47 protein-coding genes and 10 pseudogenes (1 of these 57 cut by a window edge) are annotated in these 57267 nt (G+C 67.9%); 31 read left to right on the forward strand and 26 right to left on the reverse strand.

Annotation, left to right across the window (positions count from 1 at the left end):
- Positions 1–752: 752 nt before the first annotated feature.
- Positions 753–1625, reverse strand: a complete 873-nt coding sequence (locus tag J2Z30_RS43655; RefSeq protein WP_245389128.1) for a TetR/AcrR family transcriptional regulator — start codon at positions 1623–1625, stop codon at positions 753–755.
- Between the two features lie 519 nt (positions 1626–2144).
- On the opposite strand from J2Z30_RS43655, the gene J2Z30_RS43660 reads away from it, so the two are divergent.
- The 3 genes and pseudogenes from J2Z30_RS43660 to J2Z30_RS43670 form a co-directional block, all read left to right on the forward strand.
- Positions 2145–2933 carry a serine hydrolase gene (locus J2Z30_RS43660; protein ID WP_044570543.1) on the forward strand — a complete coding sequence of 263 codons (789 nt, stop codon included), beginning with the start codon at positions 2145–2147 and terminating at the stop codon, positions 2931–2933.
- Positions 2926–3144, forward strand: coding sequence for a hypothetical protein (locus tag J2Z30_RS43665; protein ID WP_044570544.1), 219 nt, complete (start codon positions 2926–2928; stop codon positions 3142–3144). Before J2Z30_RS43660 ends, J2Z30_RS43665 begins: the two co-directional genes overlap by 8 nt.
- Positions 3134–3315: pseudogene (locus J2Z30_RS43670) on the forward strand (transposase); the annotation flags it as partial. The gene J2Z30_RS43665 and the pseudogene J2Z30_RS43670, both read left to right, overlap by 11 nt.
- A gap of 191 nt (positions 3316–3506) precedes the next feature.
- On the opposite strand, the gene J2Z30_RS43675 reads toward J2Z30_RS43670, so the two are convergent.
- The 8 genes from J2Z30_RS43675 to J2Z30_RS43710 all read right to left on the reverse strand — a co-directional run bounded on the left by J2Z30_RS43675 (position 3507) and on the right by J2Z30_RS43710 (position 14202).
- Entirely contained in the window at positions 3507–3944 is a 438-nt protein-coding gene (locus J2Z30_RS43675; RefSeq protein WP_044570546.1) for an HIT family protein, read from the reverse strand.
- A 204-nt stretch (positions 3945–4148) separates the two neighbouring features.
- The gene (locus J2Z30_RS43680; protein WP_245389129.1) at positions 4149–5654 is read right to left on the reverse strand and encodes an amidase; all 1506 of its coding nucleotides are present in this window, start codon (positions 5652–5654) and stop codon (positions 4149–4151) included.
- Positions 5655–6250: 596 nt separating this feature from the next.
- Positions 6251–7981 carry a CocE/NonD family hydrolase gene (locus J2Z30_RS43685; RefSeq protein ID WP_044581459.1) on the reverse strand — a complete coding sequence of 577 codons (1731 nt, stop codon included), beginning with the start codon at positions 7979–7981 and terminating at the stop codon, positions 6251–6253.
- A gap of 11 nt (positions 7982–7992) precedes the next feature.
- On the reverse strand, positions 7993–9510 hold the full coding sequence (locus J2Z30_RS43690; protein WP_044570547.1) for a long-chain-fatty-acid--CoA ligase: 1518 nt from the start codon (positions 9508–9510) through the stop codon (positions 7993–7995).
- Between the two features lie 137 nt (positions 9511–9647).
- Positions 9648–10505, reverse strand: coding sequence for a fumarylacetoacetate hydrolase family protein (locus J2Z30_RS43695; protein WP_245389130.1), 858 nt, complete (start codon positions 10503–10505; stop codon positions 9648–9650).
- 90 nt (positions 10506–10595) lie between these two features.
- Positions 10596–11687, reverse strand: coding sequence for a mandelate racemase/muconate lactonizing enzyme family protein (locus tag J2Z30_RS43700; RefSeq protein ID WP_052701386.1), 1092 nt, complete (start codon positions 11685–11687; stop codon positions 10596–10598).
- Positions 11688–11763: 76 nt separating this feature from the next.
- Positions 11764–13257 carry an MFS transporter gene (locus tag J2Z30_RS43705; RefSeq protein ID WP_044570549.1) on the reverse strand — a complete coding sequence of 498 codons (1494 nt, stop codon included), beginning with the start codon at positions 13255–13257 and terminating at the stop codon, positions 11764–11766.
- 123 nt (positions 13258–13380) lie between these two features.
- Positions 13381–14202, reverse strand: coding sequence for a class II aldolase/adducin family protein (locus tag J2Z30_RS43710; RefSeq protein WP_044570551.1), 822 nt, complete (start codon positions 14200–14202; stop codon positions 13381–13383).
- 349 nt (positions 14203–14551) lie between these two features.
- Between J2Z30_RS43710 and J2Z30_RS43715 the strand changes: the two genes are divergently transcribed.
- Positions 14552–15169, forward strand: coding sequence for a TetR/AcrR family transcriptional regulator (locus tag J2Z30_RS43715; protein WP_209469097.1), 618 nt, complete (start codon positions 14552–14554; stop codon positions 15167–15169).
- Between the two features lie 14 nt (positions 15170–15183).
- Complete coding sequence (locus J2Z30_RS43720; RefSeq protein WP_044570553.1) at positions 15184–16368, forward strand: alpha-hydroxy-acid oxidizing protein; 1185 nt, start codon at positions 15184–15186, stop codon at positions 16366–16368.
- Between the two features lie 12 nt (positions 16369–16380).
- On the opposite strand, the pseudogene J2Z30_RS43725 reads toward J2Z30_RS43720, so the two are convergent.
- Positions 16381–16839 (reverse strand): annotated as a pseudogene (locus J2Z30_RS43725) (transposase); the annotation flags it as partial.
- Between the two features lie 771 nt (positions 16840–17610).
- Here J2Z30_RS43725 and J2Z30_RS43730 point away from each other — a divergent pair.
- The 3 genes from J2Z30_RS43730 (at position 17611) to J2Z30_RS43740 (ending at position 19877) form a co-directional block, all read left to right on the forward strand.
- Positions 17611–17769 carry a response regulator gene (locus J2Z30_RS43730; RefSeq protein ID WP_209469099.1) on the forward strand — a complete coding sequence of 53 codons (159 nt, stop codon included), beginning with the start codon at positions 17611–17613 and terminating at the stop codon, positions 17767–17769.
- 29 nt (positions 17770–17798) lie between these two features.
- On the forward strand, positions 17799–18074 hold the full coding sequence (locus J2Z30_RS43735) for a winged helix-turn-helix domain-containing protein (RefSeq protein WP_308280261.1): 276 nt from the start codon (positions 17799–17801) through the stop codon (positions 18072–18074).
- A 69-nt stretch (positions 18075–18143) separates the two neighbouring features.
- Positions 18144–19877, forward strand: coding sequence for an alpha/beta hydrolase (locus J2Z30_RS43740; protein WP_209469100.1), 1734 nt, complete (start codon positions 18144–18146; stop codon positions 19875–19877).
- 222 nt (positions 19878–20099) lie between these two features.
- Here the strand turns inward: J2Z30_RS43740 and J2Z30_RS43745 are convergent, their stop codons facing one another.
- Together J2Z30_RS43745 and J2Z30_RS43750 are read right to left on the reverse strand one after the other, a co-directional pair.
- Positions 20100–20729 (reverse strand): NAD(P)H-dependent oxidoreductase, encoded by a 630-nt coding sequence (locus J2Z30_RS43745; RefSeq protein ID WP_044570556.1) that lies wholly within the window; start codon positions 20727–20729, stop codon positions 20100–20102.
- Between the two features lie 122 nt (positions 20730–20851).
- Entirely contained in the window at positions 20852–21691 is an 840-nt protein-coding gene (locus J2Z30_RS43750; protein ID WP_044570559.1) for an NmrA family NAD(P)-binding protein, read from the reverse strand.
- Between the two features lie 81 nt (positions 21692–21772).
- Here J2Z30_RS43750 and J2Z30_RS43755 point away from each other — a divergent pair, with 81 nt between their 5' ends.
- Positions 21773–22711 (forward strand): AraC family transcriptional regulator, encoded by a 939-nt coding sequence (locus tag J2Z30_RS43755; protein WP_044570562.1) that lies wholly within the window; start codon positions 21773–21775, stop codon positions 22709–22711.
- Between the two features lie 628 nt (positions 22712–23339).
- Here J2Z30_RS43755 and J2Z30_RS43760 read toward each other — a convergent pair.
- Entirely contained in the window at positions 23340–23642 is a 303-nt protein-coding gene (locus tag J2Z30_RS43760) for a hypothetical protein (RefSeq protein ID WP_245389152.1), read from the reverse strand.
- On the opposite strand from J2Z30_RS43760, the gene J2Z30_RS43765 reads away from it, so the two are divergent.
- Positions 23602–24060 (forward strand): VOC family protein, encoded by a 459-nt coding sequence (locus J2Z30_RS43765; protein WP_107073300.1) that lies wholly within the window; start codon positions 23602–23604, stop codon positions 24058–24060. The two genes, J2Z30_RS43760 and J2Z30_RS43765, sit on opposite strands and share 41 nt — an antisense overlap.
- A 130-nt stretch (positions 24061–24190) precedes the next feature.
- Here J2Z30_RS43765 and J2Z30_RS43770 read toward each other — a convergent pair whose 3' ends face one another.
- Entirely contained in the window at positions 24191–24733 is a 543-nt protein-coding gene (locus J2Z30_RS43770) for a TetR/AcrR family transcriptional regulator (RefSeq protein ID WP_044570564.1), read from the reverse strand.
- Between the two features lie 93 nt (positions 24734–24826).
- Between J2Z30_RS43770 and J2Z30_RS43775 the strand changes: the two genes are divergently transcribed.
- From J2Z30_RS43775 to J2Z30_RS51990, 3 genes and pseudogenes are all read left to right on the forward strand, one after another.
- A complete protein-coding gene (locus J2Z30_RS43775) occupies positions 24827–25573 on the forward strand; it encodes an alpha/beta fold hydrolase (protein WP_044570565.1) in 747 nt (248 codons plus the stop codon).
- Positions 25574–25897: 324 nt separating this feature from the next.
- Positions 25898–26242 (forward strand): transposase family protein, encoded by a 345-nt coding sequence (locus J2Z30_RS43780; RefSeq protein ID WP_245389131.1) that lies wholly within the window; start codon positions 25898–25900, stop codon positions 26240–26242.
- A gap of 221 nt (positions 26243–26463) precedes the next feature.
- Positions 26464–26544 (forward strand): annotated as a pseudogene (locus J2Z30_RS51990) (hypothetical protein); the annotation flags it as partial.
- A gap of 537 nt (positions 26545–27081) precedes the next feature.
- Here the strand turns inward: J2Z30_RS51990 and J2Z30_RS52180 are convergent.
- Together J2Z30_RS52180 and J2Z30_RS43790 are read right to left on the reverse strand one after the other, a co-directional pair.
- A pseudogene (locus J2Z30_RS52180) lies at positions 27082–27256 on the reverse strand (helix-turn-helix domain-containing protein); the annotation flags it as partial.
- A gap of 172 nt (positions 27257–27428) precedes the next feature.
- Entirely contained in the window at positions 27429–27989 is a 561-nt protein-coding gene (locus J2Z30_RS43790) for a GrpB family protein (RefSeq protein ID WP_107073518.1), read from the reverse strand.
- 600 nt (positions 27990–28589) lie between these two features.
- Here J2Z30_RS43790 and J2Z30_RS43795 point away from each other — a divergent pair.
- Positions 28590–28946 (forward strand): WDGH domain-containing protein, encoded by a 357-nt coding sequence (locus J2Z30_RS43795; protein WP_044570566.1) that lies wholly within the window; start codon positions 28590–28592, stop codon positions 28944–28946.
- A gap of 1512 nt (positions 28947–30458) precedes the next feature.
- Here the strand turns inward: J2Z30_RS43795 and J2Z30_RS43800 are convergent.
- Positions 30459–31310, reverse strand: coding sequence for a hypothetical protein (locus J2Z30_RS43800; RefSeq protein WP_044570569.1), 852 nt, complete (start codon positions 31308–31310; stop codon positions 30459–30461).
- 607 nt (positions 31311–31917) lie between these two features.
- Between J2Z30_RS43800 and J2Z30_RS43805 the strand changes: the two genes are divergently transcribed.
- A complete protein-coding gene (locus tag J2Z30_RS43805; protein ID WP_044570570.1) occupies positions 31918–32145 on the forward strand; it encodes a DUF397 domain-containing protein in 228 nt (75 codons plus the stop codon).
- A gap of 28 nt (positions 32146–32173) precedes the next feature.
- Here the strand turns inward: J2Z30_RS43805 and J2Z30_RS43810 are convergent, their stop codons facing one another.
- Positions 32174–32746 carry a hypothetical protein gene (locus tag J2Z30_RS43810; protein WP_209469102.1) on the reverse strand — a complete coding sequence of 191 codons (573 nt, stop codon included), beginning with the start codon at positions 32744–32746 and terminating at the stop codon, positions 32174–32176.
- A 279-nt stretch (positions 32747–33025) separates the two neighbouring features.
- On the opposite strand from J2Z30_RS43810, the gene J2Z30_RS51535 reads away from it, so the two are divergent.
- Positions 33026–34075, forward strand: coding sequence for an SAM-dependent methyltransferase (locus J2Z30_RS51535; RefSeq protein ID WP_044570571.1), 1050 nt, complete (start codon positions 33026–33028; stop codon positions 34073–34075).
- A gap of 122 nt (positions 34076–34197) precedes the next feature.
- Positions 34198–35599, forward strand: a pseudogene (locus J2Z30_RS43820) (IS1380 family transposase).
- 133 nt (positions 35600–35732) lie between these two features.
- Here the strand turns inward: J2Z30_RS43820 and J2Z30_RS51200 are convergent.
- On the reverse strand, positions 35733–35864 hold the full coding sequence (locus J2Z30_RS51200; RefSeq protein ID WP_281062831.1) for a hypothetical protein: 132 nt from the start codon (positions 35862–35864) through the stop codon (positions 35733–35735).
- 163 nt (positions 35865–36027) lie between these two features.
- On the opposite strand from J2Z30_RS51200, the pseudogene J2Z30_RS43825 reads away from it, so the two are divergent.
- The 4 genes and pseudogenes from J2Z30_RS43825 to J2Z30_RS43840 form a co-directional block, all read left to right on the forward strand.
- Positions 36028–36534 (forward strand): annotated as a pseudogene (locus J2Z30_RS43825) (SPFH domain-containing protein); the annotation flags it as partial.
- 99 nt (positions 36535–36633) lie between these two features.
- Positions 36634–37158 (forward strand): PadR family transcriptional regulator, encoded by a 525-nt coding sequence (locus J2Z30_RS43830; protein ID WP_044570572.1) that lies wholly within the window; start codon positions 36634–36636, stop codon positions 37156–37158.
- Positions 37155–37841, forward strand: coding sequence for an ABC transporter ATP-binding protein (locus J2Z30_RS43835; RefSeq protein WP_044570573.1), 687 nt, complete (start codon positions 37155–37157; stop codon positions 37839–37841). The genes J2Z30_RS43830 and J2Z30_RS43835 overlap by 4 nt, the downstream gene beginning before the upstream one ends.
- Positions 37838–40330 carry an ABC transporter permease gene (locus J2Z30_RS43840; protein ID WP_078956677.1) on the forward strand — a complete coding sequence of 831 codons (2493 nt, stop codon included), beginning with the start codon at positions 37838–37840 and terminating at the stop codon, positions 40328–40330. Before J2Z30_RS43835 ends, J2Z30_RS43840 begins: the two co-directional genes overlap by 4 nt.
- 77 nt (positions 40331–40407) lie before the next feature.
- Here the strand turns inward: J2Z30_RS43840 and J2Z30_RS43845 are convergent.
- The 3 genes and pseudogenes from J2Z30_RS43845 to J2Z30_RS43855 form a co-directional block, all read right to left on the reverse strand.
- Positions 40408–40614 (reverse strand): annotated as a pseudogene (locus tag J2Z30_RS43845) (hydrogen peroxide-inducible genes activator); the annotation flags it as partial.
- Between the two features lie 129 nt (positions 40615–40743).
- Positions 40744–41085, reverse strand: a complete 342-nt coding sequence (locus tag J2Z30_RS43850) for a tyrosine-type recombinase/integrase (RefSeq protein ID WP_308280262.1) — start codon at positions 41083–41085, stop codon at positions 40744–40746.
- The gene (locus tag J2Z30_RS43855) at positions 41082–41660 is read right to left on the reverse strand and encodes a site-specific integrase (RefSeq protein ID WP_209469103.1); all 579 of its coding nucleotides are present in this window, start codon (positions 41658–41660) and stop codon (positions 41082–41084) included. The genes J2Z30_RS43850 and J2Z30_RS43855 overlap by 4 nt, the downstream gene beginning before the upstream one ends.
- A gap of 847 nt (positions 41661–42507) precedes the next feature.
- Here J2Z30_RS43855 and J2Z30_RS43860 point away from each other — a divergent pair.
- Positions 42508–44158, forward strand: a pseudogene (locus tag J2Z30_RS43860) (L-lactate permease).
- A gap of 340 nt (positions 44159–44498) precedes the next feature.
- Entirely contained in the window at positions 44499–44795 is a 297-nt protein-coding gene (locus tag J2Z30_RS43865; RefSeq protein WP_044570581.1) for an SDR family oxidoreductase, read from the forward strand.
- Between the two features lie 78 nt (positions 44796–44873).
- Here J2Z30_RS43865 and J2Z30_RS43870 read toward each other — a convergent pair whose 3' ends face one another.
- The gene (locus J2Z30_RS43870; protein WP_245389132.1) at positions 44874–47348 is read right to left on the reverse strand and encodes a SpoIIE family protein phosphatase; all 2475 of its coding nucleotides are present in this window, start codon (positions 47346–47348) and stop codon (positions 44874–44876) included.
- A 214-nt stretch (positions 47349–47562) separates the two neighbouring features.
- Between J2Z30_RS43870 and J2Z30_RS52290 the strand changes: the two genes are divergently transcribed.
- Complete coding sequence (locus J2Z30_RS52290) at positions 47563–47640, forward strand: 50S ribosomal protein bL37 (RefSeq protein ID WP_486389181.1); 78 nt, start codon at positions 47563–47565, stop codon at positions 47638–47640.
- Between the two features lie 259 nt (positions 47641–47899).
- Positions 47900–48169: a hypothetical protein gene (locus J2Z30_RS43875; protein ID WP_052701391.1), complete on the forward strand. Its 270-nt coding sequence runs from the start codon at positions 47900–47902 to the stop codon at positions 48167–48169.
- A gap of 13 nt (positions 48170–48182) precedes the next feature.
- Here J2Z30_RS43875 and J2Z30_RS43880 read toward each other — a convergent pair.
- Positions 48183–48650: pseudogene (locus J2Z30_RS43880) on the reverse strand (isocitrate/isopropylmalate family dehydrogenase); the annotation flags it as partial.
- Here J2Z30_RS43880 and J2Z30_RS43885 point away from each other — a divergent pair.
- Positions 48591–49109, forward strand: a pseudogene (locus J2Z30_RS43885) (amidohydrolase family protein); the annotation flags it as partial. The pseudogenes J2Z30_RS43880 and J2Z30_RS43885 sit on opposite strands and share 60 nt — an antisense overlap.
- A 199-nt stretch (positions 49110–49308) precedes the next feature.
- Here the strand turns inward: J2Z30_RS43885 and J2Z30_RS43890 are convergent.
- Positions 49309–50985 carry a CocE/NonD family hydrolase gene (locus tag J2Z30_RS43890; protein ID WP_044570584.1) on the reverse strand — a complete coding sequence of 559 codons (1677 nt, stop codon included), beginning with the start codon at positions 50983–50985 and terminating at the stop codon, positions 49309–49311.
- A 191-nt stretch (positions 50986–51176) separates the two neighbouring features.
- Here J2Z30_RS43890 and J2Z30_RS43895 point away from each other — a divergent pair, with 191 nt between their 5' ends.
- The 5 genes from J2Z30_RS43895 (at position 51177) to J2Z30_RS43915 (ending at position 56090) form a co-directional block, all read left to right on the forward strand.
- Complete coding sequence (locus J2Z30_RS43895; protein ID WP_078956681.1) at positions 51177–52703, forward strand: class I adenylate-forming enzyme family protein; 1527 nt, start codon at positions 51177–51179, stop codon at positions 52701–52703.
- A gap of 32 nt (positions 52704–52735) precedes the next feature.
- On the forward strand, positions 52736–53845 hold the full coding sequence (locus J2Z30_RS43900) for a GAF domain-containing sensor histidine kinase (RefSeq protein ID WP_044570587.1): 1110 nt from the start codon (positions 52736–52738) through the stop codon (positions 53843–53845).
- A 26-nt stretch (positions 53846–53871) separates the two neighbouring features.
- A complete protein-coding gene (locus J2Z30_RS43905; RefSeq protein WP_209469104.1) occupies positions 53872–54444 on the forward strand; it encodes a LuxR C-terminal-related transcriptional regulator in 573 nt (190 codons plus the stop codon).
- Between the two features lie 966 nt (positions 54445–55410).
- Complete coding sequence (locus J2Z30_RS43910; RefSeq protein WP_014048106.1) at positions 55411–55686, forward strand: hypothetical protein; 276 nt, start codon at positions 55411–55413, stop codon at positions 55684–55686.
- Complete coding sequence (locus tag J2Z30_RS43915; protein ID WP_044570595.1) at positions 55683–56090, forward strand: PIN domain-containing protein; 408 nt, start codon at positions 55683–55685, stop codon at positions 56088–56090. The genes J2Z30_RS43910 and J2Z30_RS43915 overlap by 4 nt, the downstream gene beginning before the upstream one ends.
- A 215-nt stretch (positions 56091–56305) precedes the next feature.
- Here J2Z30_RS43915 and J2Z30_RS43920 read toward each other — a convergent pair whose 3' ends face one another.
- Positions 56306–57267, reverse strand: partial view of a hypothetical protein gene (locus J2Z30_RS43920; RefSeq protein ID WP_308280263.1) — the 3' portion only. 67 nt of this gene lie beyond the right edge of the window; the window shows 962 of its 1029 coding nt (coding positions 68–1029); the start codon falls outside the window, past its right edge — the gene reads right to left on this strand; its stop codon occupies positions 56306–56308.

A 57267-nucleotide genomic window follows, 5' to 3' on the forward strand; every position in this document is an offset into this window, starting at 1 on the left:
TCAACCCGAAGACCTTCGGGTCCGGTGAGGCCGACTGCGCTACAAAGCCGCCGACGACACCCTCGGTCTGGATCTGCTGAACAACCCCGCGCTGGCGGAGACCAACTCCGCGGCGGCCTGAAAAGTCGGCCCCTGGTACTGGAACACCCAGACCGGCCCCGGGAACATGACGCCGCCGCACGACACCACAGCCGGCGGTCCCGGCCTCGGCGAGACGATCCGCTCCATCAACGGCGCCCTGGAACGCGGCGGCGCGAGCCCCGCCCAGGTGCGGAACCGCATCGATACCCACCAGAAATCCACCCTGAGCAAGGGGACTGGATCCGCCAGGCCGAGGCCGAGGCCGACGTCGGCGAACGCGACGACCTGCTCACCACCGCCGAGCGTGGGAAGCTGACCACCCCGCGGAAGAGAATGTGTCGCTGCCCGATGCCTCGCAGCCGGGATCGTCCTGCACCCTGCCGTCCGGCCGCCCCTTGCATACGCCGGGGAGGCCGATGACGAGTACCGCGACGCTTACGGCCACCGTCCTCGCGCACAACGGCCGTTGCAGCATGTCAGGCTCCTCGTGCTCGTCCACGTTCAACTCTTCCTCACGGCGTCGGCACATGATTTCTCGCGGGCTCGATGCAGTCCGCGGCGAACCGGACGGTCACACTCCGGGTGCCACGGCAATGCGGCACACACCACAACGGACTCCGAAGAGGAACAGTTCACCCTCCAGCCCGCTCCCCACCCGGTCGGCCAGCGGCTCAGAGTCGACCGTCAGGCGTCGCAATGAACCATTCGGCTCTCTCTGCCGTGACATAGGCGACGGCGGCGCCAGGGTTCCCCCGTACCTCGTGGCGTCCGCCCGGCCCTGCCGACCGCGTGCCAAGCGCGGTCGGCAGGGTGCCCCATGGCTGCCGTATCGCCTCATGTCGCGTCGCGCCACCATCTGTGGGCGGGCTCGTCAACCGGAGTGCCGTATTACGCGGCGATCGGGTCCCCCAGGGCTCCCCCGGTGGGGTTGCGGATGGCGCCCGCCAGACGTTCCGCGGCGTGGGCGAGTCCCCGGGGGTCGGCACCCCCAGCAGGGCGGCGCCGATGTCCTCGCTGATGACCCGCAGGGCAGCCGAGGCCGCCGCCGCGTACAGACGCACCTGAAGCTTGTCGGCCGGGAGCTCCAGTCGCACCGCGATGATCCCGGCCATCTCCCGCTCCACCTGATCGCAGGCCATCAGCCATGCCGTGCGAATCGCCGGCTCTCTGTCCCCCAGCAAGATCATTTTCATCGCGAGTACCTGGTCGGCCTGCTCGATCTCGCCGGCTTCGCGGCCGAATCCCATCTGCTCCGCTGAGAGATGGTCTTCGAGGGAAAGGTCCCGGGGCCAGCTCCGCAGCATGGCCATCTCCCACTCCACGCCCCGCATCACGATGGGCTCGGCGCAGCTCTCCTTGCTGCGAAAGTGCCGCCAGATGGTGCGCGTCGACAAGCCCACGGCCTCCGCGATCTGATCGCCGCTGGTCGCGTCCACACCCTGAGCCCAGAACAAACGGGCCGCCTCCCGTGAGATCTCCAGCCGCAAGCGATGACGTCGGTGCTCACTCATCCCAGTGCGCTTGGTCGATGCCACGCCGGCCATCTCCGCTCCCTGCTCACGTCGACACACAAGTGTGTCGGGCACCAGCTCGGTGACCTGTGAACGATCATGTCCTCCGGGTTGCGCACGGCGGACGGTCCGTGGCTGAGCCGACCTCACCGCTCACGGTCAGGGTCCACGGTGAGCCGTTACGCGCTGACCAGAGCGAAACCGCCAACCGTGCGGCACGCAGCGCGTCCGCACCGCCGTCCCGCGGAAGAAGATCTGGCTCGCAGCCCGCCCTCGTGGCGGACTTCCGCGGAGTGAACACCCCCTGGGGTGCTGTGCCCATCGTGGAACGATCCCGTGAGACCCGGACGCGTCCTTGAACCCCACCCCCTTTTTGACCGTGGCGTCATACAGAGCCAGAACGCTGGGTGCCGTCGCAACGGAGCGACGTACCCGCGTGACGAACCGCACCACGAAAGAATGGGCAAGCACACCATGGGCCGACACCGACGAATATCCGGGCTTCCCCGTACCGCCCCGGCGTCAAGAGCCGTGCTGGCCGTTGGCGCGCTTATGCCGACGCTGACCTCGGCGGGGGCAGCCCGGGTCGTCCCCTCACAGCCGGTGGTCTGCACCTCGGACAAGCCGGAACTCGCCGACAGGCTCTCCGAGGACATCGCGTCGGCACTGGACGGCTCCAAGACCACGACGGCGATCAGCCTCCACGACCGCACCACGAACACCACCTGCACCCTGGACGCGGACCGGAAGTTCGACTCCGCGAGCACCGTCAAGGTGACCGTGCTCGCCACGCTGCTGTGGGACGCGCGGAAGGACGACCGCGCCCTGACACAGAAGGAGAGGAAGCTGGCTACCGCCATGATCACAGAGTCCGACAACAATGCCACCACCACGTTGTGGGACCAGCTCGGGACTGACAAGGTCAACGGATTCCTGCGGGCCGCTGGAATGACCGATACCACCCTCGACGGCGAGGGCCTCTGGGGGCTCACCCAGATCACCGCCAACGACGAGGCGAAGCTCCTCCAACTCGTGACCCGCGCGAACCGGGTGCTCGACGACGACTCCCGCGCCTACATCCTGAAGCTGACGGGCGAGGTCATCCCCTCACAACGCTGGGGCGCCCCGGCCGGCGCGCCGAGCGACGCCCAGGCGCACGTGAAGAACGGCTGGCTGGAGCGGGTCACGAACGCCTGGCGCGTGCACAGCCTCGGCGCCTTCACCGGCGGCGGCCACGACTACACGCTCACGGTGCTCTCGCAGGACAACGCCACGATGAACGAAGGCATCGACACCATCGAGAGCGTCGCCCGCGCGGTCCACACGGACCTCAATGCCTGACCGGAACGGGACTGCGGAACCCTGGGGCAAGGCGGCCACGTTCTTCCAGGCGCCAGGCTTGGAAGGGGAGTTCGCGACCGGTTCGACGCTCGCCATGACGTTCCTGCCGCCGGTCGGCCTCGCCGACGAGGCCGACGCCGCCTGCGGTGCCGAGTACGGCCAGGTCAACGACGAACACGTCAACCACCGCAACGGCGATAGCCTTCCGTAACCGCCCCCTGGACCAAGCCCCTACACCTTCGTCCAGGTCGACGCGCTGACCCAGAAGGCCCGCGAGGGCGGCCGCATCATCAACGTCCACGCGCTGGTCGCGGCCGGTGTCAACGCCGACGGACAGCGCGAGATCCTCGGCCTGGACGTGGCCACCGCCGAGGACGGCGCGATCCCGTGGATCCACTGGCAGCCCGGCGCGGCGCAGTTGCTGCCCCGGCTGATCGCCGGCCGCTCCGAGGGCCCGCTGCTCCTCGATGAGATCTTCGAGGAGTCCTCCCGGCTGCAACTGCTGCCATGTGCACCCCTTAAGTGGCCACAAAGGGGATCGCCGCCAAGCTCACGGTCTCCGGGAGTTCCGGTTCACACTCCGGGGCCGAAGTCCCCTGCCTGTTCATAACCGAGTTCCAGCAGGGCGGCACGGAGCTTTGCTGCGGCTTCGTCCATAGCTGACTGATCCTCCTCCTGCTTGGCCTTGCTGAAATCAAAGTCGGACATGTCCCAGACGGGAGCGACATGTATATGCAAATGCGGCACCTCAAAGCCTGCGATGACCAGGCCGGCGCGCGGAGCGTTCCAAGCCCGCTGCACCCCTTGCCCAATGGCCTGGGCCACCTCGAAGCAACGCGCCAAAAGGGCCCCGTCAGCGTCCGTCCACCGGTCGACCTCACGCCGCGGCACAACAAGAGTGTGACCAGGCCGCAACGGAGCGATGGACAGAAACGCGACGATCTCCGGATCCTGCCAGACGAAGCGCCCGGGCAGCTCGCCAGCGATAATACGTGAGAACAAAGTAGTCATACGTGACATCCTTTCACATAAAGCAGCGTCCATATTGCTAGGGGAGCGGAAACTGCGGGTCGTCCAAAATGGCCTCGAAGGCTGTCTGCCTGCCTGGCCCGATAAACCGCCCAGGGCGTCCATCGCAATGCCCTGAGCACAGATGACCAAGTCCGACGCAGCCCGGACCACCCCGGAGATCGGCGCACGTCGTGCCAAGAGACGTCAGGCCGCGGACGACATCTCGGACAACGACGGCCAGAGATGCGCCCACGGCCGCGCCCGCTCCAGCTGCGCGGCCAGTGCCAGCAGCTCGGGCTCCGAACCCGGGCGTCCGACGAACTGGACGCCGAGCGGCAGCCCACTCGACGTCCGGTACAGCGGCACCGACGACGCCGGACGCCCGGTCACGTTCGCCAGCTGGGTGAAGGGCGCGGGCTCGAGGTTCGCGGCGGCCAGTTTCTCGACGAGGTTCATCCGGCCCAGCACACCGCCGATCCGGGCAGCCAGCAGCCCCCGTGCGGCGAGCCGGACCGGCAAGGCGAGATCGAACTCGCCGATCGGCCACGCCGGCCGGGCGGTGGTCGGGGTGAGCAGCATGTCGTAGCGCTCGTGGAACGCGGCCAGCGCCCGGGTGTGCTGGTGCCAGCGGGACTGCGTCGCCAGATATCTCGGCGCCGAAAGGCTCCGACCGATCGCAGCCATGATCCGGGTCTCGATCTCGAAGTCGTCCTCGGCACAGCCGGTGAACTCCCGTGCGGCGGTGACCTCGGCGGCGACCATCGCGTACCAGGTCGTGAGGAAGTCGGTGGCCAGGCGCTGCCCGTCGATGGCCGGGGCGGATTCCTCCACGACGTGTCCGAGTCCGCTGAGCAGATCCCCCGCGTCCCGAACCGCATCGGCGGCCTGCGGATCAACCGGTCCGCCGAGCGAGGACACCGTGGTCAGCCCGATCCGCAGCGGACGCGGGGCGTCGACGACTGCGTCGGCGTACGGACGCTCCGCCGGAGCCACCCGGTACGGGCCCTCCGGTGCGGAGCCGGCCAGCACGTCGAGCATCGCGGCGGAGTCACGGACCGTGCGCGACAGCACGCCCTGCACCGCGGCGCCATGGAAGACCTCGTCGATGTCCGGCCCGGACGGGACGACGCCACGCCCCGGCTTGAGCCCGAACAGCCCACAGGCCGCAGCCGGAATCCGGATGGAGCCCCCGCCGTCGTTCCCGCCCGCGACCGGGACGACTCCGGCCGCGACGGCCGCCGCGGACCCGCCGGAGCTGCCACCGGGCGTCCGCGACGGGTCCCAGGGGTTGCGGGTCGGGCCCCCCGCGACCGGCTCGGTTATCGCGCGAGCGCCGAACTCGGGGGTCGCGGTCCGGCCGAACACGACCAGACCGGCGTCGAGCCAACGCTGTACCACCGTGGACGTCTCCGGGCGCGGGAAGCGTGCCAGTGACCGATTCCCACTGCCGGTCGGAACCCCGGCGAGATGCTGGCCCAGGTCTTTGATCAGGAACGGGACGCCGGCGAACGGCCCGGACAGCGGGCCGCGAGCGCGGGCACGGGCGTCGTCGTCGAGTCGGTGACGGATCGCGTTGATCGTCGGTTCGACGGCATCGGCACGGTCAATCGCCGCCTGGAGCAGTTCAACCGGGCTCACCGCCCCGGACTTCACCAGCTCGGCCAGCCCGACGGCGTCGTGCTCCCGGTACTCTTCCCAAGTAATACCCATACGAGTGTTCCCATCAGAGCGATAAGGGGGCCGGTCCGCGGCATGTCCAACGTCACGCCTCGGTCATCGGCGTCCCGGCCACGGCCTCGCGCAGGTCTCGGCCGGCCGGTCACGACCACGTCAGACACTGCGTAGCGATGTTGATCAGCCCTGACCTGAGTCAACACTGTGCCGCAACGGCACACTCAAGCTCATGGATACCGGGATCACACCACGCCGAGTTCTGGGCGCAGCACCGGACGCGGGCACGCGATGAAGCTCAGGCTGACCGGAGGCAGAAGGGGTGTCCGGCTGCCGGGCCGGCGTAGGCCCGTCCGCCTTCTTGCGGTGCCGAGTTGACGTCGTCAGTGGGCTGCGGCTGACGCGCGCTATTTCGCGGGGTCTGGCCTTCCCGACCCCGACCTGGCGCCTGACCCTCACGGGCGGTTCACAACGACGGGTACCTCCGCGACGGTGTCGCCGAGGTGCCCGTTTACCGTTGGCTGGTGCTCCGGGCCCACAGGGCCCACAGATCTGCGTCGCCGGCGGAGGCTGTCCACCTCCTCACTTCCTTACAGCCGCCACTCGCTGTGCACGCGGATCCGCCCGACGACTGCTCACGGAGCCGGGATCGCCGGGAGCAGCAGGTACGACGTCACATCGGGACCGAAGTGCAGGGTGACCGTGCCGCCGAAGATCTCTGCCGGACGATCCTCCGGGTCGGTGTGGATGAAGGGGCCGACGCCCGTCGTCGGGTACATCGCGTTCTCGATTTCCGTGCCTTGGTTGCTGTAGTCGCGACCACCGATGCCCAGCTCGAGGACGTAGCCGGCCGGGACCACGATGCTCGTCGGCCATATCTCGATGTCGACGTCGACGGGCTCGCCGGGGACGAGGAACTCGATGGTGTCGTGGCTGTGCACCGGTCGATAGGGTTCGGACCTGTCGGTGTCGAGTCGCCGATGGGAAGCGCGGAGCCATCCCAACGCGATCGGTACCTTCGGGTCGTTGGACCCGATGAACGTGACCTCGGTGCCCTGCGGGTCGTAGAGCCTCAGGCTCAAGAAGAGATCAGCGTCGGCCGTGGCGGACGAGATCCGCAGTTTCGCTGCGGCTGGACCGGTGAACTCTCGATCGTGACCGGCAGGCGGGAGCCTGAAGCGCAGGTCTTCGTGCTCCGGCTGATAGCTCAACGTGCCCGAGGCGCCCGGCGAGGTGCGCAACTCCATGGTCTCCGGACACAGATGGAATTCGGTCCACTCGGTCCGTGCGATCGGCCACTCCTGCTCGAATCGCGGTTCGAACCTCTCTCCTGGGTGGCGCACGAGAAGCTCGACGGGCGGTCGATCCAGCCAGCTGTTCTGTTCCCCCTTCAAGAAGGTGCCGAAGAACTGCTTCTGCAGCCCGAGCCCGCGATCGTTGTAGAACGGATTGAAGTGGGTGTCCCCGTGCATCTCGAGCCACTTGAGCTCGGATCCGGCTGCCAGGAACCCCTCTACGTTTCCGCGCAGGTGCAGTCCCATCCCGCCCCAGTTGCCGGCCGACAGCAAGGGCACCTCGATCCGGGACAGATCGGCGGAGCGCTCCTGATAGAACTCTCCGTTCACCGGGCGCGCAAGGAGCTCCGCGTAGAGGTCGCGCCGGTTCTGCCGCAGGACATCGTCATCGAGATCGACGTCACCGGCGACGGGACGGCCGGTGTTGCGGTCGGTCGGTCCGCGACTGCCCATGCCGTACTGGACGGTGAACATCTGGCGTGCCTGCGCTCCCTTGACGAACTCGCACGTGATTCCGCCATGGCGCGCACCCTCGCGGTAGTGGTCGGCGAAGCCCTCCCATACGCAGATCGCCGCGAGATGAGGTGGCCGCAGGGCGGCCACCTGCCACTGGTTGGCCGCGAAGTAGGAGATACCGAGGAGGCCGACCTTCCCGTTGCTCCACTCCTGCTGCCCGGCCCACTCGATGCACTCGTAGAGGTCACGAGCCTGGAGCGCGGTCAAGACGTCCATGAAACCAGGGGACCGTCCGCTGCCCCGGGAGTCGACACGGACACACACATATCCATCGGGGACCCACTTCTCGGGGTCCGCCATCTCCCAGTTCTGGTAGCGACCCGTCGACCCGTGCGCCACCTCCGGGTACGCCTCATGCATGCGCCGCCAGTTGGCCGGGTAGCCGTCGGCCAGGTGCAGCCCCTTTCCGTAGGGGCCCATCGCCAGGATCACGGGGTAGTCGCCCGGCTCCGTCGGACGGAACACGTCTGCGCGCAGGACCGTGCCGTCGCTGACGCGGATCGGGGCGTCCCAGTCGATCGTGATCCCGTCGACCTCGGCGGGTTGGTCTCGCATGTGTGCCATGGTCAGCTCAGCTCTCTCTTGAGTATTTTTCCGGTGGACGTCATGGGCAGCGCATCGCGGAACTCCACGAGGCGCGGGTACTTGTACGCGGCGAAATGTTCCCTGCCCCAGGCGACGAGCTCGTCCGCGGTGATCTGAGCGCCTGGCTCGGCCACGACGATGGCCTTGATCTCCTCGCCATGGGACTCGTGCGGGACACCGACCACCGCGACGAGCGAGATCGCAGGATGCGTCATCAGCACCTCTTCGAGCTCGCGGGGATAGACGTTGTAGCCGCCACGAATGATCATGTCCTTGGACCGGTCGACGATGACGAAGTAGTCGTCGCCGTCCTTCCTGGCCAGATCGCCGGAGCGGAACCAGCCGTCCTTGATCGCCTCGGCTGTGGCCTCGGGCCGGCCGTGGTAGCACTTCATGATCTGGGGGCCCTTGATCGCGATCTCGCCGATCATCTCGGGGTCGCCCGTGGGTACGTCGCTCCAGTCGTCGTTGATGAGTTTCATCTCGACGCCTGCTATCGGCTTGCCGATGGAGCCGACGCGCGGGTCTTCCCCATAGACGCTGAATGACGAGATGGCAGAGGTCTCCGACAGCCCGTATCCCTCGAGGATGGTGACGCCGAAGCGATTCTGGAAGTCCGTGTGGACCTGGGCAGGTAGTGCTGAGCCACCCGCGGCGGCGACGCGGAGGTTGGCGGCGATCTCGGCGACCGGGACGTCGGGGGTCAGCGCGCCGAGCAGACCCCAGTACATGGTGGGCACACCTGCGAAGAACGTGACCTTCTCGCGAACCATCGTGGCGATCGCGGATGCGGCCTCGAACCGCGGCAGCATCACCACAGTGCCGCCGAAGGCGAACGCAGCGTTCTGGATCACCGTCTGGCCGAAGGCATGGAACAGCGGCAGTGCGCACAGGTATGTGTCGGGTCTTTCCGCGTCCGCGCCGTACATGCCCTTACCCGACAGCGCGGTGAAGTGCATGTTGCGGTGGCGCAGCTCGGCGCCCTTGGGCTGACCCGTCGTTCCCGAGGTGTAGAGAATCACCGCGGTGTCGTCGTCGTCGCGCTCGACTCTCTCGAAGGCGGGCGACTGCCGCGACCACGGCGCCGGCCCGCTCCCGAACACCACGAGAGCGACATCAGTCCCGTCCACCGCCTGGCGTGCCGTGTCGCCTGTAGGGAGTTCCGCCGTGCCCTCGAAGGCGAAGTAGGCGACAGCGCCGGAATCACTGAGGTGGTAGGCCACCTCGCGCGCCTTCAACAGCACGTTGAGCGGCACGACAGTCGCGCCGGCTTTCAGAATGCCGAAGTAGACGATCGGGAAGAAGGGCAGGTTCGGACACGAGAGCGCAACCTTGTCGCCGGGCTTCACGCCGTACTCGACCAGCAGGTTCGCCACCTGGTTCGCCGCCCTGTCCATCTGGGCGTAGGTCAATCTGGTGTCGCTGAACACGATTGCGGTGCGCTCCGGATACATACCGGCCGAGTTCTCCAGCAGGCCTGCGAGGTGACATCCAGTCATGGCCGTTTCCCTTTCGATGAGGCGACTCACTCGATGCGGAGCGGACTGTCCGACACCAAGGCGGCTCGAGTACGCGTTGCCGACTCACGAAACGCGCTCCGTATGCGCTCCGGTGATGGGGCCGTCCAGCGGCCCGGTCACTGCGCGGCCCGGCCGGGACGGGCCACGACGGTGTTGCGCAAGGTGCCGAGACGCTCGACCTCGACGTCGACGACGTCGCCGGGCTGCATCAGCCAGGGCGGCGTGCGCGCGTAGCCGACTCCTGAGGGGGTTCCGGTGGCGAGCAGGTCGCCCGCACGGAGGGCGAACGTGCGGCTGATCAGCGCAAGAGTGTCACCGACGGTGTAGACCATCTGGTCGGTACTGCCCTCCTGCACCACCTCACCGTTGACCCGCGTCCGGATGGTGAGCCCGTGGCGGAGGTCGCCCACCTCGGTGGCGGGTACCAGCGGCCCGAGCGGTCCGGAACGGTCGGCGTTCTTCCCCAGGGTCCACTGCGAGGTCAGCTTCTGCGCTCTGCGTGCGGTGACGTCGTTGAACGTCGAGTAGCCCACCACCGCGCCGAGTGCCTCTTCCGGCGTCGCGTCGGTGAGGGTCGCACCGACGTAGGCGACGACCTCCCCCTCCCAGTCCAGACCGTCCTCATCGGGGGGAACCGGGATCTCCGCCCCATCCACCGTAAGTGAGGCCGGCCAGCGAGCGAACAGCGTGGGATGGGGAGGGATCCCGTCTGCTGCGTACGTTCCCTCGGCCAGATGCGCCAGGTAGTTCAAGCCGACGCAGATCACGCGTGCGTCGGGAAGCACGGGCGGCACCAGGTCGACATCGGTCGCGGCCAGCGAAGGTCCGGTCGGTGGCAGCGTCACCGCATGGTGGGGATCGGCCCAGAACTCTTCCAGCCCGCAGATCGGCGTGACGTCGGCGCCATCCTCGGCAAGCCTCGCGACGACGGTGTTCCCGCCGGTCTCGCGCAAACCGACCAGCCGTATGCCCATGTGAGGTGCCTTCCTGGAATGTCGCAACGTTCTCGAGCCGGTGCCGGAGCCGGAGTTGACGTCGGGGGTCGCGTGCGGCGTCCGCAGCGGTTATTGCGCGACCTGGTATTTTTCGAACGAGGCGGGATCGATCGAGACACCTGTTCCTGGCGCCTGAGTCACCGCCACGAAACCGTTCGTGACCTCCGGACGGACCGCGAAGAAGTCTTCTGGCAGCCAGTCGTAGTATTCGACTACCAGGGCTGTGGTTCCACAGCACACCAACTGACTGTGCAGTTCCCATGAGGTGTGGGGAGCCACGGGGATGTTCCAGGTGTCGGCGAGTGCGAGGACGCGCATGAACTCCGTGACCCCGCCCATCCGGTGGGCATCGGGTTGCAGGATGTCGACGGCTCCGTGCTCCAGCAGCTCTCGGAATCCGTAACGCGAGTACTCGTTCTCACCGGCGGCGATCGGCACCCCGATCGTGCCGTGCAGCCGACCGTAGTCGTGGATGGAGTCTGCGAGGATCGGCTCCTCGAGCCAGGTGATGTCCAGGTCGTTGATCGCGGCGGCGAAACGACGCGTGGTGAGCAGGTCATAGCGCTGGTTTGCGTCGACCATGACGCGACCGGACGGGCCGACGACGTCGCGGACGATCTCGACCCGTCGGACCGCGTCGTCGAGGTCTGCTCCGACCTTCAGCTTGACGCCCCAGAAGTCGCGGTCGGCGTAGGCCTCGGCGGCCGCCCGTAGCTCGTCGTGTGACATCGAGACCCAGCAGCCGTCTCCGTAAACGGGGACCTCGGGGGCCACACTTCCGAGATGGGCATGGAGCGGCTGGTTCGCCGTCCTCGCGCGCAGGTCCCACACCGCGATGTCGACCGCCGAGATGGCGTACATGGCCACACCCTTGCGGCCCCGGCTCAGCGAGTGCATGAACATGCGCTGCCACAGGTCGCGGACGCGTGCCGGGTCAGCCCCGATCACGAGTGGAACCAGTTCGGTGCTGAGGAAGGACGCCACGGAGGCGCCGCCGCCGCCGATGACGGTGGTCCACCCCTCCCCCACCCTGCCGTCGGTGTCCGTGACCCGCACCACCACCACACCGAGGACATCGAGGGCGGACCCGTAGCTGCTCCGGATCGGGTGCGGCTGCGGGACGGCGAGGTGGTGCACCTCGGCCCGGACGATGACGGTCATGCGGGGTCCTTTCGTCGGAAGGGGGGCGCCTTGCTGGGTGCTGCTGTCACGGACTGCCGTCGACGGACCGGAGGATTCAGCGAGCTCCCGACCGCGACACAGCTGAGTCCGTCGTCGCGGGCTCGTCACCGGCCGACCGTGGAAGCAGTAACAATGTGAGGCCGGCAAGGAGTGCGGCTACTCCACAGGTCGTCCACACGGTGAGGTATCCCGAAAGGGGGGCGTATCCCTCCTTCAGCCCTTCCAGCGAACCGGTCGCGGACAGCACGATGGCGAAGACAGATGTCGCGATGGTGCCGCCGATGGTCTTGGCCGCGTTGGTCATGCCCGTTGCGAATCCCGTTCGATCCGGTGGCGCCGCCGCCGCCGCCAAAGCGGGAAAGGCAGCCATGACGGCTCCCGATCCCAGACCGGTGAAAACCAGGTTGACCAGCGCTTGGCCGGGCGAATCGTGGAAGGGAAGCCAGAGGCCGAATCCGGTCGCGCCGACGAATGCCGCGGACACCACCGCCCGGCGCGCTCCGATCAGACCCGCGACAAACGGGAAGACGACCGCACCGATCGCGATGAAGATGACGTGAGTTCCGATCGCGACGGACACGAACTGTGCACCGGCGCCCAATCCATAGCCTGCGACGTCGGGGTCCGTGCGGGCGAAGGTGACGAGCGGGATCTCGGCGCCGAGAACCGCGATGCCGAACAAGAGCGCCGCCAGCTGCACGGGCCACTGCGCGCGGATCTTCAAAAGCCGCACGTCGATCACGGGTTCGCGCTGGCGTGCTTCGTAGCGTACGAACGGGATCTGGATGAGCAGGCAAGCGATGACCAGCAGCCAGGCGAGTGGACTCGTCGCACCCTGGAGATGCAGGAACACCATGCCGGCCAGGAACGAGGCAAGCGAGGCCGCCAGCAGCCCGAGCCCCACCCAGTCCGGACGTGCCGCAGGGGCAGTCGGCTCGTCACTCTCGATGCCGAACCGGACGACGATGATGCAGGCAGTGGTCAGGACGGCTGGGATCGACAGCAACACCGGGAGCGGCATCGCGCCCGCCAGGGCGCCGCTGGAGACGGACCCGGCGATGATCGAGATGTAGAACGCACCGACAAGGAATCCTGCCGCGTGTCGGCTCAGGCGGTGTTGGTGCTCGGATCCCGCTGTCCGTCGGTAGATGATCGCGATCTCGATCGGGAGCCAGACAGCGCATGCCCCCTGCAGCGCGTAGCCGACGAGGAAAGTGGTGAACGACGGGGCGAACACCAAAATCCACGACCCCACCGCCGTGAGAGACGTCGTCCAGATCAGCACCCGCTTGTGCCCCCGGATGTCGCCGAGTCGGGAGAAGGCGAGCACCATGAGTGCTGCCGTGCCGTGCTGGGTGGTCTCGAACCAGTTGAACTCGCCATCGGAGATACCGAGGTGGTCGGCGACATCGGTGATGATCGGGCTGTAGAAGCCGCGCATGATGCCGTAGACGAGTTCGGTGAAGACGAGGAGTCCGATCACCTTCGCCAGTCGTGAGACAACCAGGCCCGGCGGTGGAGCGGCGGCTGAGTGTGTGTCGGCTGCCATCGGGAGGGGAACCTTTCGATCTGTGGACCACGCCGGGCATGGCGCCAGCACTCAGCTGCATGGCGGGAATCATGCGAGTTCTGCGGAAGCTGCGCCGGCGACGCCGACCACGGTGTGCGGAGGTCAGTCGAACAGATCGGGAGAGTCCGCGACGATCTGGTCCCACAGAGGCCGGAACTGGAACCAGCCGGCGACCGGATTCCCGGTCTGATTCCGCACGTCCACCGCCGTGTCGTGGTCGATGAGGGTCGGCGTGCCGGCAGCCATCGCCAGTAGTTGGGTCTGGCAGGAGCGCTCCATGGTGATGAACCACCACGCGGCGGCCGCGACGGACTGCCCCACGGTGAGGAGACCGTGGTTCTGAAGGATGACCGCCTTCGCACCGCCGAGCGCGACACCGATCCGGCGGCCCTCCTCGGTGTCGTTCACGACGCCACGGAAGTCGGAGTAGAGCCCCTGATCTTCGTAGAACGCGCACGCGTCTTGCGTGATCGGCGCGAGCGGGATGCCGAGCGTGGCGAAGGCCTTGCCGTGCGGCGAGTGGGCGTGGGCGGCGGCGACCGCGTCCGGCCGAGCCTTGTGAACCTCGGAGTGGATGCAGAACGCCGCCCGGTTCACCGGTCGCTTGCCGTGGAGCAGGTTGCCGACGTGGTCGACGTGGATCAGGTCCGACACCTTGATCTGGTTGAAGCTCATGCCGAACGGGTTGACCCAGAAGGTGTCGGGGTGTTCCGGATCGCGGGCGGTGATGTGGCCGGCCACTCCCTCGGAGAAACCAAGTTTGCCGAAGACCCGGAACGCGGCCGCGAGCTCACGCTTGCGGTGCTCCCGCTCCTCCTCGACGGTGAGGTTGACCGGAGGCAGCGGCAGTTCGAAGTCGTCGGGAGCCGGCCCGATGCTGGCGCGGACCATCTCCAGGACGTCGGGCGTGACTGTGCTCGTCATCGCTACTCCTTCTATAAAATACAGTCCTGTATGCGATAGGGCCGATACTCCGGTCTATCCGGCCGACGTGTCAAGCGGTGCGGTCCACCCGGGAGCGACGAGGGTGGCGTGATCGGTTGCCGCATGGGCCCCTTACCTGCAAGGGAACGCCAGGGAGGAGGAACGCCCCGTAGCGGTCCGGGGGTTCCACCGCTCGGCCGGCGCGCGCACCACTCACGCCACACCAGCAGTTCTGGTGAGAAGCGTCGCTATCGACGCACACTGGCTGGAGGTTTTCGGATACACTCATGTATCTTGCAGGAACGAGCATGGAGGAGCAGTGCCACGAGGATCGACCGGCCAGCGTGCCGTGACGACCGCCCGGCTGCTGGCGAGCGCCGCCGAGGTCTTCGCCGAGCGTGGCTTCAACGGGGCCAGTATCGGAATGATCTGCGAGCGGGGCGGCTTCACACGCGGCGCGTTCTACTCCAACTTCGCAAGTAAGGACGAGCTCTTCTTCGCTATGTTCGAGGCGCATGCCGATGTGACGCTCACACGGTTGCGTACCGCGCTGGAGCATGCCTCTGGAGCGAGCGATCCGCTCCAGCACTTCGCCAGCCTCGCGAGCCGCCAGTCCGACAACGATCGGCAGTGGTTCCTCATCTCGACAGAGTTCACGCTGTATGCGATCCGGAACCCCGCGGCGGCGGCCGCCCTGGCACGCAAGGACGAGGAGGTCCGTCAGGAGATCGGGCGGATCTTCACCGAACTATTGGCGGTGGCCGGCCGCGAGTTCGTCATTGATCCCGCTCTGGTGGGCCGCTTCGCGGTCGCCTTGCGTGAAGGTGGCAACGCCCAGGCGTTCGTGGAGCCGGGAAGCCTCGATGCCCGGCTCATGGAGCGGTTGATGCTGCCGACGGTTCTCGACGCATTCTCGCGGGCCTCCCCCGACTCCTCGAGCGATTCCCAGAGGACCGACCGCCAGTAGGAGCGAGAGACGAGATGGCCAATTACGCGGACTTCAATATCGGGCTCTACTTCACGGGGCTCGGGGGCGACAACCCGCCGCCATACCCGGTGACCTTCGCGGGCCTGGAAGCGGCTGCGCGGGAGAAGCTGGAACACCGACTGTTCGACTACGTCGCGGGTGGAGCCGGTGATGAGCACACCCAGCGCGCCAACGTCACCGCTTTCGAGCAGTGGGGAATCATGCCGCGCATGCTCGCCGGCGCGGCCGAGCGCGACCTGTCGGTCGAGCTGTTCGGCCACCGGCTCCCTACCCCGCTGCTGATGTCACCGATCGGCGTCATCGGCGTGATGACCGACGACGAGCACGGCGACCTCGCAACCGCCGCTGCCTCGGCGACCTCCGGCGTGCCGATGGTGGCCTCAACCCTGATGCAGGACCCACTGGAGGACGTCGCCGCCGCACTCGGTGGCACTCCCGGATTCTTTCAGCTCTACACACCCAACGACCGCGACCTCGCAGAAAGCCTCGTGCGCCGCGCCGATGCCGCCGGCTTCAGCGGCATCGTGGTCACCCTCGACACCTGGACCCTGGGCTACCGGCCCCGCGACCTGCAGCACGCGACATTCCCCCAACTGCGGGGATACTGCCTGGCCAACTACTTCAGCGACCCGGTCTTCCGCTCGCGGCTTGCCGCCCCGCCCGAGGAGGATCCAGAAGCCGCAACCATGCACTGGGCGACGACCTTCGGCAACCCAACCCTGACCTGGGACGACCTCGCCTGGCTGCGCGGCCTCACCGACCTCCCGCTCCTGCTCAAGGGCATCTGCCATCCCGACGACGTACGCCGCGCTCGTGACGGTGGCGTCGACGCCATCTACTGCTCCAACCACGGCGGCCGGCAGGCCGCCACCGCCCCCGCCCTCGACCTGCTGCCCGCGGTCGTCGAGGCCGCCGACGCCATGCCGGTGATCTTCGACTCCGGCCTTCGCTCAGGCCCTGACATCGTCAAGGCCCTCGCGCTGGGTGCCACCGCCGTCGGCATCGGCCGCCCCTACGGTTACGGCGCCGCGATCGGAGGCCAGGCCGGCATCGAATTCGTCCTCTCCTGCCTGCTCGCCGAAGCAGACCTGACCATGGGCCTCAACGGCTACGCCAGCATCGCAGAGCTCACCCCGGACGTGCTCGTCCGAGGCTGGGACAAGAAGGCTTCCGCTTAGGAGTTGCTTTCAGCGAGCGCGGCCCAGCCCCGACCCGTGGGCCTGTCCGCGACGCGCGATCCGCGGAGTGATGCGCCGTTCGCGGAGCCGTCGGCGATAGATGTCGTGGTCGTACCCGCGATCGGCGTAGACCGCTCGCGGTTTGCGGCGGGGCCGGACCCGCTTGCCCCGCACCGGCGGCGGGCTATCGCCCAGCGACGGGAACTGGGTGACGTCGTTGGGGTGGGCGCCGGTCAGCGAGACCCTCAACGGGATACCGTTCCCGTCGGTCAGCACATGGTGTTTCGAGCCCGGCCGTGCGCGGTCAACCGGACTCGGACCGACTTTTGGGCGGCTTCGCCCGCGCCCGGCCTGCACAGGCGAGGGATCGATCGCGGCACGGGAGAAGTCCGGGCAATCCGCCGCCCGCGACCGGTCCAGCAGTACCTGCCGAAGCTCACTCCACACACCGGCCGCCTGCCACTCCGCCAGCGCCGATCTCCCACGGCTTCGGCCGAGCCATCCTCCTCCCTGAGGAACATGACCACCTACCCCACAGCGTGCCTCATGAAGAACTTTCTGCAAGGACTCGTTGGTCCTTCTCCGCGCAGGGGGCCCGGGGCGCGACTCCTGGCAGGGTTCCCCGAAGGGTGGGTAGGCGGTCGGACCCATCAGCGGGGAGCGACGAGCTGGTGGATCGCCGCGGTCGCCCCTTCACTCTGTAGACACCTCTACCAGCGGAGCTGGCGGCTGGCAGGATGTGCCACCGTGACGACGATGAGTGAGCGCATCAACCGGCTCGATATGGACCTGCGCCGGCCGGGGGTCACCCGACGGGTCCACCTCGAGTACGGATCGCCGCCGTACAACGCGCCCACCTGCGGCTTGGCTGATCTACACATGCGGACTCGGCGCTCTCACCATCGCTGACCGCGAGGGCACGGTCTCGCGTGGGGTTGCTGAACTGGAGTCCGGTCAAGGCGCGTTGGGTCGGGTTTGCCGAGCGGGCGGAGGCCGGAAGAGGGCGAGTGACCTGGATCCGGGACTGCGGTCGGCGCTGCTGGCGCTGGTCGCGCGCCGATCCTGCGGCCCGACCGGGCGAGCTCCGCGGAGCAGCCGGGGCCCTTACATTTCTGAACACTTACGGTGATTGGGTGGTGAGGAGGGAATGGCGAGGGAGGAGCCTTGAGCGCGTGTGTTGATTGTCGAGGATGAGCTGTATCTCGCTGATGCGATCCGCGCGGGGAAACCCGCGGGTGTCGGGTGCTGATGCTCTCGGCCGCGGGATCGCTGCGGGACCGGTTGTCCGGCTTCGCTGCTGACGACTACCTGTCGAAGTTCGAGTTCCCTGAGCTGGTCGCGCGGTTGAGGGCGCTGGAGCGGCGTATGCAGTCGGCGCGTCCGCCATTGCTGGAGTCATAAGGCGTGCGGCTGGATCCGTTTCGCCCGAGGTGTGCCGGGAGGGCCGTCCGGCGCGGTTGACCCCGAAGGAATTCGCGGTGCTGCGGGCGCTGATGCAGGCCGAGAGCGGGGTGTTGCACGCGGAGCAGGTAGGCGAGCAGGTGTGGGACGCGAACGCTGGCGTGTGCACTAACTCGCCGCGGCCCTGCCGCGGGCACAGGCTCGGACTGGCCATCGCACACGACGGCCGGTTGCGTCTGACCCCGAACCACGACGGCGGACTCATCACGCACCTCGATCTGTCGCGTGCCAAGGCTGAAATCTGAATCTTTCCGCAACGTCGGCCTCCCTGACATTCGTCTCGATCTCGTCCACGTCGATTAGGAGCACGAGTTGTGCGTACGGTAAGAGGAGTGCAGCGCGGTGCCGGTGTGGTGCTCGCTTTCGGGATAACGGCGGTGCTGACACTGGAGAGCAGCACGGCGGCGCCCGCCGCGGACAATGAACTCACCACGTTCTACGGGCAGAAGCTGGACTGGCAGCAGTGCGAGGATCCCGAGCCGCTGCCCCCCGAGGAGCAGCCCGACGACGGGGTCATCGTCGATCCGTGGAAGGGACAGTGGAAGTTCATGGAATGCGCCACGGCGGTGGTGCCGATGAACTACGCCAAACCCGAGGACGGCCAGCTGCGCATCGAGGTCAGCCGTATCAAGGCCAAGGACCCCGCCCGCCGGAGAGGCGCCTTGATATCCAACCCGGGAGGTCCGGGTGGAGGCGGTCTGAGCATGCCGCTGGGCGCCCGTGAGACAAAACTGGCCGAAGCCTTCGACTTGATCGGATTCCAGCCGCGAGGCGTCGGCCGCGCGAGCCAGCTCCACTGCGAGAGGATCAAGGACCCCCGGCCGGACACCACCCGGCCCAGCGACGAGCAGTTCTCCGCCTACACCGACTACGCCCGCGCCCGCGAGGCCGCGTGCCGGCGAGGCGGCGGAGACCTCCGGCCCTACATCAGCACCGCCAACACCGCCCGGGACATGGACATCATCCGGGCGGCACTGGGCGAGAAGAAGATCAACTACCTCGGGTACTCCTACGGCACCTACCTGGGCGCGGTCTACGGGAGCCTCTTCCCCGACCGGCTTAACCGCAGCGTGCTCGACTCGGCCATGCACCCAGGCTGGCTATGGCGCAAGCAGGCCCTGATGCAGTCCGTCGGCGTCCGGTACAACGTCGAACAGTGGGCAGAATGGGTCGCCGAACGCGACAACACCTACCACCTGGGCACCTCCCGGCAGGACGTGCTGGCCGCTGTCGAAGCCCTGGCCACCGCCCTGGCCGACAACCCGGTGCCGCTCGACCGGAAGCCGCCCGAGGACTGGCCCGTCTCGTGGCCGGAGAAGTTCGACCGCACTACACTGGACTCCTTCCTCGCCCAGGCAACCCAACCGCGCCCCATATGGGACGTCACCGCCGAAGTGGTCGGCGAACTCCGGCGGGCGGCCGACAAGAAAACCGTCCTGTCCCGCGACGCCGGCACCGCCGCCGCGACCCTGCTCTCCGAGCAGGACAAGCCCAAGCTCGACCCCGGGGTGTACGACACCGTCAGCTGTGAGGTCGAATGGCCGACCGACCTCAACACGTACTACAAGGACATGCGGCGTTACCGCGCGAAGTACCCCTTCCGTGACGGCAACGGAAGCGGCGTGATCGGCGCCGCCCCCACCAACTGCACCTTCCGCAGCTTCACTCCACCCGAGAAGCCGGTCTCGCTCGAACGGGACGGCTACCCCACCGGGCTGGTGATCCAGGGCGACGGCGACCCCGCCACGCAGTACGAGGGTGGCCCCGCCATGGCCGACGCACTCGGCAACCACCTCATCTCCGTCCGCGACAGCGGCGAACACGGGCACTACGGCACCAACAAGTGCGTCACTCAGCGGGTCGACGACTACCTCATCCACGGCATCCTGCCGCCGCGCCGATCGAACTGCACCGCCGCCCCACGCCCCTCCGTGCCGGCCGACACCTCCCCCGCCGCCAAGCACACAGCCGACCGGCAGAGCAAGCAGGAACGCCTCGACACCGCGCTCGAACACCGCTCGATCTGGCAGCAGCCCACAGACAAGTAGCCATCCCCACCCCTACGGGTATGCCCGCCACGACCGGCGGGCATCCCCACCCCTGTCTCAAGAGGCGAACGCGCCATCCCGAGCTGTGGTTGCCGAAGTGCAGCTCCCCGACATACCAACCACACGGCAGTGCAGCGCTCCTACCTGCGAAAGGCTCGTCGAGATGGTCGTATCCAGCATCCTCACAGCGCCCGTCGGAGCCCATCCAGCACATCCAGCACGTCAAACCTCGGAAACAGTTTTCTCCGTCCGTACGGCCTCGCTGACGGCGCGTACGGAGCGTGTGACGCTCGCCGCCGTGGCCGCGGAGGAGAGTTGCTCGGATTCGTGGATGAATGCGGTGGCACCACGGCGGCTTCCGACGTAGTCGACGATGCCGTGCTCGATCTGCGTCCGCAGCGCCCGTTCGTATCCGTGACGCTCGTATGTGCCGGAGTCGGCGCCGGCGACGGGCAGCAGATGTGTCGTGAGCCGTTGGAGCCTCGGGCGCACACCCGACTCGGCCGAGAGCTCGAAGGCCCAGCCGTTGACGAACACGCGGTCGATCCATCCCTTCAGCAGCGCCGGCATGGACCACCAGTACACGGGAAAGACCAGGACGAGGTCGGTGGCGCGGTCGAGACGGCGGTGTTCGCGGACAACATCGGGAGGGTGGTTGCCGCCTTCGTGATAGGCCCGGCGGTCCACGGGCGTGAACCTGGGGTCGAACTGCTCGCGGTGCAGGTCCGCCACCTCGACCGCCCTGGGGCGGAGGGCCGAGATGAGCCGTTCTGCCACGTGGTGAGTCAGGGAGTCGGAATCCGGGTGTGCGGTGACCACCAGGGTCAGCGAGTTGTTGTCATCAGTGCTCATGTCAGTACTTCCGTCTGCGGGGTGTGGATCCGGGGCGGTACTGCGAGGCGCCGCGTCGCCCGTATGGGCAACCGGTGCACACGGCGGCGTCGGCTGCGCCCCGGGGTGAAGTGCCTGGCGGTTCATCGCTCGTCCCAGGCGCCCGCCGCGGCTGTCCGGACGACGTACTCCTCGAAGGTTCGAGGCGCCCGTCCCAGCACGGAGGCCAGTTCGTCCGTCGTCTCGGCGATCAGTCCGCTCTCCATCAGTGTGAACATGGCGGCGATGTCCTCGGCGTCGTGTCGGCTCAGGCCCTGCCCGGCGAGGGACGAGACGTACTCGTCCCGGGTGATGTGACGGTAGGTGAGGGGCCGTCCGGACGCCCGGGAGATCAGTTCAACGGCTTCGGCGAAGGTGAGGGAGCGGGGACCGCTCAACTCGTACACCCGTCCGGCGTGCCGGTCCCCTTCGGTCATCACCGCGACCGCGGCATCGGCGAGATCCTCGACGTCGATGAAGGGCTCGGGAACTTCGCCGGCCGGAAGTGCCAGTGCGCCTGCGACCAGTGGCGCGTGGAAGACGTCCTCGTCAAAGTTCTGGGCGAAGTTCGACGCCCGCAGGACGGTCCATCCCAGTGACGAGCCGCGTACGGCCTCCTCGGCCGACCGCATGTGCTGTCCGAAGGCAGAGTCTCCCCAGCCGTCCGCACCGCGCCCGGAGAGCAGGACCAGCCGCCGCACTCCGGCAGCTTCGGCCCGCACCGCGAACTCGTGCACCGGACCCGGCACGGGCGGGGGCACCACGTAGGCCACATCAACGTTTCGCAGGACAGTGTCCCAGCCGTCGGGCTCGGACCAGTCGAACCGGATCCGGCTCGACCTGGAGGCGGCTCGTACCGGGGTGTCGTGCAGCCGCAGTCGAGCGGCGATCCTGCGGCCCGTCCTGCCGGTCGCGCCGAGAACGAGGTGAGTCTTTCGCGTCATGACAACCACTGAACACGCACCGGCCACACGGTCACATGGGTAAGAAGCCGCAATATCTTTGCGATCGTCTACCCTGTGGCTGTGGACGTCACCAGTGACCTGTTCCGCGGGGTGCGGGCTCGCGGCTCCCTGTTCGGCAGTTCGACGCTGTCCCCGCCCTGGTCACTGCACTTCGTGGACGGTGCGCCGCTGACCCTGTGCACCGTCCTCACCGGGGCAGGCTGGATCGTGCCGGAGGGGCGTCCGCCTGAGCGCCTCGGCGCCCACGACACGATCGTGGTGCGCGGTCCCACGACATTCACGTTCGTCGACGAACCCGGCAGCGCGGCCGAGCCGATCGTCTGCGGAGAGGATTGCGCGACGCCCGAGCAGGGCGGCACCCGGCATCGACTGGGCTGGCACGATCCCGGCGAAGGGGGCTGCGACGACAGTGGTGCGACGACTTTGGTGGTCGGCGCCTATCCGGTCCGCGGCGAGATCAGCCGACGGCTGATGGACGCGCTGCCCGTCGTGCTGCGCGTGGACGCCGGAGACACCGGTGACCCGGTGCTGGACCACCTCGCCTCCGAGGTCGCCCGCGACGAACCCGGCCAGCAGGTCGTGCTCGACCGGCTCCTTGACTGGATGCTGGTGTGCACGCTGCGCACCTGGCTGGACCAACGCAGCCACCCCCCGGCTTGGTGGACCGCCCAGAAGGACCCGGTGGTCGGCCAGGCGCTGCGACTTCTGCACACCGAACCGGCGGCGCCATGGACGGTGGGCGAACTGGCCCGGCGTACGGGGGTCTCCCGCTCGACACTGGCAAAACGGTTCGCCGATCTGCTCGGCGAACCGCCGCTGACCTATCTGACCCGCTGGCGCATGACGCTGGCGGCGGATCTTCTCGTCGAGCAAAAGTCCTCGACTGTCGCTCATGTCGCCCGCGCCGTCGGCTACACCGATCCGTTCGCGTTCAGCGTGGCGTTCAAAAGACTCCGGGGCACCAACCCGAGCGAGTTCCGCCGCATGGCCGAAGCCTGACGGGCAGGAGATCAGACAGGTGGCCAGTTGCGGAGGGCGGCGTCCGCAACCCGTTGGAGGTGCCCGTGCTGCTGAAGCGGCTCGCCGAGGTCCGACCCGCGTGATCCGCGCCGGGCGCCCCGGACCAGGCGGTCATCCTGAGCGGTTCCTGCCGGGGGTACGCGGCTCCGGCTGAGGCCGTCCCGACCCCAAACGTATTCGCCGCGGACAAACCGCCCGGTTCCAGGGCGCCGGGCTGGGCCAGACGCCACCGGCCGCTGTATCGGGAATGGAGAGCCGGGGTCTTCGTAGCCCGACTGGCCGTAGCCGTCGCGGGAGTGATCACGCTTCCGCTGCCCGGCCCCGCTGGCTGATACTCGCCGAAAATGGCGCTCCGGGCCATAGGGTTCACGTGGGCACAGTGAGTGCTGAGCTGAACCAGGCGCCGGGTCACCGAAGCCACCCGGCGCGCCATGGACCGCCGTCTGCGGCGCCACAACATCGCTGTACTCACAGCGGATGCCGCCCTCTGCGCTGCGACGGTACCTGCCCGCTACGGCGCTGTCATGCTCCGGGAGACTGACGGGTGAGCGGCCTACACGGTGCTGCGGCAGCAGCCGAGCCCCTCCTGCCGCTCAGGGGGCACCGCTTACTCCTGTCGATCGGCGGCGCCCTCGTCCGGCTCGGCGGGCGCCTCATCGATGTGGACCTGGTCGCCCACGGCGCCCCCGGTGGCCGCGCGGACAGCGTCCGCGATGAAGGCGAAACTCTCGTCACCGAGCTTCCGCGGATCGGCGCCGTCCAGAAGACCGGCTCCGACGTACTCGTTGATGACTCGCAGGGCGGTCGCAGCGGCCGCGGCGTGCAGACACACCTCAAATTCGTCGGGCTTGAGTCCGAGCCGAGTCGCGATGACCGCGGCCAGTTCGTGTTCCACCTGGTCCCAGGCCATCAGCCAGGCCGTGCGCAGGGTCGGAAACAGCTCAGTTCATCGAATCGAGAGGGATGCCCGTGCCCATCGCCCTTCCGCCTCTCTTCCACGTCGGCATCGTCGTGAAAGACCTCGACCGCGCCGTCACCGATTACGAGAAACGCTCAGGACGGGATCTTCCGAGATCGAACTGATCCAGCCGCTCGACGGCCGCTCGCCGTACACGGAGCACCTCGACCTCCACGGAGAAGGCGTCCACCACCTTGCCTACGTGGTGGGAAGCATCGGCCAGTGCCTCGGATCGCTGCGAGCGACGGGAGAAGCGGCTCCTGCCACCTTCAAGGCATCGGTCGCAGGGCTGACACGCTTCGTGTACCTGGACGGTCTGGCGCATGGGCCGGCCATCGAGCTGATCGAAATGGTCGGCGAAGCCGCCTGACGACGACACGGTCCCGGACGTACGCGACACCGCGGCGGGCCGGTCAAGGAGGGCTGCATGACGAGCGGCACGATGCAGCCTCCGGCGCAGCATCCGAGTCCGGGCCTCGCCCGCACCGAGAGCCCGGTCGTCAGGGGGCGGATGCGAGGCCGGCACGGAGGATGTCGAGGTAGTTGTCGATTGCGGTCCCCTGCCGCTCCGCCGGGTGCTCGCTGACGGCGTGGATCAGGCCGCACAGGAGCTTGAGCAGGTTTTCGCCGGTGAGGGCAGGGACAGGGCGGATGCGTGCGAGCAGGTCGGAGGTGACCTCGACCAGCTCTCCCTTGGCCCGGTGCAGAGACTCTGTCTCGTCGGACCCGGTGATCAGAACGTCGGTGAGGCCCGGTCGTGCCAGCGCGGTCAGCAGCGCCGTGCGGAGGAAGTCGACGAGAGCCTTGGCGGGATCGGGGTATCCGCCGGCTACGGCCGCCGCATCGATGAGCTCTCGGACCGCTTCTTCCAGGACGGACTCCCGCATGGCCCGCTGCGTGGGAAAGACCCGATAAACCGTCCCGACCCCCACGCCCGCCCTGCGCGCGAGCTCGTTGAGGGTGAGCGCAGTCTCCCCGCCGATGACGGCACCGCGGGCCTCATCGAAGATCCTCTGCCTGTTGCGTGCGGCATCCGACCTCATGATCCCTCCTTCGCATACCTATGTGGATAACCTATCAGGTGGATGCTACGGTGAAGTGGATAACCAATCCACTTCACCTCGCCAGGAGCGGTCATGACCGTTGTGTTCATCCATGGAGTACCCGAGACGCCCTCCCTCTGGAACGACCTCCGGGGGCGGATCGACCGCCCCGCCACGACCCTGCGGCTGCCCGGATTCGGCAGCCCTCGCCCGGCTCACCTGGACGGCAAGGAGGCCTATGCCGGCTGGCTGGCGAAGGAGCTGCGCGCCCTCGGTGAGCCCGTCGATCTCGTGGGCCACGACTGGGGCGCGCACCTGGTGATGCGCATCGTCTCCGCCTACGACGTTCCGGTACGCAGCTGGGTGTCCGACGTCGCCCACGGCTGGCACCCCGACTATCAGTGGCACGAGGCGGCCACCCTCTTCCAGAAGAGCCCGGAGGGCGAGGAGCTGCTCGCGTCGCTGCGCATGCAGGCCCCCGGCAGTCCTGGTTTCGGTGACTACCTCCGCCCCCGGGGGATGAGCGCCGAACTGGCGGCAGAAGTCGACACCGTCCACGACGAGGAGATGAGCACGGCCATCCTGACGCTCTACCGCTCGGCCTGGCCCAACTTCCACACCGACTGGGGCAAGGACTTCGACCGCCCCGCTCAGGCGCCGGGGCTCGTCCTGATCCCGACCGGCGATCCCATGGCACAGCCCGCGATGGACCTGGACATGGCCGCACGACTCGGAGCACAGGCAGTGGAACTGGACCACCTCACCCACTACTGGATGCTCCAGGATCCAGACCGGGGCGCGGAGGTACTCAACCGATTCTGGGACTCCCGGCCCGCATGACATCCGATGACATCTCGGTCGGTGACGGAGCGAGGCTTCGGCGCCAGCCGCTACCTCATGCCTGACCAGCAGAAACCGCATATGGGGTTCGGAAAGAGAACGACCTCTGACCTCGAAGTTTCATGACGAGCCGCCGACGGAGTCGGTGGCTCGTCTTCGTGCCGTGGACCGAGGTGGGGTAGGCCCGGGGGCCCGAGTGTCGTCTCGCGTAGATGCCGGGTTCCACTGCTCCGACTGGAGGAGTCCTTCGTAGGAACGGGTGAATTCGCTGGTCAGCCGGGGTCCGGCAGGAGTGCGAGCCGGTCGAGGACGGCGGTGATGTGATTGAAGCCCCGCCATCTTGTCGCCGCCGCCCGCCGCGACCACATCCTCACTCACTTACGCGCGGCCGGCCTCGGCGCCCTGGCCGACCTCGGCTTCCTCGACCTCGCCCACGGCGGTGACGATCCGGTGATCGTCACCGGCTACAAGGCCACCCGCGCCCGCAAGCTCACCCCGGGCGAGAAGGAGGCCAACCGGATCCTGGCCGCCGCCCGCGCTCCCGTCGAGCACGGCTGCGCGCGCCTGAAGACCTGGCGCATCCTCACCAAACTCCGCACCGGCCCCGCTCGGGCCACCGACCTCCTGCGCGCCCTGCTGATCCTCTCGAACCTGGAGCTCTCACGCTGACAGACGATCAAGAGCGCAGACTGCCGCCCACGACCGGCACGAGCACCCTCGAAGACGATCACGCCACCCAGATGACCTGCGACTTCAAGATGGCGGGGCTTCAGTGATACCCACCGTGAACATCGAGAAGTGGTGGCGGACCGGGTCGGCGGAACGGCGAGAGACCATCGCACAGCTGGACGCCGCCCTGCGGGCACCGGCATGTTCCTCAGGGACACGGCGTGCCGCAGGAGCTGATGCGCGAGCTGCGCGCCCGCGCCCGCGAGTTCTTCTCGCTGCCCCGGGAGGTCAAGGCCCGGTACGGCATTGAGGCGGCCTACGACAGCGGGTGGCTGGAGATGCATCCGGCCGGCGGCGTGGGAGTCGTGCGGACGCGTACACCGCCCACATGGTCCGGCTGGCGGGCGAGATCAATGTACTGCTCGCCACGGTGCTCGGGTTGCCGGAGGACTACTTCACCACCCGTGCCCGGCAGGCGACCAGGACGTAGAATCTGAGCTGGTACCCGTCGCTGAACTCGGTCGGGAGTGTCGCGAGCGGCCAGTTGCGCAACGGCCCGCACACTGACCTCGGCACGTTCACCCTGCTGAGCCGTCAGCAGGGGGTCGGCGGGCTGCAGGCGTGGAACGAGGCCGACGGCTGGTTCGCGCCTCCGTACAACCCGGATGCCATCGGATGCATACGCCGGGAGGCGGACAGTGGTGAGCCAGTCGTGCTCGACCTCGTACCGTTTGAGCCCGGCGGCCAAGTGGGTGTTGAGATTATCCCAGACCACCACGATCGAGCCGTCGAGCTGGATGTGCGCGCGGACCAGCAGATCCCGGTAGTCCTCCCTCCACGCCGCCCTCGCGCCAGGCACGGCGCCAGCGCTCCACCGACCGCACACTCACCGCAGACCCTTCGCGATCACAGCGGTCTTCTCACCCGCAGCGAACCGTTCCGCAGCCTGAAGCCGGATCCCCTCACGAAAAGCCGAGGCTCAGCGGTCAGGCCCCCACCCTCCGGATAACGCATACCACCGGCATACCGCAGAGATCATCAACCGTCACCACCGACGACAACCCGCAAACCTCAGTAGGTCCCGGCGACGGTGGCAGTTCGTGACTCATGACTGTTCTGCGCCGGTGACGTAGGCGTCGCCAGTCGAACAGATTCACAGATCACAAACCCGTGACACCATCCCGCGTCATTGGCGAGCTGCCCTGGCTCGAGTCTTGATCGCGAGGATGACGTCGCTCTTGGCGTCGGCATAGTCGTTCATGTCGTTCCACTGCTGGCTGAGCAGAGCTCGTTTGACACTCTCGTACAGGACGCGATCGTCTGCATTGGTGCGCAAGTGGTCACGGAAGAGAAGGTACTCGTGCACCGCTGCGTCCCCTCGTTCATATACGTGCACGTGAACGTCGCGAGTCGGCGTACGCACGAGCCGATGTCCTGGCTCGCGAACCCGCAGTTCGTAACCTGCGGCCAACAGCCCGTCGAGGTAGTCCTCCTCTGCTGTGATGTCGGCCACCGCGACGACGATGTCAACAATCGGTTTGGCGGCAAGGCCTGGAACCGAAGTCGATCCAATGTGCTCGATATCGACGTCCACTGCCGCCAACGCGTCAAGGATCCGACGCCGGTGATACAGGTAGACCTCCGCCCACCGGGCGTCATAGCTGCCAAGGCCGACCTCGAGCGCTTCTGGACCACCGATGATCTCGACCGTCGTGACGTCCGGCCGACGAGGCTTGCCGCTGTTCATCACCAACACATCCTTTACGTCTTGCGCCAGTTCACCACCTCGATCGACGGGGCTGCGGTTGGCGGCTTCGTCGAGCCTCGCCGTCGTCACGCGGGCTCGGCGGATCGGGACCTGCGTCGCGTCGAGAGCGGCGACGCGTTCCTGCTCGACCCGGAAAAGGTCGATTCTACCGTGCAGCGCGACATGCTCGGCCCAGGCACAGTTGTCCTTGCTCAGCGGCATGGATCGCGGCGCGCGAACCAACAGGCTCCTGAGGCGGGCCAGAGGACTGTTGGCCCCTCGGATGAGCGGCTGCCCCTCCGACATCACTGCGGACACTTTGTTGGCGCCGGGGCTGACGATGTCGGCGTCCCTGCTGTGAGTGCAGTACACAAGAACCCGATCTGCGAGCGGTCCCTAAGTCTGCCGCCGCTATCCCGGGTCCTCACTCGAGCGGCTCTCGGCAGACAACGCTTGCAATGAAGTCTGGCCTGAGTTACGTTTTCGGGCTGACCATTTCAGCCCGGCCAGGCTGTGGAGGTACCCAGCAAGGTGGGCAAGACCCGCCGCGTGTTAGCGGCGAAGTCCGCGCCGCGGGCTCTACACAATCTGGAGCCAGTAATGACCGACACCGGCAGCGTCTCCGACGGGTTCCACACCTTCGACGAGCTGTACGAATTCAGGCTGCTCTACCACGCACACGCAGTCCGGGCGTGGCTGGCCGCCAGGTATCCCGTCGTCCGCTCATGGAAGCACCACGACGGTGAACCATGCTTCGGGGGCGGCTGGTTCATCGTCATGGCCCAGCTCCCCACGGGGCAGGTCAGCAATCACTACCGAGCCAATAGCTGGTCGTTGTTCGGTGACGTGCCCGAGGTAGAGACGGCACCCGTGTGGGACGGGCACAGCACCACCGACGTAGCTCGCCGGCTGCGCACCCTCCTCAGTGGCGATGGATCTACGAGCGTGGCGAGTTGACGCTGCGCCGATAGGGCAGTCCGCTTTCGACATGAGTCGCGGAGGGCGTCCCCGGTGCCGCCCTCGCCGACCTCCCACGCGAGCGCCGCGCCCACCTCTTCACCACGGACCATCAGCGAGAAGCAGGCCGGCCTGCGCACCGAAGCGGTGGCCACGCTCCGCAGAGCAGAGGAAGAGGCCCCCGAAGAAGTCCTGTGCCGCCCCAGGACCAAGAAACTCGTGGAGGGCCTGCGCCTGTTAGGCACTGGCTCTTCCGAGAGCCGCTTGCGCGCACTTGCTGATCGCTGTGGACTGCCCCGGCGCCCACACGCACCCTGTACCTCTCGCCTGCGATGCCCCTCCCGCCCACCGCCTCCACGTACCTGTCCGCGCCGCCCAGGCGGCGGACTGGGACGTGTACGTGATCCTCACGCCGTCCGCGTACCGATGGCTCAGCGAGGATGCCGAAGGCTAGATCGAGGCCCTGACGGAGCTGACCGGCCACCCGGTGCGGCAGCACAGCTGCCTTCGAAGCCGGACGTCCTGCCGGCCCGGACGCGATCCTCGTGGCCCCGCTCACCAACAACACGCTCACAAAATGGGCCGCCGCGAGCAGCGACACCCTCGCCCTCGGCCTGATCACCGAGGGAATCGGTCTCGGCCTGCCGATCACCCCGCTGCCCCGCTTCAACGACGCCCGGCCACGCACCCTGCCGTGGCGGGCTACATCGCCCCTGCATGAAGCAGGCGTCACCGTGCTGCTCGAGGAGGGCGACTTCGCGCCCCACGAGCCCAAGAATCCGGCGGGAAGCCCCGTAGCGGTAGGCGCACCTTCCAAGGTCGAAGCGCCTACAAGCTCCCCGCAAGGGCTGCTGCCACCCACACCCGTGACACCAGGGCCCGAGTGCAGCCTCTGGAGCGCCACCACAAGATCGCCGGAGGATTACAGACGGGTTCTCGCCATGTCCGCCTGCGCGCGGCTCTTCTCAACACACTGGACTTGACAGAGAAGACCCGGAAGACCAGTCGGATGTACTGACAGCTGCGCACCTCCGGCATCACCGTCGCAGTCGTCAGCCCGAGCGGATACAGCAGAACCTCGATGGCGGTCGACTTCTCCGACTTCGAATGCCCGACCAGGAACGTCACCAGGCCTTTGAAGTAGCGGGCGTACCAGACTCCGCCACGCTGAAACTCGAGCCTTTCGATCACTCACGACGGGCCCACCGGCGCTCCTCCCGCTCCAGGGTGCTGATCCGTAGAAAAGAACGAACGTCCGCCGGATGGGTGACGCTTGCGCGCTTGCACCGGCTTCTCCGGGTCGTCGGAAGGTCAGTGCCGACGGTTCTCTACGGGCCGTCGGCACCGACTGTGCAACGTGGAAGACATGCTTGGCAGGGCGAGCTGACGCGGCACCGACGGTGCTGCTTCGGCCAATGGACCGGCCAGGGCACGCCGCTGCCGTCGGCGAATCGGGGGCCAAAGGCGCCGCGATGTCGGGATGAACCTGAGCCTGCCTCCGAGAGACTGTGGTTAGTCCGCTGCCCGGGCCGTTTCCAGAGCTTCGGCCGTCAGTTTGCCGAGTGGGCCGACGGCGTCGGCCACGCCCAGGCAGGTGCTGTCGCGGAAGACACCGAGTTCGTAGTGCACGGACTCGGTGTCGACAGAGCGGACCGTGAGCCCGATCTCGTAGTCGCCCGGGTAGGTCACCTCACCGAGATACTGGATCTGGTACGACCAAGGGGGTAGATCTGGCACCGAGCCCGCACCACTCGTCCCGATCGAGTGCAAGGTGAACGTGGCGACGGCCTCGTCGTACCAAGTGGCCAGTGCGATGAAGTTGACATGCTGATTGGAGTCGACGTCACCGATCCGGGAACGCAGCGGGGCCCAATACAGGTAGTGGGCACGTTGCAGGCGCTCTGGGCGTGGACGGGCAGCTGCCGACGATCCTGTCTCCGGTAGCTGCATCTCGGTGAGATCGGCGATCAACTCGTCGGGAAGCTGGAGCGGCCCCGTGTTGTCGGCCAGCACGACAGTGGCGTCGCCACTCCCCACATGCTTGCCGCCGACCACGATCGCCTGTTCGAAGGTGAATGAGGAGCGCCCGACCCGGCGAACGCCGGTGTGCACCTGCACGCGGGTACCGGTCGGTCCAGCCTGAGCGAGCCGGTTGACCCGTTGGCCGACGAGCAGTATCTGGTACGGGCCGAACCCGCCCGTACCGGTGAGGCGTTCGAAGCGGCGCAGTCGCAGCCGAATCCGGGCGTCTTCCAGCCAGCGGGCCATGCCGATCGTGCTTGCCCAGCCGTCTTGGCCAAGATCGGCCTGCCGCACCCGGACGTCGACCTGGACACCGAAATTCTGATCGTCAGCAGAGCTCATGCATGATGACCCTAGAGCAAGGTCAACTACCCCGCCAGGTCGGACAGTACGTGCCACGCGACCAGCTCCAGTTACCTCCAGCCGCGCTGCGACTGTGCGCAGCACCGACGGTCTTGCCTTTGTCGACCCACGACCTGCTCCGCCAAGCTCGCCCGGCGTGCCTCCAGCCAGCACAGCTCTACGCCACCGCTCCGGCTGACCCTCGGCCTTCTCAAAGGACATGGCTTTCACGGCAGCGGACTCGCCCACGGCCCGAACCTGTCCCGTTTGTCACCTCGGGGGAGTCTCGTTCGCCGCTCAGCGCGTGATGCGATGAGAATCCGCCAGCTTGAACGAGAACGAGTGCGAATCCGGCAGCTTCAATGCGACAGGACAGGCGTACGTCTCACAGTGTTGTCCCTTGGACCGGACGAGGGCCATCGTCAATGAGAAAGGGACACGCGAAATGCGAACCTACAACTGGGCGATACCGAGCAGCTCGTCATCCACCCCAGGCCGAGGCAGCACGTACACGTGAAGGGCTCGCATACCGCTCACCCACGGGCGACCCTGAAACTTCGGCACGAACGGTTCCACGTAAGCCTTCCTCCCGAAGAGCTGATCAGAGATGAATGAGCTGGCCGACCTGCGCGAGGTCAACCTCACGCATGCAGCGTGGCGTACGAGTTCTTACACCGCCGGCAATGGCAACTGCGTCGAGGTCGCGCCGATTCCCGGCACTTCCGGGATCGCGGTGCGCGACTCGAAGAACAGGGAGTACCCCGCGGCGCGGTTCACCGGGCCGGCTTGGGCCACCTTCGTCGCTGCCGCAGGGGACGGCACCCTGACGTCGTGATCTTCTTCGTCCACGACCCTGACAATCGTCACGCGCTCGCCGTCACTGCGTGACGTTCGGCGCAACGCGCACTAAGCCTGAATCCACCGATCAACAGCCGGTTCAGAGCCTGGAAATGAAGGCACGGATGCCCTCTGACCTGAAATAATGGGACTTCTTCAGGGTTCCCTATCCACAGATCGAGAGAACATCCGCAAGATGCAATCTTCCCGTGCCGCTTCGGCGGTCTCTGCCGTGTTCGACGAGCCGAATCTGATCGCGCATGCCGGGCTGGTCCCGGTGATGCGGCTGGCCGAACGGTGCGGTGCCCCGGCTGGTGACGGTTCTCCGTCGCAAGGAGGTCGAAGGCCATCTCCATCACCGTGGCGGAGAGGTTGCCCATGGCGTATGTGGAGAAGGACATCTGAGCCACGGCTTCACGGACAGCGCCTTGATACACCTTCGCGAAGTTGCGTCCACCGCCGTCGTCGCCGGCCATGCCCTTGGACGTCTCCAACGCCACTACGAGAGCGTTGACGACTTCCACCAGGAAGTTCATGTGCGTACTGAAACCGCCGGATATGCCGACCAATTGGTCTGATTTGACCCGCACGTCCGCCATTTACCGCTCCTCCCCCTGAAGTGGTCCCGCCCCGCACTGAACATCCGATCGACAGCAACACGCGTATACGCGAAGCGACTTGCCAACTCCGGAAGCCACCGCCCTGCGCCACTGAACCTTTTGCGCGCCATCGACGTTTGAGTAGTGCAGGCCGTTCGCGGCGACCTCGCCACGCACCGGATCGGTTGCGGACTCGGGTACGGCCGTTGACCTGATCGTGAGCCGGACGACCATGCCTTCCAGTGAGAACACATCAACGGAAAGAGGAGAATCCAGCCAGTGAGCAACTCAACGACAGACGGTGACAGGTTCGAGGACTCTGCCGCGGCCTCGCCGGTGGGAGTGCTGACAGCCGTGTCCGAGCTCGGCACGGCAGCCGAGCAGGCGGCGATTGTACGGCTCGCCCTGTCCTCCGGACTCCTAGTCCGCTGTGCCGAGCCGGCTGACGAGGCCGAGCTTGCTCGTGCCCTGAACGTGCCGCCTGCCGTGATGACCGACGTGTGTTCCGTTCTGGTCTCGCTCGGGGCGTTGCATCGGGACGGGACGCGTGTGCGCCTGACGCAGGAGTGGGCACCGCTGGCGAACGGAGGAGTGGACCTCACGCTCAGGCGTTCACTGGATGGCGCTGCTGTGCGTCAGCATCTGCTCAGCTCCGCGTTCTCGAACCCCGACACCTACTGGAAGCTCGACGACGGGCAGCGGGGAGCACTGGCTGACGCTGTCACGTTGGCCACGACGACCGAGTTCGGCCGTAACGCGGTCATGGGCGCCATAGCCGGAGTCCCTGAGCTCCAACAGACACTCGAGACCGGTGCGCGGTGGCTCGAACTCGGCTGCGGCGTCGCCGGCATGCTTCTCGGTACCGCGCATGCCTTCCCGCGGGTCACCGCAGTGGGGGTCGACATCGCACCCAACCTGCTGAAGCTGGCCCAGGAGCGGGCGGAAGAGCTGGGCATCGGCGATCGCGTCACATTCATCCACGACGACGCGACAAGCTACACGGACGGCGAACCGTTCGACATCGTTTTCTGGAGTCAGTTCTTCTTCCCGGGCGATACACGGAAAGCGGCGCTGGCCAACGCTTTCGAGCGGTTGCGGCCAGGAGGGATGCTGGTGTGTCCGATTCTGCCGGGCGATCAGGAGCCCGCCGAGACCGGATCACCAATGGCTCAGCAGGCCGCGCTCAACGTCCTCCTCTTCGGCGGCTGGGGTGTGCCGTTCCGAACTGGCGATGCTCTCGCCGAAGAGGTTGACGCGGCCGGCTTCGCCGAAATTCGCACCTATCGCGAGAGTCTCCCGATTCTGATGACAGCGCGACGGCCTGCTTAGCCTTGATCCACCGGCCGGTCTGTTGTGGATAATGCCCGGGGAAACGAGGAAGTGCCTTGTGACCTGCGATGATGGGAGTTCTTCAGGCTTCCGGCACGCACGATCGGCAAGGCACTTCCGAGATGCAAGTTTCCCACACTCCTGCGGCCATCTCCGCTGCGTTCGATGACCCGAATCTGATCGCGTACGCGGGGCTGGTCCCGGTGATGCGACTGGCCGAACGGTGCGGGCTTGCCCGGCTGGTGGCCGAGAAGGTGAAACTGAGCGGGGCGAAGAACAGCGCGGGTGCGGCGGCGGACGTCAAGGTCACCAGCCTTGTAGGCGGCATGGTCGCCGGGACGGACAGCATCGACGACCTGGACGTGCTGCGCCACGGCGCGATGCCGGCCCTGTTCGGCGGGATCCGTGCCCCCTCCACGCTGGGCACGTTCCTGCGCGCGTTCACCCATGGTCACACCCTCCAACTCCACGCCGTGCACCGCAGGTTCCTCGGCGCGCTGGCCGCGCACACCCCGCTGCTGCCCGGCTCGGGCGAGAAGGCGTTCATCGACGTCGACTCCACCCACAAACGCGTCTACGGCCGCACCAAGCAAGGCGCCGAGTACGGCCGGTTCAAGGGCATCCGCACCCTGCACCCCCTGCTCGCCACCATCTGCACCCCCACCTCGAGGTGATCGCCACCGCGCGGATGCGCCGCGGCAAGGCAGCCGACTCCCGCGGCGCCCCGAAATTCGTGGCCGAGGTCCTGGCCACCGCCCCCGAGGCCGGCTGCACCGGCCTGCGCATCCTGCGCGCGGACAGCCAGTTCTACAACGCCGGTGTCATCGCCGCCTGCCGCCGGGCCGGCGCCCGCTTCTCGATCACCACCGGCATGAACCCCTCCATCAAACGGGCCATCGCCGCCATCGACCACACCGCCTGGCAGCAGATCACCTACCCGACCGCGGTGCCCGACCCCGAGACCGGCGAGCTCATCTCCGACGCCGAAGTCGCCGAGATACCCGCCTACACCGCCTTCGCCAGCCGCAAGAAAGCCGGCCGGGTCACGGCACGGCTGATCGTGCGCCGCGTCCGTGACCTGGCCAAACCGCCGACCGTCGGCGAGCAGGGCGAACTGTTCCCCGTCTGGCGCTACCACCCGTTCCTCACCGACAACCCCGCCCCACCCTCCAGGCAGAGCGGGAACACCGCCACCACGCGGTGGTCGAGCAGGTCATCGCCGACAGCAAAGCCTCCGCCCTGGCCCACCTGCCCTCGGCACACTTCCACGCCAACGCCGCCTGGCTCACCCTGTGGGCGATGGCCTACAACCTGCTACGGGCCACCGGCGCACTGACCAACGCCTTCCACACCAAAGCCACCACCGCCACCCTCCGCGCCCACCTCATCCACGTTCCCGCCCGCCTCGCCCGCTCCGCCCGGCGCCTGACCCTGCACCTACCGCAGCGATGGCCCTGGCACGACGCGTGGACACACCTGTTCGCCAGCCTCCACACGCCGCCCAAGGCCGCCCGACGTCACTGACCACCCCGCCCGCCAGGGCCCGACCGGAACCGAAACGTGGAAAAGCTGGGCAGACCAAACCCACCCCGAAGACCCTCGAAGACCATTTCAAAGCCGCATCGGTGGATCGAGGCTGAGGCCCCCGGCCGCAAGGTCAGGGGCCACTTGTCGCACTCGGCGAGCTGTTGAGCTTCTTGTTCAGTTTCGCCTGCCGCTTCATCGCCTTGGCGTAGGTCGCCGTGCGCTCCTTGCCGGGGCGGAAGTCAACGGGTCCGAGCGTGCTCACATACCGGAAGCACGCTCCTTCGCGATTCGTCGGCGTCCAGCACGAATCCAGCACCGTACGGATATGGGGTGATGACAGGTGACGAGAGGTCAGAAAATCCAGCACCTATCCAGCACGGTAAAAATCAAGGGGCCTGACCCCGAAGGATCAGACCCCGCTTTAGCTCTTCGGCCGCTACCGCGGCACCATCCGCACCGACGGCCTGCGCTGGGTGAACCCGCTCACCAGCCGGGAGAAGATCTCCACCCGGGTGCGCAACCACGAGACCGCGGTACTCAAGGTCAACGACGCCTACGGCAACCCGATCGAGCTCGCCGCGGTCGTCGTCTGGAAGGTCGAGGACACCGCCCAGGCGATGTTCGAGGTGGACGACTTCCTGGAGTTCGTGGCCACCCAGACCGAGGCCGCCGTCCGGCACATCGCCATCGAGTACCCATACGACGCCCACGACGAGGACGCCCTCTCGCTGCGCGGCAACGCCGAGGAGATCACCGAGAAGCTCGCCATCGAACTGCCCGCCCGGGTCGAGGCGGCCGGAGTCCGCATCATCGAATCCCGCCTCACCCACCTCGCCTACGCCCCGGAGATCGCCTCCGCAATGCTCCAGCGCCAGCAGGCGGGCGCGGTGGTGGCCGCCCGTCGGCAGATCGTGGACGGCATGGTCGAGGCGAATCAGCCCTGACTCCGCTCACACCTCTCTGACCTGCGATAACACAGTCCGCAACGCAGCTATACACTCCAGGTATACGCATGGTGTAGAGTGCTGGGCATGTCAATTGGCCACACCCTGCTCGGACTCCTCGAGGGCGGCCCGCGCCACGGCTACGACCTCAAGCGAGCCTTCGACGAAAGATTTGGGCACGACCGCCCGCTGCACTACGGGCAGGTCTACTCGACCATGTCCCGGCTCCTGAAGAACGGCCTGGTGGAGGTCGACGGCATCGAGCACGGCGGTGGCCCGGAGCGCAAGCGCTACGCCATCACCGACGCGGGCATCACCGATGTGGAGGGCTGGCTCACCGAGCCCGAGAAGCCCGAGCCCTACCTCCAGTCGGTCCTCTACACCAAGGTCGTCATCGCCCTGCTCACCGGGCGCGACGCGGCCGACCTCCTCGACGTCCAGCGCGCCGAACACCTGCGGCTGATGCGCGAACTGACCCAGCGCAAGCGCGGCGGCGATCTCAGCGACCAACTCATCTGCGACCACGCCCTCTTCCATCTCGAGGCCGATCTGCGCTGGCTGGAACTCACCGCCGCCCGCCTCGGCCAACTCGCCAAGGCGGTGCGTTCATGACCCCGGCAGGATCCCTGCTGATGGCCGACGACCTGCACAAGTCGTACGGCCCTACGCCCGCGCTGGACGGCGCGGAGTTCTCCATCCACCCCGGCGAGGTCGTCGCCGTCATGGGCCCCTCCGGCTCCGGCAAGTCGACCCTGCTGCACTGCCTGGCCGGGATCGTCCGGCCGGACTCCGGCTCGGTGCACTACGGCGGGCGCGAGCTGTCCACCATGTCGGACAGCGAGCGCAGCAGCCTGCGCCGTGGCGAGTTCGGCTTCGTCTTCCAGTTCGGTCAGCTCGTCCCCGAGCTGACCTGTGGGGAGAACGTCGCGCTGCCGCTGCGGCTCAACGGGGTCAAGCGCAAGGAGGCGGAGGCCCGGTCGCTGTCCTGGATGGAGCGGCTGGAGGTCGCGGACGTGGCGCACAAACGGCCCGGTGAGGTCTCCGGCGGCCAGGGGCAGCGGGTCGCCGTCGCCCGGTCGCTGGTCACCGGGCCGCGGGTGCTGTTCGCCGACGAGCCGACCGGCGCGCTGGACTCGCTCAACGGCGAGCGGGTCATGGAGCTGCTGACCGAGGCCGCCCGGGAGACCCGTACGGCCGTCGTCCTGGTCACCCATGAGGCGCGGGTCGCCGCGTACTCCGACCGCGAGGTCGTCGTGCGCGACGGCAAGGCGCGGGACATGGCGGGCGCCCGATGAGCGGCCCGGACGACGGCCACGCCGGCCCCGACGACGGCCACACCGGTACGAGCGGCCGCACCGGCCAGGCGACCCTGACGGCCGTACCGCCCCGGCCCCCGGCCCCCGAGGAGCCCCCACAGCGCCCCGGCATCACCCGCTGGGCCGCAGACCTCGCCATGGGCGGGCGGTTCGCGGTCACCGGCGGCCGGGAGAGCTGGGCCAGGACGATCATGACGGCGGTCGGGGTCGGCCTCGGCGTCACACTGCTGCTGTTCGCCGCCTCCGTCCCCACCATGGACTCCGCGCGCACCGAGCGGTCCAACGCCATCGCGGCCTTCGGCTTCGGGGAGGAGCCGGAGCCCGGCCCCGGCACGGTCCACGTCGCCCAGGCGAACACCGACTTCCGCGACATGGACATCTCGGGAGTGGTGCTGGCGCCCGACGGCAGCCGTCCGCCCCATCCGCCGGGCATCAGCGGCGTTCCGGCCGCCGGGGAGATGTATGTCTCCCCGGCGCTGAAGAAGCTGCTCGACTCCGACGAGGGCAAGCTGCTCCGGGACCGCTTCCCGTACCGCGTCGCCGGGGTGATCGGCGACAGCGGACTGTCCGGCCCCACCGAGCTGCGCTACTACGCGGGGATCACCCCGAAGCAGTTCGACAGCGTCCCCTCCAGCTACCACCTCGACAGCTGGGGTGCCCAGGACACCAGCGGGGACGAGCTGGACCCCGCGCTGGTGCTGCTGGTCGTCATCGGCTGTGTGGTGCTGCTGCTGCCGGTGCTCATCTTCATCGCCACCGCCGCACGCTTCGGCGGCGAGCGGCGCGACCGCAGACTGGCCGCGCTGCGGCTGGTCGGCGCCGACATCCACATGACCCGGCGGATCGCCGCGGGCGAGTCGCTCTTCGGATCGGTCCTCGGGCTCGCGGTCGGCGCCACGCTCTTCCTGCTGCTGCGGGAGGCCGTCGGCGGTGCCTCGATGATGGGCCTGAGCTTCTTCACCTCCGACATCACGCCCTCCTTCCCGCTCGCCCTGGCGATCGTGGTGACCGTGCCCGCCTCGGCCGTCGCCGTCACGCTCATCGCTCTGCGCGCCATCGCCATCGAACCGCTGGGCGTCGTACGGAACGCCACCCCCAAGCGGCGGCGGCTGTGGTGGCGGCTGCTGCTGCCGCTCCTCGGCATCGGGCTGCTGGCTCCGCTCGCGGGCGGTTTCGGGGTGGGCAGTTCGGGCGGCGACTTCCAGTCGTACCAGGCCGCGGCCGGTGCCGCGCTGCTCCTCATCGGCACCACCGCGCTGCTGCCGTGGCTGGTCGAGTCCGTCGTGGAGCGCTTCGGCAAGGGCCCGGTACCCTGGCTGCTCGCCACCCGGCGGCTCCAGCTCAGCAGCGGCACCGCGGCTCGCGCGGTCAGCGGCATCACGGTGGCGGTCGCCGGGGCCATCGCGCTCCAGATGCTCTTCGGGAGCGTAGAGGGCCAGAGCACCGAGGAGACGAACCAGGATCCGAACCGCGCCCAGCTGATGATGAACATAAAGGTGGACAACGGCGCCCAGGCCCGCGACGCCTTCGACCGGCTCGGCGCGGCCAAGGGCGTGCGCAGCGTGCTCGAGATCACCGAGGGCTCCATCTCCGACGCGCACAGCAAGGCGAAGGACCCGGCCGACATCCCGACCAACTCCCTCACCGTCGCCGGCTGCCCGGCGCTGCGCGAGCTGGCCCACATCACGAGCTGCCGGGACGGCGATGCCTTCATCGTCACCCGAGACCCGGAGTACACGGGCCCCGACAACGCCTTCGCGAAGCCCGGCGCGCAGGTCAATGTGGCCTTCGACGACGAGGGCATGCCCACGCCCGGCAAGCAGAAGCTGTGGACGGTCCCCCGCTCGGCCAAGAAGGTGGAATCCAGGGAGGACCCGAACGGTGCCCTGCACTCGGGCATCTTCGCCACCCCCGGCGCCTTCGACATCTCGGACCTGGCCAACCCGCAGGCGGTGGCGATGCTCAGGCTGGACCCGAAGGTGCCGGACGCCGACGAGTACGTACGCAACGCCAGCGTGACGATCACCCCGACGCTGGACGTGACGCAAATCACCAGCTCGTCGCAGTCGTCCGAGTTCCAGACGATCCGCAACGTCCTGTTCATCGGCGCCACCTCGACCCTGCTGCTCATCGGGGCCAGCATGATCGTGACCACCCTGGAGCAACTGCGGGACCGCAAGCGGCTGCTCTCGGTCCTGGTCGCCTTCGGCACCCGGCGCTCCACGCTGAGCTGGTCGATCCTGTGGCAGACCGCGGTCCCGGTGGTGCTGGGCCTCGCACTGTCGATCGCGGGCGGGCTGGCGCTGGGCGTCCTGCTGCTGAAGATGGTCGGCGAGGGGATCGCCGTGGACTGGGCCGGACTCGCCGCGATGACCGGCATCGGCGCGGGCGTCATCCTGGTGGTGACCCTGGCCAGCCTGCCGCCACTGTGGCGCATGATGCGCCCGGAGGGCCTGCGCACCGAGTAGCCCCCTACTGGCAGAACACGCGCCGTCGCGGCGGGGAGGGACCCCCGCCGCGACGGCGCGTCGGCGCGCGGCCCGCGTCAGCGCGCGACCCGCACCGGCAGCGGTCGCACCGCATCCCGGAGCGTGGTGGCCAGGGCGATGCGGCGAGCGGGGGCCGGGTCGGCGAAGTCGCCGGTGGCCAGGTCCTCGTTACGGCCGGTCTCGACCCGTAGCGCGGTACGCGCCAGCAGCGTCACCCCGAGCCCGCCGCCGAGAAGTTGCACCAGCGTAGAGAGCCTGGCGGCCCCTGGGACGCCTCGATCTGAAGGCTCCAGAAGAACGCCCCGCTCGTATGGCGGTGCCGGCCTCAAAGTCGTGGGTACGATTCCGGGCGAGTGGTTATCCGGAAGCAGCCGGGCAACCGCCTGGTCCTGCTACGACGTGGGTGCGCCGGGGCGCAGGGCGGTCTGCATGACAGTCCGGCAGCGGTCCCAGGAGGCGGGTACGAGATGCCCGTAGACATCGACCGTGGTCTTGATCGATCTGTGACCGAGCCAGCGGGAGACCTCGTGGATTGGGATGCCATGGGCAAGGGCGGTCGAGGCGAAGAAATGACGCAGGCAGTGCGGTGTGTACTTCGGGCTTCCGTCTGGCTTGATGATGCCCGCGTCCTTGAGCGCCTTCCGGAAGTGGTAGGCATAGGTCGTAGCTGTGGGCATGGTGCCCTTGGCCCGGTCACGCGGCGCGAACAACACCTCCTGGCCCGACGCGGTCACCGTGCCCCAGTCGCGCAGGTGCGCGTCAATCTCCTGGGCGAGGAAGTCGGGCAGGGGACGTCCCGGTACTCCCCCTCGGCCCGGTGCTTGAGCGGGATGAAGCGGGTCTCGCAGTCTTCGCGGTGCGCTTTGGAGCTGACTTGTCGGCGCATGCGGAGGAAGTCGGACCGACGGCAGTCGGCGGTGAAGGCCAGGGTCTCGCTGATGCGCAGTCCCGCCCCGGCTTGCAAGTACACGGTCAGCCGGTACTGGGGTGAGATCTGCTTCGCAATGAGATCGACCTCGTGCAGGGTGGGGATCTCGTCTTCGTCGACCGCGTGAGTTGCGCTGCGGGGCAGTTTGACTCCCTCGGTGGGATCGTCCGCCCGTCTCTTCTCCTTGATGGCGGTCTGGAAAAGGCTGGCGACCATCTTCATGCGGTCGCACACGGTGCTCGCGGCGAGCCTGTGGAGCAGTGCCGCGATGAAGGCTTCGATGTCCTTTCGCTGCACGCCCGCGATCGTCTTGTCGCCAAGGCGAGGGATCAGATGGATCCGCAGGAAGCTCTCGTAGTTGCGGTACGTGGAGTCATACACGGCCTCGCTCCGGGAGGCGTGCGAAGACATCAAGCGACAGCGTGAGTACTTCACTCCCTATGGCCGGCTGCTTCTCGACGAGATGAGTGCATGGGCTGAAGATGGGCCCCTGAACTTCGAGCATGTCACTCGAAACATCTCCAGCCCTGAGTTCGCGGGATACGGACCAGTCGCCGCCTGAGTCGGCTACTCGAACTGAATACCCGCCGGCTGGGTCGAGTGGCTGCCGGGCGGTCCACGGCGGCTGCAAGCTGCCTCGCCGTTCCGGCGTCGTGGTACCTCTCCCACTGCTCCCCGTGCCCGCGGGGAACTCGTCTGTGAGGTCCACGACTCGGCCGCCGCGGACGGTCGCCGCCCGGGGCCTTCGTGCTGCGGGTTCCAGAGCCGTCCGACCGGAACTGCGTCCGTTTCGTCTCTGTCTTGTGAGTCAGATGACGTCTGACAAGTTGGACGCCACCCATTGACGTCCGAGCGAACCCCATGGTGAGGTCCTGTCGTAAATTTCCAACGCCGACTGATATTTAAGACACGGGATTGTGAATGTGGTGCCGATCATGAGTGATCCCGCCGTGGTCCTTGTCCCTCACGCCGACTGTGCCTCGGCCCTCGCCAAGGTCCCGGCCTGCACCCAGTCGTCCACGACCCGGAGTCCGGGCTGCCCGCCGAGGCGCGCACGGCTCGGGTGCTGGTGCCCCCGTTTCTGGTCACCCCGGGGGCGATCGCGCTAGTCGCGCTCGGCCTCGCCGAGGCCCGATCAGTGCCGAGCGGGCAGTTGTGCGGCTCAGGGCCCCAATCTTCCTACCAATCAGTCAAGTCCCTCCTCCACCAACGCTGCCGGAGGTTTGTCATGTATCAACAGCCCACCGCCCCTCTGGGGGGATCTCTGGGATGGTCGGCCCTGGTCGCCGCCGTCCCTCTCTTGCTGCTGTTCCTGCTCCTGGGCGTGTTTCGGGTCCGGGCATGGATCGCCTCCGTCGTCGGGCTGCTCGCTGCGACCGTCGTGGCGATCGGTGTGGTACGAGATGCCGTGGGGAACCGCCCTGTCCGGCGCGGCGGAGGGAGCCACATTCGCGCTGTTCCCGGTGATGTGGATCGTGGTCAACGCGATCTGGGTCTACCGGATGACCCACGACAGCGGGGACCACGACCGGTTGCGTGAGGCGTTCTCCCCGGTCAGTGACGACCGCCGGGTCCAGGGGCTGATCATCGCGTTCTCCTTCGGTGCGCTGCTGGAGGCGCTGGCCGGTTTCGGGGCACCGGCGGCGTTCTGCTCGGTGATGCTGATGGCCCTCGGATTGCCGGCGATGCGGGCGGTGACGGTGTCGCTGATCGCGAACACCGCGCCGGTGGCATGGGGCGGTGTCGGACTGCCGATGATTGCGCTCGGGCAGGTCACCGGGATTCCGGTGGACACGCTGAGCCGGGCCACCGCCCACCTGATTCCGGTGCTCGCACTGTTCATCCCGACGTTGCTGCTCGTGGTGCTCGACGGGGCCCGGGGCGTGCGCGAGGTGTGGCCCGCGGCGGTCGTCGCCGGGGTGTCGTTCGCCGTCCCGCAGTACGCGGTCGCGGCCTTCGGGCCGGTCCAACTCGTGGACATCGTCGCCGCGTTGGCCTCGGCCGGAGCTGTTCTGCTGTTGCTGCGGTTCTGGCAACCGCGCCGCTCGGACCACTCGGCCCGATCCGACGTCGACGCGCCCGATGGTGGACCCCTGACGTCATCCGGCACCGGCGCGACCGGCGTTCTCACCGTTCCGTCCCGCGTCGACACCCTCCGCGCCTTCGCGCCCTACCTGGTGATCATTGCGTTCTTCACGCTGTCCGTGGTCCCCCGGATCAAGGGCGTGCTGACGGCTACGACGACGACCTTCGGATGGCCCGGACTCGCGGTGCGGACACCACAGGCCGAGCCGGTGGCCCTCGCGACCTACAAGTTCGACTGGCTCGCCACTCCCGGGACCGTGCTGCTCGTCGCGGGCGTGGTCATCGCGATGATGCTGCGGATCAGCGCCCGCTCGGCGCTGCGGGCATACGGTCAAACGCTGAAGCAGCTGCGCGGGGCCGGAGTCACCGTCATGGCGGTGCTCGCGTTGGCCTATGTGATGAACCTGTCCGGGCAGACCACGACACTCGGCCTGTACCTGGCCGCCACGGGAGGTTTCTCCGCCGTCCTCTCGCCGCTGCTCGGTTGGTTCGGTACCGCCGTCACCGGCTCGGACACGTCGTCGAACTCGTTGTTCGGCGCGCTGCAGGTCAGCGCCGCTCAGGCGACCGGGATGTCGCCGACCCTGGCCGCGGCCGCCAATACCGCCGGCGGGGTGCTGGGCAAGATGATCAGCCCGCAGAACCTGGCCATCGGAGCGGCGGCCGTCGGTCTGGCAGGGCGCGAGGGCGAAATCCTCCGACGGGTCGTCGCCGCGACGGCCGTGCTCGTGCCTGCGCTGTGCCTGCTCGTCTACCTGCAGTCGACCCCGATACTCGGGTGGCTCGTGCCGTAATCGGAACTCGACACCTGTTTTCACCCCCAGTGTCGGTAGACGACCTACTGCCAGATGATCGCGGGCTCACGGAGACCGGATGGACACCAGCTGTGGAGGCGACCCCATGATCGACGCGCGGATTTCATCGGTAAGAATGCGGGAAGTCAGTGCCGTGCTCGCGGCCGGTTCACCGCACCGTGCGGCCCGCCGCAATCTCGTCCGCTCAGCATCTACCCGTCGTTCCATGCCGGGTCCGCGGGCCAGGTGCTGCTGTCCGATCCTCATCGCAGGACCGCTGTGTACCTTGAGATAGCGACCACTGCCGGTGTGACCGGCAGGTACGGCCCGCTCGATCAAGATGTGGTCGCCCCATTGGCAGAAGCATGGCGAGCTGCCTGCTCGGCCTGGAACCGATGACGAAGCCCGGGATCTGGGCCCCCGCGGCATCACCGCGGTCGTGGTGGATCCCGGTCCGACGGACACCGACATGAACCCGGCCGAGGGCCCCGCAGCTGATTTCCTCCGCGGGTTCATCGCCCTCGGCCATGACGGACACGCGCGGGACGTCGCCGGCATGGTGGCCTGTCCGGCCGGCCCCGGCGGTCGCCATGTCACCGGTAACTCGATCCTGGTGGACGGCGGCTTCGCTGCCTGAGGTGCAAGGACCACGTGAGAGTGCACCATCCATCCGGTTGGGTCGGACGTCAGCGCCTGGGCGGGCTGCTCAACCGGGTCAGGGGGCCGGGGAGAGGGTCTGCTCGGCCCAGATTGTTTTGCCGTGGGCGTGGTGGCGGGTGCCCCAGCGGGGGGTTAGTTGGGCTACGAGGAGCAGGCCGCGGCCGCCTTCGTCGAAGAGGCGGGCGCGGCGTAGGTGGGGTGTGGTGGTGCTGCCGTCGGAGACTTCGCAGATCAGACTGTGCGGCTGTCTGATCAGCCGTAGTCGGATGGGTTCGGTGGCGTGGCGGATGGCGTTGGTGACGAGCTCGCTCACTACAAGCTCGGTGGTGAAGGCGGCGTCCTCCACGCCCCATTCGGTGAGCTGTTGGGATGCGTTCTTGCGGGCTTCGGCGACGATGGCGGGGTCGCGCGGCAGGTCCCATTGGGCGACGTGGTCCTCGTCCAGGGCGCGGGTGCGGGCGATGACCAGGGCGATGTCATCCGGTTGGGCGGGGCCCCCGGCTTCGGGCAGCATCGCTTCGAGGACGGAGTCGCACAGGGCTTCCGGTGGGGGTGTGACGGAGGAAGTGGCCGCCGCGGTGGGGTGTTCCAGTGCGTTGCGCAGTGCTTCCAGCCCTTCGTCGATGTCACGGGCCCGCGTTTCGAGCAGCCCGTCGGTGAAGAGCACCAGCGAACTGCCCTCGGGCACCTCCAGTTCCGCCGCCTCGAACGGCAGACTTCCCAGACCCAGTGGGGGGCCGGTCGGCAGGTCGATGGACCGGACGGTCCCGTCAGGGGAGACAAGAGTTGGGGCCGGATGTCCGGCTGTTGCGAGGGTGAGGCGTCGGGAGACGGGGTCATAGATCGTGTAGAGGCAGGTGGCGCCCAGGTCGGCGGCGATCTCGCTCGAGTCCGCGTCGCCTTCGGGGGTGGCGTGGGTGACGATGTCATCGAGGTGGGTGAGGAGTTCATCGGGGGGCATGTCGATGTCGGCCAGCGTGCGTACGGCCGTACGCAGCCGCCCCATGGTGGCGGAGGCGTTGATGCCGTGTCCGACCACATCGCCCACGACCAGCCCGACCCGCGCACAAGGCAGCGGGATCACGTCGAACCAGTCGCCTCCCACCCCCGCACCGCCCTCGGACGGCAGATAGCGGCTGGCGACCTCGACGGCGTGCTGCGTCTCCGGTCTGTGGGCCAGCAGACTTCGCTGCAGGGCCAGGGCGATGCCGCGTTCGCGGGCGTAACGACGGGCGTTGTCAATGCAGATGGCGGCCCTGGCGACCAGGTTCTCCGTGACGAACAGGTCGTCCTCGGTGAAGGGCTCCCGGGAGGCGGTGTGGCGGATGAGGAGAACCACTCCCAGGGCCCGGTCCCGCGCCTTGAGGGGAGCGGCAATCAGCGAGTGCAGGCCGTGCCGCCGCGCCTGCTCGGCTTGGACCGGGTCGGCGGCGAGCCAGGCGGTGATCTCCGAGTCGGCCGCCTGATGCAGTACCGCCCGAGACGTGGACAGACACCGGGCCGGCGGTGAGGACTCGGTGTGGAAGTGGGTCTCCCCCGGGCCGCTCACGGTCTCGGTCGGGTCGACCGGCCCCGGCAGCTGCGCTGCCCGGCGCAGCGTCACCCCGCCGGGAGGGACCGGCGGGGGCTGATCGCCTTGAAAGACGCTGTCCAGCAGCTCGACGGTGATCGAGTCGGCGAAGCGGGGCACGGCGACCTCGGCCAGTTCATGAGCGGTGCCCGCCACATCCAGGCTGGTGCCGATGCGCGTCCTCGCCTCGTCGACCAGCGCCAGCCGTTCCCGGGAGCCGTACTGCTGTGAGTAGTCGAAGACCGCCACGGCCACCGCGTGCACATACCCCGTTTCGTCCTTGAGGGGAAAGAGATCCTCGACCCAGGCATGCGCCCGGGACTCGCCGGGGACCTTGACGTAGCACTCCAGGGAGTCGGATTCCCCGGTGGCCACCACTCGGTCGATCCGCCCTTCGATCGCGGGCTGTTCCTGGATCTCGGACGGGCGCAGCCCGCGTACCTCGTCCTCTCGCTGCTCGATCATCCGTTCTATGTCGTGGTTCGCCCGAAGCAGTTTGCGGTCGCGGCCGTAAATCACCAGCCCGACGGGTGACTGAGCGAATACCCACCGCATGAGTCGGTCGTCACCGTGGGTGACCTGTGACACATCCGGCGTGAACACCAGCAGGATCCCGGCCCGCGGATCACCTTCGATCAGCGGGGCGGTCAGCACCTCCGCGGTCAGCTGCCGACCGTCGCGATGGCGGACGACGGTGGTGTGGTTTCCCTGTTCTTCCTGCTTCCCCTGCTCCCCCCGCTCCCCTTGCTTCCCCGCTGAGAAGGTCGCAGGAGGGACGAACAGATCGGCCGCGAGACTGCCGATGATCTCCGAGGGGACATACCCCAACAGCCGTCGAGCTCCCGTGCTCCACGCTGTCACACGGCCGTCGGGGTCCGTGAGCGCGATGGCGGCTGACGTGTCGAGAGGCTCGCCGATCATCTCGGGGGCCGGCCGGCCGAGGGCACCCGGTCTGTCCATGGAGTCCTACCTTGCTCTCCTCTCGCAGGAGCAGACTCTTCTACAGTGGCCCGCCCAGCTCGGGATGGCAAGGCACGGCTGTGACGTGAGTTGCTTCACGGATGCGGGTGACGTAGCGAGGGGCGGGGCTGGGTACGCGCCCGCGTGATCACCGCTTGAGATACCGATGCGATCGGCACATATAAGGCGAAAGCATCGTTGAAGAGGAGGCGGCATGTCGTCGAAGCGACGTCACAAGAAGAAGGCCCGTCGTAAGAACGGAGCCAACCACGGCAGCCGGCCCCAGTCCTGACCTGAGGCGCTCTGCCGAGTGACACCGACGGGGCTCCCCGAGCACGTGGCGCACTGCGCCCGGGTCTGGGGAGCCCCGTCGGTGCGGCCAGGGCACGTCGGTACGCCCGGGAGGGCGACGCACCGGTCCGCACGCCCGGGAGGGCGGCGCTGTGGGGCACGCGGGCGTGTCCCCCGTCGAACCGCTGCACATCTCGGAGGAGATCCAGGAGCAGGACGGAGTCGGCTTCCGGCTGATCCGGTAGGACGCCTACCACGTCGTGCAGTACCGGACCCGCGACCGTGACTGGCGCCCCGCGTACCGCTTCCTCCTCCAGCCTCGCGACGCCACCGACTGGCTGGCCGGGTACGACATCGACGCGGCGCTGCCACCGCGGTTGGGGCCCCGGCGTCGCCGGTGGGTGACCGGCAACGGGCAGGTCATGCTGACCGCGAACCTCTTCCTGGCCGTGGCGGACGGCCAGGAGCGGCTGAGTCTGCTTCGGGACGACGAGGAGCTGGAGAAGGTGATCGCCACCTACTGGGGGTGACCCGGGGGAGTCCTCAGACCAGTTCGAGCAGGGCGTCGGTGAATTCCTCCGTGGTGGCCGTGCCGCCCAGGTCCGGAGTGCGGACGTCGGTCTTCGCCAGGACGGTCGCGATGGCGTCGGTGATGCGGGTGGCCGCCTCGGGGTGGCCGAGGTGGTCGAGCATCATGGCGGCGGACCAGATCGCGCCGAGCGGGTTGGCGATACCGCGTCCGGCGATGTCGGGGGCGGAACCGTGGACGGGTTCGAACATGGACGGGAAGTCGCGTTCGGGGTTGAGGTTGGCCGCGGGGGCGATGCCGATGCTGCCGGCGACCGCGGCGGCCAGGTCGCTGAGGATGTCGCCGAAGAGGTTGGAGGCCACGACGACGTCGAAGCGCCGCGGGTCGAGGACGAACTTGGCGGCCAGGGCGTCGATGTGCTCCTGGCCCCAGGCCACCTCCGGATACGCGGCGGCGCGTTCGGCCACGAGCTCGTCCCAGAACAGGAGCTCGGGCTGCCCGGACTCATCGATGTGCACACCCACTTCATGCCCCAGCGCGTACTGGACAAGGTCTGGGCCTACTTCGACGCCGTCGAGCCCCGCTGGCACATCACCTACCGCGAGGAGGAGGACGAACGCCTCGCGGTGCTACGGGCGTTCGGGGTGCGGGCCTTCACCTCGATGCTCTACCCCCACAAGCCGGATATGGCGCGGTGGCTGAACGGCTGGTCGGCCGAGTTCGCCGCCCGTACGCCCGACTGTCCGCACACCGCGACCTTCTTCCCCGAACCCGGGGTGGAGGGGGACGTGCGCACGGCGCTCGAGGACGGGGCGCGGGTGTTCAAGGCCCGTCTGCAGGTAGGGGCGTACGACCCGGGCGACGCGCTGCTCGACCCGGTGTGGGGCATGCTCGCCGAGAGCGGGACGCCCGTCGTCATCCACTGCGGCTCGGGGCCCTCATGGGTTCAGCGCTCGGTGTGGTGACGTTGCAGGCCCGGCCGAGCCTGGCGGAAGTCGTCGGCGTGGTCGACGGCCGACTGGGCGTATGGGGGCGCGGCGGCGACCGGCGTAAATTACCCGCCGCCGCCTCTACACCGGCCCCCGCGCGCGAGGGCGGGCCCCAGCTCACTGTCTACCACGGTTGATTGGAGGGACAGGGTCAGGACCGAACGACCGGGAGGACGATACGCGAGGGGCGTAGGGCGTCGTGCGCGATCTCCTGGCGGGCCGGGCGGAAGTCCGTTCCACTGTCGACGGGTTCGCCGGTGTTCAGGTTGCGGTCCCAGCGAGGGAAGCAGCTGGAGGTGACATGTACCCGCAGACGGTGCCCAGCCCGAAAGACGTAGCTAGTGGACCACAGGTCGACGAGGTGTTCGGCGAACTCACCCGGCGTGGTGTCCACCCGCACGATCCCGTCGACCACGTTGAGAGAGAGCCCTTCAGGATCGACGTCGCACAACCGGACCACCCAGTCCGTCGACGGAGCGTCGGTCGCCGCGTGGACGAAGGCCCGCACCCGGCCGGTGACCTCCAGGTCCTCGGCCAGGGGCTCGCTGGTGTAAACCAGCACGTCCGGCCGGGCTTCCACGCGGGCCTGGTCGAGGGGGCCCATCCGGTACTCGCTGGGCAGCAGTATCGCGCCGCCGGTGGTGGGTACAGGGTCCGCCGGGTCGTAGCGGTACGTGTCAATGCTCTCGTCGGCCGGGGGTTTCCGGAAGGCGAGGGTACCGTCAGCGCCGAGATACAGGTCCGTGTCGACGGCACGGGACAGTGGCCACTCCTGCTCCTCGCGCCACTCGTTGCTCCCCATGACGAAGAGCAGCACCGGCGGCAGCTCCGGCCCAGACGGAGCGGCTTCGGGGGCGAGCCACCTGCGGAACCACGCGCTCTGCACGTCGAGGTATCTGCCGCGGAAGCCGAGAGACTCGAAGCTCGACGCGACGCCGAAGTTGACGTCCCCGATCTGTCCCGTGAACAGCCCGTGCGCCCAGGGACCCATGATCAGCGTGGCTGGCCGCGCGGCAGCACGGCTCTGCGTGAAGTTGTCCAGCGTGCCTTGCTGAAAGACGTCATACCAGCCGCCCACGTTCAGGCTGGGCAGGTCGACCTCCGCCTGCCGTCCCGAGACCCGGCAGGCCGCGCTCCACTCCGGATGCCGCAGCGCGTGCTCGAATCCGAGATCATGGATGCCGTACCGCTGGTAGGCTGGGTGGCGGCCGGACGGGAGTTTCCAGTAGCCAGTAGAGTTCAGCTGGTCCATGTCAGTGATCAGCGCGCTCAGCTGCGCCGTCATCGCCGCCGGGTCGTCGGCGTGCCGTTTCATGAGCGTGTCCGCGCCCTGCATGAGTGACCACATCAGGTTGAGCCCGAACTCGATGGCCCCGCCGCGGGCGAAGAGTCCCTCGTTCGGTTCGGACCAGGTGACTTGCGGGGCGATGGCCTGAAGTTCCGGCGGCTTGGACAGCGCGGCCATCCACTGGGTGTTGCCGAGGTAACTGGACCCGATCATGCCGACCCGGCCGTTGGACCCTGGGAGCGCGGCGGCCCAGCGCACGGTGTCGTAGCCGTCGTCCCCCTCGTACGTCCACGGCTCCCAGGTGCTCTCGCCGTCGGAGGCGAACCGGCCACGGGTGTCCTGGACCACGACGATAAAGCCCGACCGGGCCAGACCGACCATCTCCAGCTGGGCCCCGACCAGCGGGACGCTCTTCCCGTAGGGAAGGCGGGCCAGCAGCACCGGGTAGGGGCCGCCCGTGCTGGGGCGGTAGACGTCGGCCCGCAGGACAGTGCCGTCACGCATGGTGGCAGGGACATCGCTCTCGATCGTCACATCCATGTGCCGACCTCACTTCATAATGCGTTGGAGTGGAACATTCGCACTTTTTCACTGGGCGTGCAGCCCGCGGCACACCCGAACGGGTGGAGTGCCCTGCCCCCCGGCCCCACCCGTTGTCCCACCCGTTCGGGTGTGCCAGGCCGGACGGATCTGCGGTGCTCTGTGCTCAGACGACGACGAGGAGGTGCGCAGTGGAAGACGTGGTCTCGCCGGGAGGCATCCTGCGCAGTGCGGTGGCGCGACACGGTGGAAAGGCCGCCCTGGTGACGGCGGCCCGCACGATGACTTTCCAGCAGCTCGACGCGGAGAGCGACCGGATCGCGGCGGCGCTGGCGATCCGCGGTGTACGGCCGGGACAACCAGTGTCCGTATACGCGCAGAACAGCTGGCAGTGGGTGGTGACCTACCACGGTATTCTCAAGGCCGGCGCGGTGGTCAACCCGGTGAATGTCATGCTGACGCCTGAGGAACTGGCGTACATACTTCGCGACTGCGGCGCAGCCGCCGTCTTCACCAGCTCCGAGCAGGCAGCTGACGTACTCGCCCTGACCCAGGACCTGCCTGACCTGGGCATGATCGTCGCGTTCGACGATCCACCCCAGGGCGCGGTGGGGTTCGCCGAGCTGCTCGCCTGCGACGGGCCGGTCCCCGCCTTCGCTCCCGACCCGGCCGCTCCCTGCACGATCGGCTACACCTCCGGCACGACCGGGCGCCCGAAGGGCGCCGTGCAGAGCCACCAGGCGGTGATGCTCAACTGTGCGCTGACCGCGACCATGCATGGCCGTACGTCGATGGACGTCGTGGTGACAGCTCTGCCGGCCCCGCACGTCTACGGCAACGTGGTGATCAACGGCGCTTTTCTGGCCGGCGGCACCGTGGTGCTCATGGAGCGGTTCAACCCGGCCGAGTCGCTACGGCTGATCCGCGAGCACTCCGCGACGATGTTCGAGGGCGTGCCCGCGATGTACGCGATGCTGCTCGCAGACGAGGCGTTGGAAAGGGCCGACCTGTCGTCGCTGACCCGCTGCACCGTCGGCGGGCAGACCATCCCGCTGTCGACGATCGAGCGGTGGCAGGCGCGTTCGGGCGCCCCGCTGATCGAGCTGTGGGGCATGACAGAGGTCTCGGGTATAGGCACCACGCACGCCCTGCACGCCCCTGCCGTCCCCGGCTCGATCGGCGTGGCCCTGCCCGGTGTGGAAGTACGCGTCGCCGACCTGAGTGACGCCACCCGTGACGCCCCCCGAGGCGAACCCGGCGAACTCGTGCTGCGTGGCCCGATCGTCATGCTCGGCTACCACGGCAACCCGAAGGCCACCGCCGAGACCATCGACCCGGACGGCTGGCTGCATTCCGGCGACATCGCCTTCATGAACGAGACCGGACACCTCTTCATCGTCGACCGCCGCAAGGACATGATCATCACCGGGGGTTACAACGTCTACCCGGCAGAGATCGAGCGCGTTCTGGCCGCACACCCGGCGGTCGCCATGGTCGGCGTGGGTTCTGTGCCGGACCCCATCAAGGGGGAGCTGGCGTGCGCATACGTGGTAACGGTCGCGGGGGCACATGCCACCGAGGAGGACCTGCTTGCGTTCGCCGGGCGGTCGCTGGCGGCGTACAAACGGCCGCGCATGGTCCGCTTCGTCGACGATCTGCCAAAGACGTCCAGCGGCAAGATAATGCGGCGTGAGCTGATCAAATCGTTTGAGTCGTGACATGACGGCCGGGTGCGGTGTTTGATGACGCTATGCCCGACCGTCCCCAGCCCCTGCTGCAGCTCGGCGAACAGTACACGGAACTCCTGGCCGCGCTGGACCGAAGTGCGGCCCTCCGCCGAGCCCTCGCGCTGCTCGCCGACGGATCGGAGGTGGCGTGGGTGGCCGGATCCGACCCGATGGAAGAGCTGAGCATCGAGCAGCTCATCGGTCACCGGACGGGAGTGCTCCGGGCACTGCAGGTACCGCCCGGCGGGGGACTGACCGGCAAGGTGCACCAGTCCGGCCGTGCGGAGTGGGTGGACGACTACCTCGCCAGCCCCGAGATCACGCATGTGTTCGACCGGCACATGTCGACCGAGGGGATACGGAGGCTCTTGGCCGTGCCCTTGGTCCGCAACGGCGAGTCGCTGGGCGTCCTCGCCGTCGGCTCCCGCCGCTACGGGGCCTTCGGCGACCGCGAGGTGGAGCACGCCTGTGAGGTGGCCGCACAGGCCGCCCTCGCCATGTCGATCGCGGAGCGCGCCCGCCTGACCCGTGAGATCGCGGTGCACGAGGAGAGGCGGCGGCTGGCGGCCGACCTCCATGACAGCGTGGGCGCGCTGCTGTTCGCCATCGGGTCGGGGGTGGCCGATCTCGCCGACGCCGCAAGCGCCGACCCCGAGCTGCGGGCCCGGCTTGACCGGCTCCAGCACCAGGCCGCAGATGCCACCACCGCCCTGCGTGAATCCCTGCGCACACTGCGCTACTCACCCGCTACCCTGGCACTCGGCGTGGCACTGCGCGCCGACTGCGCCGCCTTCGCCGACCGCACCGGCATCCCGGCCGAACTCGTCATCCTGGACGAAGATCCGCCCGAGCTGCCGGCGTCTCGCTCCGACGTGTTGCTCGCAGCGGTACGGGAAGCCCTGCTGAACGTGGAGAAACACGCCCACGCCAGCGCTGTGACCGTTTCCGTCAGGCGCAGCGGCCCGCTACTGAACGTCGCCGTGCACGACGACGGCATCGGGCTGGACCCAGACCACCGACCGGGCCTGGGCCTCACCAACGTGGCTGAGGCCCTCGGGCGGCTGGGCGGCTCCGTACGCGTCGTTTCCGACCCGGACGGCGGTGCCGTTTGGCGGGCGCAACTGCCGTGCTGACGACCCGGCCCACACGGATCGTCATCGTGGACGACCACCCGGTCGTCCACGACGGCGTGGCGGCACAGCTGCATGGATACCCGGACCTGACCATGGTCGGCCACGCTGAGACCGGTACCGACGCCATCCCCTTGTGCGCGCGGGAGCAGCCTGACGTCGTCCTGCTCGACCTCCGCCTCCCCGACCGCCTCGCCGCCGACGTCGTACCGGCGATCCACCGAGTCAGCCCGGGCAGTCGCGTCCTGATCTTCACTGCTTTCCCCGAACACGCCGCCGTCGGTCCGACGCTGGCGGCCGGAGCGGGCGGAGTGCTCGTCAAGGACGCCAACAGCACAGCCGTACGTGACGCGATCCGCAGCGTCGCCCGCACCGGCGCCTTCCGCAGCGTCCTGCCCGACCCGTCCAACGCTCCGGTCACCGCCCGCGAGTACGACGTCCTGCGCCTTGTCGCGACCGGGCACACCAACCCGGAGATCGCGGAGGAACTCGACCTGTCGGTCAACACCGTGAAGAGCTATCTCCGGGACATGATGAGCAAGCTCGCCGCCCGCAACCGGGCCCAGTTGATCGCCAATGCCCGGACACACGGCCTGCTGTGACCAGTGCGCCACTCACGAGACCGCGGATCCGCGAGGTCGACCATCCGGTCCCGGCCTATCTGACAGTCGGTTCCCTGCAGAGCACTTTCACCAAGTCCGGCATTCCAGGCATATACGCCGCGTGGTCCACACGACGAACAGTTCCGCACCATCCATATCATTCTCAGAAGATGGACAACCGTCAGCACCGCGTCGTACCGCTTCCCCGCCATGGCCTCAAACAACAGGAGGTAGGGTCCCACAACGCTTATGGAGGCCGCCGCATTTCTGAAGGATCCCCTTGATCACCAACCTGCTGACGAAATTCCGCAGGTGAGGGCCGCCATCCTTCTGTGTGGCGCCCTGCCCAGGACTCGAACCTGCGGCCAACGACCGAGCCGCTCCATAGGCACAGAGTGGACTCCACAGTGATCCGTGACCCCGGGGACCACCGTTCCCATCTGCCTGGCGCCCTGCCGGGGGCGCGAACCTGCGGCCAAACACGCCACCTGCCCGATGGTCCCGGACGCAGGCCCGGTTCACACGCCCACGCCAACGACCGGCGTTCCGCCCCCGGAGCCACACCAGCCACCAACGGACTCCCCCGCCAGCGCGGCCCATCGCGACACCATCCGCGGCCAGGCGCCGCCACATCCCGCTGCCGCCCCATCAGCTCGATCCAGCACGGATCCAGCAATGGGTACGGCGGCGGGGTCGGCCCCGCTAGGGGCCGCCCCCTCTTGGCCTGCGCATTTGCCAGATCGTCACGTCGATGCTACGGCGGTGACTGAACGTTGAACCGGAACTCCACCACGTCCCGTCTGACCTGCGGAAATGCGAAGTGATCCCAGCACCATCCCAGCACGGGATTCACAGCAAAGTACAAGAAGATCCAGAAGCGCCAAGACTACGCATCAACGCCCGCCCCGGATACAGGCCGCACAGCACCCCAGATGCTGTAATAGTTTCTGTACTAGACTTGCAGCCATGAAGTCACCCCGCCCCGGTGGCACGGAGAACATCTCCGTCTCGATGCCCTCGGAACTCCTCGGCGCTCTGCGCACCCGCACCGGCAAGCGCGGCGTGTCCGCGTATGTGACGGCAGCGGTCCGGCATCAGCTCGCGATGGACGGCCTCGCCGAGATCGTGGCCGCCTACGAAGCCGAACACGAGCCGCTGAGCGAGGCCGAAGTCCAGGCCGCACAGAGCGAACTGTTCGGTGACGCACCGGCGCCCTACGCGTCGAACGACAGCGCCGCATGAAGGAGCCCGCGGCCAGGTCCCTGGTGCTCGACTCCCAGGCGCTGTCGCTGCTGCTGCGCAACGATCGCCAGATGATCACCCGGATCGAGGCCGCTCGACGCGTGGGGGTCCCCGTCCTCGTGTCGGCTCTGACGGTAGTGGAGGCCGTCTACGGGAAGACGGACGCCGCTCGGCTGCACTGGGTGCTCTCTCGGCTTCAGGTGCAGGACGTCACTCAGGCGGACAGCCTCACTGCGGTGCAACTGCTGAGCGACGCCGGCGGCCTGCACGGCCACAAGTACGCCATCGACGCCCTCGTCGCCGCGATGGCGCTCCGCTCCCCGGCACCCGTCCTCGTACTGACCTCGGACCGCGACGGCTGGTCGAAACTGTGCGGCGACGGAGTACAGATCAAGGATATCTGACCTTGGCGTTCACTCAGCTTGAATCGCACCGTCTCGCCGACCCCGCGGCTGGGCCCAACGAACCCCGCGGGGTCATTTTGAAGGGCCCGTGAGGGTCAAGGTTGAGTGAGCGGTGCCACGGTCGGCTGCGCGAGACATAGCGGATGAGCGGTGGCGGCGTACACGAGTTGCGCGACGGTGCAGTCCTCTGGCGGTGGAGACCTTGGACCGTCTCCTCAGCGCGAATAGTCCGCGAGAGTGAGTAGCAGGTGTGCCGACTCAGCGCGCACGTGATCGGAATGGGCACCTGCCGGATTGAGGTGGCGCCCTCGTACATACACGTCGGAGGCGTCGACGTTGACGAAACGGTGGTCGAGCGCGGAGTGCGGATACCGCTCGTCGAGTGGCAACAGGGTTGTGGTGAACATGGGCGCGGGGGCCGGACCAATTCCGGAGTGCCCGATGCCGGGTTGCTGCTCGGCCCGCAGGTGCCAAAACCCTGTCGCCCGGTCGTGACGGGAGTAAGTGGCGACGACAGGCCCCCTCAGCGGAGCGCCGTCATGCGCCTCGCTCGGCAGGATGTTCGGAAAGAGCGAGAGGAACGCGTCCCGGCGTGCAGCCATCTGGAATAGCAGCATGCTGTCGGCGGTGAACGGGCGCGATGGCGAGTGGTCTGTCACGCTCCAGCCGAGTGTGTCATCAAGGCGGGCGTCTGCCGACCATTGGACCGCCTCGCACAGGAAGCGGCAGCCGAAGGAGTGCCCGACGAGGTGGAGGTACTGACCGTCTCGGTTGGCGAGCACAGGCGCTGCTCCAGGGTCGGCGCGCTCGGCGTCCAGATAGCCGAGGAGCCGGCCCAGGATTTGGGCGGCGTGGCCTCCTCCGTCGCGGGCGCCCATCGCGTGCGCCCGGTCCCGGATCCTGCGGTAGCCGGTGGGGGTGACCAGGCTGGAAGATGGCCAGCGCACGACGACACACCATGGGCTGAAGCCCTTGGCCGCTAGGGTCGGATATCGGGCCGGAGCTGCCACAAGGACGCTGTGCAGCAGAGCCAACAGTCGCTCGGTGGTGCGGTAGGCGGAGTCGGGCGAGGTCTGCCAACCGTGGACATAGACGAGTATGTCCGTCGCCCAGGCAGGCGGGGCGAGGCGCTCCGCGAAATAATGGCGCAGCCAGGCCTCGGGCACAGGCTCACCTA

This window comes from Streptomyces iranensis, assembly GCF_017874715.1.
GTDB classification, from domain to species: Bacteria; Actinomycetota; Actinomycetes; order Streptomycetales; family Streptomycetaceae; genus Streptomyces; species Streptomyces iranensis.

Coding starts and splice junctions, on each gene's coding strand:
- J2Z30_RS43655 (WP_245389128.1), bottom strand. CDS start 1,625: ATGGCCGGCGTGGCATCGACCAAGCGCACTGGGATGAGTGAGCACCGA.
- J2Z30_RS43660 (WP_044570543.1), top strand. CDS start 2,145: ATGCCGACGCTGACCTCGGCGGGGGCAGCCCGGGTCGTCCCCTCACAG.
- J2Z30_RS43665 (WP_044570544.1), top strand. CDS start 2,926: ATGCCTGACCGGAACGGGACTGCGGAACCCTGGGGCAAGGCGGCCACG.
- J2Z30_RS43675 (WP_044570546.1), bottom strand. CDS start 3,944: ATGACTACTTTGTTCTCACGTATTATCGCTGGCGAGCTGCCCGGGCGC.
- J2Z30_RS43680 (WP_245389129.1), bottom strand. CDS start 5,654: ATGGGTATTACTTGGGAAGAGTACCGGGAGCACGACGCCGTCGGGCTG.
- J2Z30_RS43685 (WP_044581459.1), bottom strand. CDS start 7,981: ATGCGAGACCAACCCGCCGAGGTCGACGGGATCACGATCGACTGGGAC.
- J2Z30_RS43690 (WP_044570547.1), bottom strand. CDS start 9,510: ATGACTGGATGTCACCTCGCAGGCCTGCTGGAGAACTCGGCCGGTATG.
- J2Z30_RS43695 (WP_245389130.1), bottom strand. CDS start 10,505: ATGGGCATACGGCTGGTCGGTTTGCGCGAGACCGGCGGGAACACCGTC.
- J2Z30_RS43700 (WP_052701386.1), bottom strand. CDS start 11,687: ATGACCGTCATCGTCCGGGCCGAGGTGCACCACCTCGCCGTCCCGCAG.
- J2Z30_RS43705 (WP_044570549.1), bottom strand. CDS start 13,257: ATGGCAGCCGACACACACTCAGCCGCCGCTCCACCGCCGGGCCTGGTT.
- J2Z30_RS43710 (WP_044570551.1), bottom strand. CDS start 14,202: ATGACGAGCACAGTCACGCCCGACGTCCTGGAGATGGTCCGCGCCAGC.
- J2Z30_RS43720 (WP_044570553.1), top strand. CDS start 15,184: ATGGCCAATTACGCGGACTTCAATATCGGGCTCTACTTCACGGGGCTC.
- J2Z30_RS43745 (WP_044570556.1), bottom strand. CDS start 20,729: ATGAGCACTGATGACAACAACTCGCTGACCCTGGTGGTCACCGCACAC.
- J2Z30_RS43750 (WP_044570559.1), bottom strand. CDS start 21,691: ATGACGCGAAAGACTCACCTCGTTCTCGGCGCGACCGGCAGGACGGGC.
- J2Z30_RS43765 (WP_107073300.1), top strand. CDS start 23,602: ATGACCGCGGCCAGTTCGTGTTCCACCTGGTCCCAGGCCATCAGCCAG.
- J2Z30_RS43760 (WP_245389152.1), bottom strand. CDS start 23,642: ATGGCCTGGGACCAGGTGGAACACGAACTGGCCGCGGTCATCGCGACT.
- J2Z30_RS43770 (WP_044570564.1), bottom strand. CDS start 24,733: ATGAGGTCGGATGCCGCACGCAACAGGCAGAGGATCTTCGATGAGGCC.
- J2Z30_RS43775 (WP_044570565.1), top strand. CDS start 24,827: ATGACCGTTGTGTTCATCCATGGAGTACCCGAGACGCCCTCCCTCTGG.
- J2Z30_RS43790 (WP_107073518.1), bottom strand. CDS start 27,989: ATGAACAGCGGCAAGCCTCGTCGGCCGGACGTCACGACGGTCGAGATC.
- J2Z30_RS43795 (WP_044570566.1), top strand. CDS start 28,590: ATGACCGACACCGGCAGCGTCTCCGACGGGTTCCACACCTTCGACGAG.
- J2Z30_RS43800 (WP_044570569.1), bottom strand. CDS start 31,310: ATGAGCTCTGCTGACGATCAGAATTTCGGTGTCCAGGTCGACGTCCGG.
- J2Z30_RS43805 (WP_044570570.1), top strand. CDS start 31,918: ATGAATGAGCTGGCCGACCTGCGCGAGGTCAACCTCACGCATGCAGCG.
- J2Z30_RS43810 (WP_209469102.1), bottom strand. CDS start 32,746: ATGGCGGACGTGCGGGTCAAATCAGACCAATTGGTCGGCATATCCGGC.
- J2Z30_RS43830 (WP_044570572.1), top strand. CDS start 36,634: ATGTCAATTGGCCACACCCTGCTCGGACTCCTCGAGGGCGGCCCGCGC.
- J2Z30_RS43835 (WP_044570573.1), top strand. CDS start 37,155: ATGACCCCGGCAGGATCCCTGCTGATGGCCGACGACCTGCACAAGTCG.
- J2Z30_RS43840 (WP_078956677.1), top strand. CDS start 37,838: ATGAGCGGCCCGGACGACGGCCACGCCGGCCCCGACGACGGCCACACC.
- J2Z30_RS43865 (WP_044570581.1), top strand. CDS start 44,499: ATGTGGTCGCCCCATTGGCAGAAGCATGGCGAGCTGCCTGCTCGGCCT.
- J2Z30_RS43870 (WP_245389132.1), bottom strand. CDS start 47,348: ATGGACAGACCGGGTGCCCTCGGCCGGCCGGCCCCCGAGATGATCGGC.
- J2Z30_RS52290 (WP_486389181.1), top strand. CDS start 47,563: ATGTCGTCGAAGCGACGTCACAAGAAGAAGGCCCGTCGTAAGAACGGA.
- J2Z30_RS43890 (WP_044570584.1), bottom strand. CDS start 50,985: ATGGATGTGACGATCGAGAGCGATGTCCCTGCCACCATGCGTGACGGC.
- J2Z30_RS43900 (WP_044570587.1), top strand. CDS start 52,736: ATGCCCGACCGTCCCCAGCCCCTGCTGCAGCTCGGCGAACAGTACACG.
- J2Z30_RS43910 (WP_014048106.1), top strand. CDS start 55,411: ATGAAGTCACCCCGCCCCGGTGGCACGGAGAACATCTCCGTCTCGATG.
- J2Z30_RS43915 (WP_044570595.1), top strand. CDS start 55,683: ATGAAGGAGCCCGCGGCCAGGTCCCTGGTGCTCGACTCCCAGGCGCTG.